This window comes from Pseudomonas sp. MWU12-2029 (genome assembly GCF_023242425.1).
GTDB classification, from domain to species: Bacteria; Pseudomonadota; Gammaproteobacteria; order Pseudomonadales; family Pseudomonadaceae; genus Aquipseudomonas; species Aquipseudomonas kribbensis.
Genome location: NZ_JALJDY010000002.1, coordinates 575,247 through 632,917, shown reverse-complemented (window position 1 = coordinate 632,917; position 57,671 = coordinate 575,247). Strand labels below are relative to the sequence as shown.

The 57,671-nt window shown below is 62.4% G+C and carries 49 protein-coding genes and 1 tRNA gene (1 of these 50 only partly in view); 41 read left to right on the top strand and 9 right to left on the bottom strand.

Going from position 1 to position 57,671, the window contains the following annotated elements:
- The 11 genes from M5B44_RS07775 to M5B44_RS07725 all read left to right on the top strand — a co-directional run.
- On the top strand, window positions 1–71 hold the 3' portion of the coding sequence (locus M5B44_RS07775) for an ABC transporter substrate-binding protein (protein ID WP_134825062.1). 955 nt of this gene lie to the left of the window's left edge; 71 of the gene's 1,026 nt are visible here — the last part of the coding sequence; its start codon lies beyond the left edge, outside the window; its stop codon occupies window positions 69–71.
- A 5-nt stretch (window positions 72–76) separates the two neighbouring features.
- Window positions 77–937 (top strand): ABC transporter ATP-binding protein, encoded by an 861-nt coding sequence (locus tag M5B44_RS07770; RefSeq protein WP_248738732.1) that lies wholly within the window; start codon window positions 77–79, stop codon window positions 935–937.
- A 20-nt stretch (window positions 938–957) separates the two neighbouring features.
- Window positions 958–1,824: an ABC transporter permease gene (locus M5B44_RS07765; protein ID WP_248738731.1), complete on the top strand. Its 867-nt coding sequence runs from the start codon at window positions 958–960 to the stop codon at window positions 1,822–1,824.
- Between the two features lie 58 nt (window positions 1,825–1,882).
- A complete protein-coding gene (locus M5B44_RS07760) occupies window positions 1,883–2,800 on the top strand; it encodes a LysR family transcriptional regulator (RefSeq protein ID WP_011331856.1) in 918 nt (305 codons plus the stop codon).
- 102 nt (window positions 2,801–2,902) lie between these two features.
- Window positions 2,903–4,438: an MFS transporter gene (locus M5B44_RS07755; RefSeq protein WP_114880938.1), complete on the top strand. Its 1,536-nt coding sequence runs from the start codon at window positions 2,903–2,905 to the stop codon at window positions 4,436–4,438.
- Window positions 4,439–4,457: 19 nt separating this feature from the next.
- Window positions 4,458–5,528, top strand: coding sequence for an HlyD family secretion protein (locus tag M5B44_RS07750; RefSeq protein ID WP_248738730.1), 1,071 nt, complete (start codon window positions 4,458–4,460; stop codon window positions 5,526–5,528).
- Window positions 5,525–6,976, top strand: coding sequence for an efflux transporter outer membrane subunit (locus M5B44_RS07745; RefSeq protein WP_248738729.1), 1,452 nt, complete (start codon window positions 5,525–5,527; stop codon window positions 6,974–6,976). The genes M5B44_RS07750 and M5B44_RS07745 overlap by 4 nt, the downstream gene beginning before the upstream one ends.
- 271 nt (window positions 6,977–7,247) lie before the next feature.
- On the top strand, window positions 7,248–8,027 hold the full coding sequence (locus M5B44_RS07740) for an efflux RND transporter periplasmic adaptor subunit (protein WP_085712616.1): 780 nt from the start codon (window positions 7,248–7,250) through the stop codon (window positions 8,025–8,027).
- Entirely contained in the window at window positions 8,024–9,343 is a 1,320-nt protein-coding gene (locus M5B44_RS07735; protein ID WP_248738728.1) for an efflux RND transporter periplasmic adaptor subunit, read from the top strand. Before M5B44_RS07740 ends, M5B44_RS07735 begins: the two co-directional genes overlap by 4 nt.
- Window positions 9,344–11,440 carry an HlyD family efflux transporter periplasmic adaptor subunit gene (locus M5B44_RS07730; RefSeq protein WP_248738727.1) on the top strand — a complete coding sequence of 699 codons (2,097 nt, stop codon included), beginning with the start codon at window positions 9,344–9,346 and terminating at the stop codon, window positions 11,438–11,440. It abuts the gene before it with no gap.
- An 11-nt stretch (window positions 11,441–11,451) separates the two neighbouring features.
- Window positions 11,452–11,943 (top strand): GNAT family N-acetyltransferase, encoded by a 492-nt coding sequence (locus tag M5B44_RS07725; protein ID WP_412546961.1) that lies wholly within the window; start codon window positions 11,452–11,454, stop codon window positions 11,941–11,943.
- A 1-nt stretch (window position 11,944) separates the two neighbouring features.
- Here M5B44_RS07725 and M5B44_RS07720 read toward each other — a convergent pair whose 3' ends face one another.
- The 6 genes from M5B44_RS07720 to M5B44_RS07695 form a co-directional block, all read right to left on the bottom strand.
- Window positions 11,945–14,131: a lipase family protein gene (locus M5B44_RS07720; protein ID WP_248738725.1), complete on the bottom strand. Its 2,187-nt coding sequence runs from the start codon at window positions 14,129–14,131 to the stop codon at window positions 11,945–11,947.
- Between the two features lie 12 nt (window positions 14,132–14,143).
- Window positions 14,144–14,917, bottom strand: coding sequence for a hypothetical protein (locus M5B44_RS07715; protein ID WP_248738724.1), 774 nt, complete (start codon window positions 14,915–14,917; stop codon window positions 14,144–14,146).
- Entirely contained in the window at window positions 14,914–15,762 is an 849-nt protein-coding gene (locus tag M5B44_RS07710) for a DUF4123 domain-containing protein (RefSeq protein ID WP_248738723.1), read from the bottom strand. Before M5B44_RS07710 ends, M5B44_RS07715 begins: the two co-directional genes overlap by 4 nt.
- Window positions 15,759–17,828 carry a type VI secretion system tip protein VgrG gene (locus M5B44_RS07705; RefSeq protein ID WP_248738722.1) on the bottom strand — a complete coding sequence of 690 codons (2,070 nt, stop codon included), beginning with the start codon at window positions 17,826–17,828 and terminating at the stop codon, window positions 15,759–15,761. The genes M5B44_RS07710 and M5B44_RS07705 overlap by 4 nt, the downstream gene beginning before the upstream one ends.
- 169 nt (window positions 17,829–17,997) lie before the next feature.
- Window positions 17,998–18,309 carry a DUF6916 family protein gene (locus tag M5B44_RS07700; protein WP_248738721.1) on the bottom strand — a complete coding sequence of 104 codons (312 nt, stop codon included), beginning with the start codon at window positions 18,307–18,309 and terminating at the stop codon, window positions 17,998–18,000.
- Between the two features lie 58 nt (window positions 18,310–18,367).
- Window positions 18,368–18,955 carry a phage tail protein gene (locus M5B44_RS07695; RefSeq protein WP_085733413.1) on the bottom strand — a complete coding sequence of 196 codons (588 nt, stop codon included), beginning with the start codon at window positions 18,953–18,955 and terminating at the stop codon, window positions 18,368–18,370.
- Window positions 18,956–19,196: 241 nt separating this feature from the next.
- Here M5B44_RS07695 and M5B44_RS07690 point away from each other — a divergent pair, with 241 nt between their 5' ends.
- The 7 genes from M5B44_RS07690 to M5B44_RS07660 all read left to right on the top strand — a co-directional run bounded on the left by M5B44_RS07690 (window position 19,197) and on the right by M5B44_RS07660 (window position 32,108).
- Window positions 19,197–20,792, top strand: coding sequence for a glycosyltransferase family 39 protein (locus M5B44_RS07690; RefSeq protein ID WP_248738720.1), 1,596 nt, complete (start codon window positions 19,197–19,199; stop codon window positions 20,790–20,792).
- A gap of 138 nt (window positions 20,793–20,930) precedes the next feature.
- On the top strand, window positions 20,931–21,776 hold the full coding sequence (locus M5B44_RS07685; RefSeq protein WP_085712623.1) for a sulfotransferase family protein: 846 nt from the start codon (window positions 20,931–20,933) through the stop codon (window positions 21,774–21,776).
- A 53-nt stretch (window positions 21,777–21,829) separates the two neighbouring features.
- Window positions 21,830–28,213, top strand: a complete 6,384-nt coding sequence (locus M5B44_RS07680) for an Ig-like domain-containing protein (protein ID WP_248738719.1) — start codon at window positions 21,830–21,832, stop codon at window positions 28,211–28,213.
- A gap of 47 nt (window positions 28,214–28,260) precedes the next feature.
- Entirely contained in the window at window positions 28,261–29,775 is a 1,515-nt protein-coding gene (locus tag M5B44_RS07675) for a TolC family protein (protein ID WP_134825080.1), read from the top strand.
- Complete coding sequence (gene cysC, locus M5B44_RS07670) at window positions 29,759–30,364, top strand: adenylyl-sulfate kinase (RefSeq protein WP_192559451.1); 606 nt, start codon at window positions 29,759–29,761, stop codon at window positions 30,362–30,364. The genes M5B44_RS07675 and cysC overlap by 17 nt, the downstream gene beginning before the upstream one ends.
- A complete protein-coding gene (locus M5B44_RS07665) occupies window positions 30,361–31,146 on the top strand; it encodes an aspartyl/asparaginyl beta-hydroxylase domain-containing protein (RefSeq protein ID WP_248738718.1) in 786 nt (261 codons plus the stop codon). The genes cysC and M5B44_RS07665 overlap by 4 nt, the downstream gene beginning before the upstream one ends.
- A complete protein-coding gene (locus tag M5B44_RS07660) occupies window positions 31,134–32,108 on the top strand; it encodes a sulfotransferase family protein (RefSeq protein WP_248738717.1) in 975 nt (324 codons plus the stop codon). The genes M5B44_RS07665 and M5B44_RS07660 overlap by 13 nt, the downstream gene beginning before the upstream one ends.
- Here M5B44_RS07660 and M5B44_RS07655 read toward each other — a convergent pair.
- Together M5B44_RS07655 and M5B44_RS07650 are read right to left on the bottom strand one after the other, a co-directional pair.
- A complete protein-coding gene (locus M5B44_RS07655; protein WP_114880952.1) occupies window positions 32,074–32,832 on the bottom strand; it encodes a slipin family protein in 759 nt (252 codons plus the stop codon). The genes M5B44_RS07660 and M5B44_RS07655 overlap by 35 nt on opposite strands.
- Before the next feature lie 2 nt (window positions 32,833–32,834).
- Window positions 32,835–33,386 carry an NfeD family protein gene (locus tag M5B44_RS07650; RefSeq protein WP_248738716.1) on the bottom strand — a complete coding sequence of 184 codons (552 nt, stop codon included), beginning with the start codon at window positions 33,384–33,386 and terminating at the stop codon, window positions 32,835–32,837.
- A gap of 173 nt (window positions 33,387–33,559) precedes the next feature.
- Between M5B44_RS07650 and M5B44_RS07645 the strand changes: the two genes are divergently transcribed.
- The 18 genes from M5B44_RS07645 to M5B44_RS07560 all read left to right on the top strand — a co-directional run bounded on the left by M5B44_RS07645 (window position 33,560) and on the right by M5B44_RS07560 (window position 52,847).
- A complete protein-coding gene (locus M5B44_RS07645) occupies window positions 33,560–34,021 on the top strand; it encodes an aminoacyl-tRNA deacylase (protein WP_085712631.1) in 462 nt (153 codons plus the stop codon).
- 129 nt (window positions 34,022–34,150) lie between these two features.
- On the top strand, window positions 34,151–34,396 hold the full coding sequence (locus M5B44_RS07640) for a DUF2789 domain-containing protein (RefSeq protein WP_065257452.1): 246 nt from the start codon (window positions 34,151–34,153) through the stop codon (window positions 34,394–34,396).
- A 383-nt stretch (window positions 34,397–34,779) separates the two neighbouring features.
- Window positions 34,780–35,208 (top strand): MarR family winged helix-turn-helix transcriptional regulator, encoded by a 429-nt coding sequence (locus M5B44_RS07635; protein ID WP_248738715.1) that lies wholly within the window; start codon window positions 34,780–34,782, stop codon window positions 35,206–35,208.
- Window positions 35,205–37,268, top strand: coding sequence for an FUSC family protein (locus M5B44_RS07630; protein ID WP_248738714.1), 2,064 nt, complete (start codon window positions 35,205–35,207; stop codon window positions 37,266–37,268). Before M5B44_RS07635 ends, M5B44_RS07630 begins: the two co-directional genes overlap by 4 nt.
- The gene (locus tag M5B44_RS07625; RefSeq protein ID WP_007957657.1) at window positions 37,265–37,474 is read left to right on the top strand and encodes a DUF1656 domain-containing protein; all 210 of its coding nucleotides are present in this window, start codon (window positions 37,265–37,267) and stop codon (window positions 37,472–37,474) included. Before M5B44_RS07630 ends, M5B44_RS07625 begins: the two co-directional genes overlap by 4 nt.
- Window positions 37,471–38,355, top strand: a complete 885-nt coding sequence (locus M5B44_RS07620; RefSeq protein WP_085712635.1) for an HlyD family secretion protein — start codon at window positions 37,471–37,473, stop codon at window positions 38,353–38,355. The genes M5B44_RS07625 and M5B44_RS07620 overlap by 4 nt, the downstream gene beginning before the upstream one ends.
- On the top strand, window positions 38,352–39,794 hold the full coding sequence (locus M5B44_RS07615) for an efflux transporter outer membrane subunit (RefSeq protein ID WP_248738713.1): 1,443 nt from the start codon (window positions 38,352–38,354) through the stop codon (window positions 39,792–39,794). Before M5B44_RS07620 ends, M5B44_RS07615 begins: the two co-directional genes overlap by 4 nt.
- 93 nt (window positions 39,795–39,887) lie before the next feature.
- A complete protein-coding gene (locus M5B44_RS07610; RefSeq protein WP_114880957.1) occupies window positions 39,888–40,523 on the top strand; it encodes an NADH:ubiquinone oxidoreductase subunit N in 636 nt (211 codons plus the stop codon).
- A 199-nt stretch (window positions 40,524–40,722) separates the two neighbouring features.
- On the top strand, window positions 40,723–42,234 hold the full coding sequence (locus M5B44_RS07605) for a YdgA family protein (protein ID WP_248738712.1): 1,512 nt from the start codon (window positions 40,723–40,725) through the stop codon (window positions 42,232–42,234).
- Window positions 42,235–42,492: 258 nt separating this feature from the next.
- Complete coding sequence (gene pgaA / locus M5B44_RS07600) at window positions 42,493–44,976, top strand: poly-beta-1,6 N-acetyl-D-glucosamine export porin PgaA (RefSeq protein ID WP_248738711.1); 2,484 nt, start codon at window positions 42,493–42,495, stop codon at window positions 44,974–44,976.
- 12 nt (window positions 44,977–44,988) lie between these two features.
- Entirely contained in the window at window positions 44,989–46,986 is a 1,998-nt protein-coding gene (gene pgaB / locus M5B44_RS07595; RefSeq protein WP_248738710.1) for a poly-beta-1,6-N-acetyl-D-glucosamine N-deacetylase PgaB, read from the top strand.
- Window position 46,987: 1 nt separating this feature from the next.
- Complete coding sequence (pgaC, locus tag M5B44_RS07590) at window positions 46,988–48,343, top strand: poly-beta-1,6-N-acetyl-D-glucosamine synthase (protein WP_248738709.1); 1,356 nt, start codon at window positions 46,988–46,990, stop codon at window positions 48,341–48,343.
- Window positions 48,340–48,870 (top strand): poly-beta-1,6-N-acetyl-D-glucosamine biosynthesis protein PgaD, encoded by a 531-nt coding sequence (gene pgaD, locus M5B44_RS07585; RefSeq protein ID WP_119428556.1) that lies wholly within the window; start codon window positions 48,340–48,342, stop codon window positions 48,868–48,870. The genes pgaC and pgaD overlap by 4 nt, the downstream gene beginning before the upstream one ends.
- A 103-nt stretch (window positions 48,871–48,973) precedes the next feature.
- A complete protein-coding gene (locus tag M5B44_RS07580) occupies window positions 48,974–49,534 on the top strand; it encodes a YbhB/YbcL family Raf kinase inhibitor-like protein (RefSeq protein WP_085712643.1) in 561 nt (186 codons plus the stop codon).
- An 88-nt stretch (window positions 49,535–49,622) separates the two neighbouring features.
- Window positions 49,623–51,314 carry a vWA domain-containing protein gene (locus M5B44_RS07575; protein ID WP_248738708.1) on the top strand — a complete coding sequence of 564 codons (1,692 nt, stop codon included), beginning with the start codon at window positions 49,623–49,625 and terminating at the stop codon, window positions 51,312–51,314.
- A gap of 29 nt (window positions 51,315–51,343) precedes the next feature.
- Complete coding sequence (locus M5B44_RS07570; protein ID WP_248738748.1) at window positions 51,344–51,925, top strand: RNA polymerase sigma factor; 582 nt, start codon at window positions 51,344–51,346, stop codon at window positions 51,923–51,925.
- The gene (locus M5B44_RS07565; RefSeq protein WP_248738707.1) at window positions 51,922–52,557 is read left to right on the top strand and encodes a hypothetical protein; all 636 of its coding nucleotides are present in this window, start codon (window positions 51,922–51,924) and stop codon (window positions 52,555–52,557) included. The genes M5B44_RS07570 and M5B44_RS07565 overlap by 4 nt, the downstream gene beginning before the upstream one ends.
- 20 nt (window positions 52,558–52,577) lie before the next feature.
- Window positions 52,578–52,847 carry a hypothetical protein gene (locus tag M5B44_RS07560; RefSeq protein WP_225739936.1) on the top strand — a complete coding sequence of 90 codons (270 nt, stop codon included), beginning with the start codon at window positions 52,578–52,580 and terminating at the stop codon, window positions 52,845–52,847.
- Window positions 52,848–52,913: 66 nt separating this feature from the next.
- On the opposite strand, the gene M5B44_RS07555 is transcribed toward M5B44_RS07560, so the two are convergent.
- Window positions 52,914–52,990, bottom strand: a tRNA-Arg gene (locus tag M5B44_RS07555).
- A gap of 198 nt (window positions 52,991–53,188) precedes the next feature.
- Here M5B44_RS07555 and M5B44_RS07550 point away from each other — a divergent pair.
- The 5 genes from M5B44_RS07550 to gabT all read left to right on the top strand — a co-directional run bounded on the left by M5B44_RS07550 (window position 53,189) and on the right by gabT (window position 57,542).
- Window positions 53,189–53,416: a RebB family R body protein gene (locus M5B44_RS07550; RefSeq protein WP_085712646.1), complete on the top strand. Its 228-nt coding sequence runs from the start codon at window positions 53,189–53,191 to the stop codon at window positions 53,414–53,416.
- A complete protein-coding gene (locus M5B44_RS07545; RefSeq protein ID WP_085712647.1) occupies window positions 53,416–53,955 on the top strand; it encodes a hypothetical protein in 540 nt (179 codons plus the stop codon). Before M5B44_RS07550 ends, M5B44_RS07545 begins: the two co-directional genes overlap by 1 nt.
- Before the next feature lie 43 nt (window positions 53,956–53,998).
- Window positions 53,999–54,316: a RebB family R body protein gene (locus M5B44_RS07540; RefSeq protein ID WP_085712648.1), complete on the top strand. Its 318-nt coding sequence runs from the start codon at window positions 53,999–54,001 to the stop codon at window positions 54,314–54,316.
- A 319-nt stretch (window positions 54,317–54,635) separates the two neighbouring features.
- On the top strand, window positions 54,636–56,078 hold the full coding sequence (gene gabD / locus M5B44_RS07535) for an NADP-dependent succinate-semialdehyde dehydrogenase (RefSeq protein ID WP_085712649.1): 1,443 nt from the start codon (window positions 54,636–54,638) through the stop codon (window positions 56,076–56,078).
- A gap of 186 nt (window positions 56,079–56,264) precedes the next feature.
- Window positions 56,265–57,542 (top strand): 4-aminobutyrate--2-oxoglutarate transaminase, encoded by a 1,278-nt coding sequence (gabT, locus tag M5B44_RS07530; RefSeq protein WP_085684283.1) that lies wholly within the window; start codon window positions 56,265–56,267, stop codon window positions 57,540–57,542.
- The last annotated feature ends 129 nt before the right edge of the window (window positions 57,543–57,671 follow it).

The following is a 57,671-nucleotide window of genomic DNA, read 5'->3' as shown; positions in this document are numbered from 1 at the left end:
CGATCAAGAACAAACCTGAATCGTGGAAGGATTACTTCTTCCAGGACGCCAAACCGCTGCAAGGGAGCTGATCGAGATGAACGCCCCTTTGCAAGGCCACGCGGCCAGCAACCCGATCGCCACGGCGCAGGCGCTGCTGGCGGTCGATCAGGTCAGCCTCGAATACCGCACGCCGCAACGTGTCGTGCGCGCCACCCATCAGGTCAGTTTCGAAGTCGATCAACAGGATCGCTTCGTGCTGCTCGGCCCGTCCGGTTGCGGCAAGTCGACCTTGCTCAAAGCCGTCGCCGGGTTCATTGCGCCGTGCGAGGGCGAGATCCGTCTGCAGGGCCAGCGCGTCGACGCGCCGGGGCCGGACCGGATCGTGGTGTTTCAGGAGTTCGATCAACTGCCACCGTGGAAAACCGTCAAACAGAACGTGATGTTTCCGCTGCTGGCTTCGCGCACGCTGAAGAAAAAAGAAGCCGAAGAGCGTGCGCTGCACTATCTGGAAAAGGTCGGTCTGGCGGCATTCGCCGATGCTTATCCGCACACCTTGTCCGGCGGGATGAAGGCGCGGGTGGGGATTGCCCGGGCGCTGGCCATGCAGCCGAAAATCCTGTTGATGGACGAGCCGTTCGCCGCGCTGGACGCTCTGACCCGGCGCAAGATGCAGGAGGAATTGCTGCTGCTCTGGGAGGAGGTGCGTTTCACTCTGCTGTTCGTCACCCACTCGATTGAAGAAGCACTGGTGGTCGGCAATCGCATCCTGCTGCTGTCGCCGCATCCGGGGCGGGTGAGGGCGGAAGTGCACAGTCATCAATACGATCTGCAAAGCCTCGGTGGCGTGGCGTTTCAGGAATCGGCGCGGCGCATTCATCGGTTGTTGTTCGATGAAGGGCAGTCGCCGGAAACCGAGCGCGAGCACGATTTCAACGACATTCGCATCGCTTATTGAGCCACCCGGAGGATCGCCCGATGAGCCATTCATCATCCGTACGTCAAGAATTCGAAAACGATCTGCAACCGCTGACCAGCGTGCCGGTGGAGCGCGAACTGCCGCTGGGCCAGCGCCTGTGGCAACAGGGTTGGTTGCGCAAAAGCGTGATCCTGATTCTGCTCGCCGTGCTCTGGGAAGTGGTTGCCCGGGTGCAGAACAACGATCTGCTGCTGCCGAGCTTTTTGCAGACCAGTCATGCGCTGTACGACGGCCTGCTCAGCGGTGAACTGCTGGGCAAGGTGTGGATTTCGCTGGTGGTGCTGCTCAAGGGTTACCTGATCGGCATCGCCCTGGCGTTTGCCCTGACCACGCTGGCTGTCTCCACCCAGTTTGGCCGGGACCTGCTGAGTACGCTGACCTCAATGTTCAACCCGCTGCCGGCGATTGCGTTGTTGCCGCTGGCGTTGCTGTGGTTCGGCCTGGGTCAGAACAGCCTGATTTTCGTGCTGGTGCATTCGGTGCTGTGGGCGCTGGCGCTGAACACGTATGCCGGGTTTCTAGGCGTCTCGGAAACCCTGCGCATGGCCGGGCGCAACTACGGTCTGAAGGGCATGCGCTTCGTGCTGTTCATCCTGATTCCGGCTGCGCTGCCGTCGATCCTCGCCGGGCTGAAAATCGGCTGGGCCTTCGCCTGGCGAACCCTGATCGCCGCCGAGCTGGTATTCGGCGCCACCAGCGGCAAAGGTGGTTTGGGTTGGTACATCTTCCAGAACCGCAACGAGTTGTACACCGACAAGGTATTTGCCGGTCTGGCGGTGGTGATTCTCATCGGTCTGCTGGTGGAGAACCTGGTGTTCGATACGCTGGAGCGGGTGACGGTGAAGCGCTGGGGCATGCAGCGCTGATTTTTTGATCTGCTAGCATTGCGTGCGAATCAATCCTGATCAGTCACGAGTGCTTGGCATGCAACTTCCGGACATGAACCTGTTGGTCGCCCTCGACGCCTTGCTCGACGAGGGCAGCGTGGTCGGCGCCGCACGGCGGATGAACCTCAGCCCGGCGGCCATGAGCCGCACGCTGACACGGATCCGCGAAGCCATTGGCGATCCGATTCTGGTGCGTGCCGGCCGGGGTCTGGTGCCGACGCCCAAGGCGCTGGAACTGCGCGAGCAGGTGCGCGATGTGGTCGAGCAGGCGGCGTTGCTGTTTCGCTCGGCGGACGCCGTGGAGCTGGGCACGCTGCGCCGGCGTTTCAGCATTCGCGCCAACGACTTTTTCGTTGGCGTGTATGGCGGCAAGTTGTTCGACACCCTCGATCAACTGGCGCCGCACTGTGAGTTGCGCTTCGTCCCCGAGGGCGACGGCGACGATGAAGCCTTGCGCGAAGGGCGCATCGACCTGAGTGTCAGCAACACCCGTCCGGTGACCCCGGAAGTCAAAGTGCAGAACCTGTTTTCCACCCACTTCGTCGGTCTGGTACGTGAAGATCACCCGCTGCTGGATGGCGAAATTACCGCTGAACGTTACGCCGGGTTTTCCCATATCAGCATGTCCCGCCGGGGCATCGCCCGTGGGCCTATCGACACGGCGCTGAATGCGCTGGGTCTGGAGCGGCGGGTCGCGGTGATCGCACCGAGTTTCCACGCGGCGATGTTTGCCCTGCCGGACTCCGACCTGATCCTGCCGGTGCCCAAGGAAGCGCTGCTCAGCGTGCGACGGCTGGGCTTGAAACTGCGCTCGTTCGACCTGCCGATCCCGCTGCCGACGCTGATGCTGACCCAGGCCTGGCACCCGCGTTTCGACAAGGACCCGGCCCACCGCTGGTTGCGGGAAACCCTCAAGACTTGCTGCGATGAAACCTGGCTGGCGGCGCAGCCCTGACGATTGCGTCTGATGCACTTATAAACTGCCAAGAAGTCAATTTTCGTCAGCACTAAGCCCTACTACCATGCTCCGGTATTTTTCCCTCCGGAGTTTGCCTGCATGACATCCCTGACGGTCACGGCGCCGATGGCCGCTGCCGCTCCGATGGCCGCCGCGCCACCGGTGTTCGGGGCGCGGATCATCATCGGTCTGGTCGGCGTGCTGCTAGCGGTGCTGGTATCGGGCCTCAACGAGATGGTGACCAAGGTCGCCCTGGCCGACATTCGCGGCGCCCTGAGCATCGGTTACGACGAAGGCACCTGGCTGGTCGCGAGTTACACCGCGACCTCGGTGGCGGCCATGGCGTTTGCGCCGTGGTGCTCGGTGACGTTTTCCCTGCGCCGCTTCACCCTGTGTGCAATCGGTCTGTTCACCTTGCTCGGGGTGCTCTGCCCGTTCGCCCCGAACTACGAAAGCCTGCTGCTGATGCGCATCCTGCAAGGCCTGGCCGGCGGTGCGTTGCCACCGATGCTGATGACCGTTGCGCTGCGGTTTCTGCCGGCCAATTTCAAACTGTACGGCCTCGCCGGTTACGCCCTGACCGCCACGTTTGGCCCCGGTCTCGGTACGCCGCTGGCCGGGTTGTGGACCGAATACGTCGGCTGGCAATGGACGTTCTGGCAAATCATCGTGCCGTGCCTGATTGCCATGGCGATGGTGGCGTACGGCATCCCTCAGGATCCGCTGCGGCTGGAGCGTCTCAAGACCTTCAACTGGAAAGGCCTGCTGCTGGGCTTTCCGGCGATCTGCATGCTGGTGATCGGCCTGTTGCAGGGCAATCGTCTGGACTGGTTCGAATCAAATCTGATTTGCGCGTTGCTGGGGGCCGGTTCGCTGCTGCTGGTGGCGTTTCTGATCCATGAGTGGTCGCAGCCGATTCCGTTTTTCAAGTTGCAGATGCTCGGCATTCGTAACCTGTCGTTCGCCCTGATGACCCTGGCCGGGGTGCTGGTGGTGTTGCTGGCGGTGGTGCTGATTCCATCGAGTTATCTGGCTCAGGTGCAGGGTTACCGGCCGGTGCAGACCGCGCCGATCATGCTGCTGGCGGCGTTGCCGCAACTGATCGCGCTGCCGCTGGTGGCGGCGCTGTGCAACCTGCGCTGGGTCGATTGCCGCTGGGTGCTCGGGATCGGGCTGAGCATGCTGGTGCTGTCCTGCCTGGGCGGGTCGCAGCTGACCTCGGTGTGGATTCGCGACAATTTCTACGTTCTGCAATGGCTGCAGATTTTCGGCCAGCCGATGGCGGTGCTGCCGCTGCTGATGCTCTCCACCGGCAGCATCCAGCCCCAGGACGGCCCGTTCGCTTCTGCCTGGTTCAATACCGTGAAAGGCCTGGCGGCGGTGGTCGCCACCGGGGTCATTGAGGCGCTGACCACCGCGCGCCTGCATTTTCACTCGACGATGCTGGTCGATCGCCTCGGTAACTCGCCGCTGGCCGCAAGCAACGACCCCGGCCTCGCCCATCGCCTGCACGAGCAGGCGGTTGTGCTGACTTCTTCGGATCTTTATCTGTGCATGGCCGGCGTCGCGGTGGCGCTGATCCTGCTGATTTTCTGGCTGCCGACGCGGATCTATCCGCCACGCGCGCCGACCTGACTGAAACAGAAGGCTTTTTATGACGACTCAAGCAAAGCAAAAACTCGCGGTGGCCGTGGCCGCCGCGCTGGCGGTCGGTGTGCTGGTGTATCTGGCGATGCCCGGACTGTTCGGCAAACGTACTCAGCAGAACACCAATGACGCGTTTGTCTCCGCCGACTTCACCTTGGTAGTACCGCGTGTGGCAGGGTTCATCAAGGAAGTGCTGGTGGAAGACAACCAGCAGGTCAAGGCCGGGCAATTGCTGGCGCTGATCGATGATCGCGACCTGCGCGCCGCCGCCGAAGCCGCCGATGCGCACACCGTGGTCGCCCGCGCTCAATTGCAAAACGCCAAAGCCACCCTGGAGCGGCAGACATCAGTAATAGCTCAGGCGCAGGCGTCGGTGGTTTCGGCCAAGGCTGAAATGGCCTTCGCCCAGCAGGAATTGAACCGCTACAACCATCTGGCCGGCGTCGGTGCCGGTACCGTGCAGAACGCGCAACAGGCACGTACTCGCATTGATCAGGCGACTGCGCGGCTGGACACCGCCACGGCAAAACTGGCTGCGGAGCGCAAACAGGTCGAGATTCTGACGGCGCAGCGCGATGCCGCCGAAGGCAGCCTGAAACAGGCTCAGGCGGCACTGGAAATCGCCAGTTTCGAGCTGTCCTACACGCGCATCACCGCGCCCCAGGACGGCATGATCGGCGAGCGCGTCGTGCGGGTCGGCGCCTATGTGACGCCGGGCAGCAAACTGCTGGCGGTGGTGCCGCTGAAGCAGGCCTATGTGGTCGCCAACTTCCAGGAAACCCAGCTCACCGACGTGCAGCCGGGGCAGGACGTTGTCGTGCGGGTCGACAGTCTCGGCGGCGAAGCCCTCACCGGCCGCGTCGAGAGCATCGCTCCGGCTACCGGCGTGACCTTTGCGGCGGTCAAACCAGACAACGCCACCGGCAACTTCACCAAAGTCGTGCAGCGGATTCCGGTGAAGGTTTTGCTGGATCCGGGCCAGCCGCTGGCCGAACGCTTGCGGGTCGGGATGTCGGTGGAGGCGAGCATTGATACCAAAAGCTCGGCGACGTCGGTGCGTGAGGTGACGCAGCGATGAATCGCGTTCAGTCCATGACCATTGCTCTGAGTCTCTCGGCTTTGGCGGCTTGCACCGTCGGCCCGGATTTCCAGAAGCCCGAAGCCACGCAGATCGCCGACTGGGCCAAGCCCGCCAAATCCGCACCAAGCCAAGCCGTCAGCGAACCCCTGAACGAGCGCTGGTGGGAAGTCTTCCACGATGCGCAGCTCTCGGCCTTGACCCAGCGCGCCGTGAGCAGCAACCTCGACCTGAAACTGGCCAGCAGCCGCCTGCAACAGAGCCGCGCCGCCCGCCAGGTGATCACCGCCGACCGTTATCCAACGACCGCCGCCACCGGTAGCTACGCCCGCAAACGCAACAGCGGCGAAGGCTTGAGCGACCCGTCCGGGCACAACGGCGATTCCGCCTTCAACCTGTGGGACGCCGGTTTCTCCGCCTCTTGGGAACTGGACTTCTGGGGCCGTGTGCGCCGGGAAACCGAAGCGGCCGATGCCAATCTCGAAGTGGCGGAAAACGACCGTCGCGGCGTGTTGCTGGCGGTGCTCGCGGACACCGCGCAGAACTACATCCAGCTGCGCGGCGTGCAAAACACCCGCGCGGTCACCGAGCAGAACCTCGAAGTCGCGCGGCACAGCCTGAAACTCTCGCAACTGCGCCTCAACGACGGTGTGGCCACCGATCTCGACGTCGCCGAAGCCGCCGCGCAAGTGGCGGCCATCGAATCTCGGCTGCCGGCGCTGGAGCAACGTCAGGCGCAATTGATCAACGCCATCAGCCTGTTGATGGGCGAGCCGCCTCAGGCGTTGGCCAAAGCGTTATCCACAGACGCGCCAGTGCCACAATCGCCACCGCAGGTCGCCATCGGCCTGCCGTCGCAACTGGCCGAGCGCCGCCCGGACATTCGCCAGGCCGAAGCCCGGCTGCATGCCGCCACCGCCAACATCGGTGTGGCCAAGGGCGATTTCTATCCGCGCATTACCCTGTCCGGCAACCTCGGTTCGCAAGCCATGCAGCTCAGTGATTTCGGCTCCTGGGGTTCGCGGGCCTTCGGCATCGGCCCGCAATTCAGCCTGCCACTGTTCGACGGCGGCCGCCTGCGCGGCGTGCTGCAACTGCGCGAAGCCCAGCAACAGGAAGCGGCCATCGGTTATCAACAGACCGTCCTGCGCGCCTGGCACGAGATCGACGACCAGTTGACCGCCTACAACGCCAGCCAGCGCCGCCGCGACAGCCTCGCCGAAGCCGTGCGCCAGAACCAGATCGCCCTGCGCACCGCGCAACAGCAATACGTCGAAGGCGTGGCCGACTTCGTCAACGTCCTGACCGTGCAAAGCGCACTGCTCGCCACCCAGGAACAATGGGTGGAAAGCTCCACCGGCGTTTCGCTGGCGATGGTCGGGTTGTACCGGGCGTTGGGCGGGGGATGGGAGTCGGTGTATCCGGTGGGGGAGATGGCGCAGCGTTGAGTGGATGAGCGCAAAAAATAAAAAAACCGGCCGAGGCCGGTTTCTTTACCCCAACTGCCAGCGAACTGAATCGCTACGTACGGGGTTGAGTGCGGTGAGAGTAAGCAACGAACGATAAATCGGCAATAACGGCCCTTTGGAAAGATGCGTAGGAAACTTCCCTAAAATTTGTAAGTGACGAAAGCGCCCGCCTCGAGACGAATGATGGCCTTTCGCTTGACGCTAAACCCCGCTGTCGTAGACTCCGCTCATCCGTCAGGGAGTAACGGTTATGCGGCGTTTTCGTGGTTGGGTTGTCGGATTGACCTTTGTAACGTGTGCAGTTCAGGCGCAAACGCCTGTGCCAGACGATCCGCTGCAGGATAACGCTGGGGCCGCCAATGCCTCGGCCAGCAGCGAAGCACGGGGTGTGTTGCGGGCGCGGGATCAGGCGACACTGGCCAGCGAGTTGTCCGGGCGGATTGTCGAGCTGCCGTTCAGCGAGGGCGAGTCGTTCAAGAAGGGCGATACCCTGGCGAAGTTCGACTGTTCGGCCTATCAGGCCCAGTTGAATGCCGCGCAGGCTGCCAGCCGTGGCGCCGGCGAAGAGTTGGCGCACAACCGGCAACTGGCGGCGCTCAATTCCGTCGGGCGTTTCGAAGTGGCCCGGGCCGAGGCCAAGGTCAGCGAAACCCAGGCGCAATCCCAGGTTTATCAAGTCCAGGTCAAACGCTGCAGCGTGGTCGCGCCGTTCGACGGGCAAGTGGTCGAGCGCAAGGTGCAACGCTACGAAAGCGTGTCGGCCGGAGCGCCGCTGCTCGATGTGGTCGACAACCGCACCCTGGAAATCCATCTGCTGGTGCCGTCGCGCTGGATGGCCAAGCTCAAGCCCGGCCAGACCTTCAGCTTCGTTCCCGATGAAACCGGCCAGCCTATCGACGCCACGGTCAAACGCCTTGGCGCGCGGATCGATGAGGGCAGTCAAACCCTGTTGCTGGTCGCCACACTCCCTGAAGCCAAAGGCCTGCTCGCCGGCATGAGCGGCACTGCGCGTTTTCCGGAGCTCAAGTGAACGCCCCGGTGAGCGGCGGCGCCGAGCAGGTGTTCGCGCGGTTTCTCGATCTCGAACGGCAGACCCGCGCCGCCCGCGATGCGTCGCAACTGGCCTACAGCCTGGTCAATGACGGGCAGCCGCTGTTCGGCTATCGCCATGCGGCGCTACTGATCGCCGGCAAGGTGCAGGCCGTGACCGGTGTCAGCGCGGTGGAGCCGAATGCGCCGTTCGTGGCGTTCGTCGAGCAGGCGGTGGCGCAGCTGTTCAAGCAGGATGTGCTGAAGGTGGCGCGGGTGATCTCGCCGGAGATGGTCAGTGAATCGATCCAGAGCGACTGGCGCAGCCTGTCGGCGCTGCAGGTGTTCTGGCTGCCGCTGATCGACCGTGAGGGCCAGGTGTTCGGCGGATTGTGGCTGGCCCGCGACGTACCGTGGAACCCTTCCGAACAAGTGCTGTTGTCGCAATTGGGCGACACCTACAGCCACGCCTGGCTGGCCCTGCAACCGCGCAAGCCGTGGCGGCTGCGCTGGACCCGCAAACGCCAGGTGGCGCTGGTCGCTATGCTGCTGCTCGGTTTGTTGATTCCGGTGCGCCAGTCGGTGCTGGCCCCGGCGGAAGTGGTGCCCTTGGGTGGTCGTGTGGTGGCGGCGCCGCTGGACGGGGTGATTGCCGAATTTCTGGTCAAACCCAATCAGAATGTGAAGACCGGCGATCTGCTGCTGCGCTTCGAAAGCACCACCCTCAAGGCCCAGGCCGATGTCGCCGAGCGTGCGCTCGGTGTGGCCGAAGCCGAACTCAAAGCCAACTCCCAACGTGCATTCGCCGACGCCGAATCCAGTTCAAGGGTGGATCTGCTGGCCGCCCGCGTCGAGCAGAAACGCGCCGAACGGGATTACGCCCGGGAACTGCTCAACCGCAGCGAAGTGCGCGCCGAGCGCGACGGCATTGCGGTGTTCGCCGACGCCGAGCGCTGGACCGGCAAACCGGTGCAGACCGGCGAACGGCTGATGGAAATCGCCGACCCGAACCAGGCCGAATTGCGCATCGAGCTGGCGGTGGGCGACGCGATTTCGCTGGAGCCGGGCGCCGACATTGCATTGTTCCTCGACAGCGATCCCTTGCAACGCCATGTCGCTCGACTCGAGCGTTCGGCCTACGAAGCGCAGCCCACCGCCGGCGGCCAACTGGCCTATCGGTTGGATGCGAATTTTACCGACGCACCGCCACGTATCGGCCTGCGCGGCACGGCGAAGATCTTCGGCGACCGCGCGCCGCTGGCGCTGTATCTGCTGCGCCGCCCATTGGCCGGTTTGCGTCAGAGCGTGGGCCTGTAAATGAACCTGCCGAGCCTGCGTGCCGACCTGCAATTGTCACCGGCGGCGCCGGCGCTGGACGGCTCGCCACGCTGGACCCTGGCCGACCCGGTGCGCGGGCGTTATTTCAAACTCGGCACGGCGGCGATGCGCCTGCTGCGCCACTGGTCGCTGGGCGATCCCGAGCAAGTGCTGCGCGCCGCCAACCGCGAACCGGGCTTGCCGCTCGATGGTGTGGAGCTGGAGCAACTGCTGACGTTCCTGCGCGGACATGACTTGATCAGCGCCCTCGACGATCAGCAACGCGCCAGCTATCAGCTCAAGGCCCTCGCGCAACGCCAGAGCTTGTGGAAAATCCTGCTGCATCAATATCTGTTCTTTCGTATTCCATTGTGGCGCCCGGACGCTTTTCTCAATCGAGCGTGGCCGTGGTTGCGGCGCTTCGGGCCGAAAATCCTGCGCTACGGTTTTCCGGCGACCCTGGGGCTCGGGGTGTTTCTGGTGTCGCGGGACTGGCAGCGCTTCGTTGGCACCTTCCCGCACCTGTTCAGCCTCGGCGGGGCGATTTCGTTCGGTGTGGCGCTGTTCTTCGCCAAGCTCTGCCACGAGTTCGGCCACGCGTTCATGGCCAAGCGCGCCGGGTGTCGGGTGCAGAGCATGGGCGTGGCGTTCATGGTCTTGCTGCCGATGTTTTACACCGACGTCAGCGATGCCTGGCGGGTCAATGACCGGCGTGCGCGGCTGCTGATCGGTGCCGGCGGGGTGCTGGCGGAATTGCTGCTGGCCTGCATCGCGTTGCTGGTCTGGTCACTGCTGCCTGACGGTCCGGCGCGCACGGCGGCGTTCATGCTCGCCAGTGCGACCTGGATCACCACGCTGGTGGTCAATCTCAACCCGTTCATGCGTTTTGATGGCTACTTTCTGCTCAGTGATTTGTGGGAAGTCGACAACCTTCAGGGCCGGGCCTTTGCCTTTTGCCGCTGGCGCCTGCGTGAATTCTTGTTCGGCTATGGCGCACCGGCGCCGGAGCCTTGGTCGCCGGCGATGCAGCGGCGTTTGCTTATCTGGGGGTATGGCTCGTGGTTATGGCGTGCGGCGTTGTTTTTCGGGATCGCGCTGGCGGTCTATCACCTGTTCTTCAAGGTGTTGGGGATTTTCCTGATGCTGGTGGAACTGGTGTGGTTCATCTTTCTGCCGATCATGAGTGAGTGGCGCCAGTGGTGGAGTCGCCGCGAACAGGCTCACGGCCCGCGCGTGCTGCTCAGCAGCCTGGCGGTGCTCGGCCTGTTGTTGGTGCTGGTCGTGCCGTGGCGCAGCGCGGTGGAACTGCCAACGATGCTTGAGGGCGGTCGGGCCAGCGCGCTGCATGCGCCGGTGGCGGCGCGGGTCAAAACGGTGAAGGTTGCGGACGGCCAGAAGGTTGCGCAGGGCGAAGTGTTGATCGAGCTGGAATCGCCGGACCTCGATTCGCGGCAGGCCATCGTCCGCCGGGAAATCCAGATTCAACAATTGCTGATGCGCCGTCAGGCCGGTCGCAGCGAAACCGCCGCCGACGCCGGCATTGTCGAACAACGCCTCGCCGAAGCCGTGGCGGAGTACCGAGGCCTGAGCGCCCGACGCGAACGCTTGCTGCTGCGGGCACCCCACGCCGGCACGGTGCGCGACCTGTTGCCGAACCTGACGCCGGGCCGCTGGCTGTCGAGCAAGGATGCGCTGGCGCGTGTGGTCGAGGACGGCTCGCGACTGCGTGGTTATGTGGCCGAAGCCGAACTGTGGCGGGTCAAACCGGGCGCCACCGGGCGGTTTATCGCCGACGATCCGATGCACCCGGCGATCACAGTGAAGCTTGATGAAATCGATACCAACGGCGTGGCCTATGTCGATCAGGAAGCCCTGACGTCCGACCATCACGGGCCGATTGCCGTGCGCCGCGATCAACAGCAACGGGCGGAACCGGTGCAGGCGCAATACGGCGCGCGATTGACTACGCTGGATCAGCCACCGACGCCGGTACAGCCGTTACGCGGCGTGGTGGTGTTGCAGGGCAGCGGCGAATCGGTGCTCGGCGTAGCCTGGCGTCGGCTGGCGGCGCTGGGGGTCAGGGAAAGCGGTTTCTAGGGAGTATGAAGATGACGGAAAACCTGGCAGCGGACGGATTGGTGGTGCGGCCTTCGCGGGCGACTGACGGCCCTTTTCTGCAAAGCCTGTATCAATCGGCGCGGCTGGATCTGCAATGGATCGACGGCGAGCAGGAACAGGTGCAGCAAATCGTTGCCCAGCAGTTTCAGGTGCAGGAGCAGGGCATGGGTGAAAACCATCCCAATGCCATGCACTACGTCGTGGAAAAACTCGGCACGGCCATTGGCGCGCTGAGCACTGACTTTGGTCCTAATGAAATCCGCGTGCTGTACATCGCCTTCATCCCTCAGGCCCGGGGCAAGGGCTATGGACGAACCGTGCTGCAAGGCGTACAAAAAGCCGCGCAGCAAGTGCGCTGCCCGGTGGCGACGGTGGTCTGGGCCAACAACCCCCATGCGCGCCAGCATTACCTGGCGCTGGGATTCACGGTGGAAGAGCGCAATCCGGCGGCGGAGCGTCTGGTGTGGTATCCACAGGGTTGAGTCAGATGATCGAGTTGATATCGAAGGTGTGCGGCGCGCCGATCTTGTGGCCGTAGAGCGTCGCCAGCAGCGGGTCGTCTTCGGCAGCGTCCGGCGCCATGGCGAGCTGTTCGGCTGCAGCGTTTTCCGGGTGCAGCTGCCAGCGCGGCAGGCTTTCGGCCAGTCGTTCCGGTTGTTCTGCCAGTTGCCCGTAAACGTCCTGAGTCGTGATGCGCCGATGGCGAAGGATTGCCAGGCGCTCACGTGTCACGCGAATTCTTTCGACCTCACGATTAAGCGCATCAAGGGTGCGGGACTGAGTGCGCACGTAACTGTCCGGGCGTCCCGGCAGATTGTTGCGCCGGGTGCGCAATTGGTGGGTGATGCGCTCCAGGGCCGACTCCACCACTGCAAACTCCCGTTCGGTGACCAGCGAACGGCTTGATTCCTGGGCCTCCTGCCAACGCCGCAACACCGTCCAGCACGCCGGAATGTACGCCCCGGTCATTGAGTGATGCCCGGCGTCGAAAATCTGTTTGAGCAACGTCGGCCGATCCGGCAAACCGTGCCGCTGCCGGATCGCTACATCGCATGCGGCGTGCTGGGTAATGGTGTCGCAACCCGGCTCCCACAGGATCGAAGACACCTGCTGACGCCCGAACTCCACCGGCATGGCGTGTCGCAGGCTGCCATGGTGGTCGTAGGCCTCTCCGGTCCAGTTGGTGATGCCGGCGACGAACACCGACAGCCCCACCGGCACATTGACGAACGTCAGCGCCGCCCCGGTGCCGTAGATATCGGCCTTGGTGTTCATCCAGCTGCCGGGCACGCTGGGCACCGGATCGTTGTGGTTGACCATGCGGTGATGCACGAGATCGGCTGCGCCCCTGACGAAATCCGCGTCGCCGGCGCGGGGGGCGCCGTAGGTGTAGAGCTGGATGTTGTAGTTGAACCCGGCTCTTCGGCGCAGCATTTCCGCGAGCAATAATGTGATCGCACCTCCGAGGCTGTGGCCGCAGATCAGGAGGTTTTGGCCGGTGTAAAAGCGATCAAGATAGCTGACCACAAAGGCTGCGGCCTTTTTAGCTGCTTCATAAAATCCACGATGGACTTGGCCATCACCTTCGGTGAATGGCACTTGTAGGGCATCGGCATCGCGCAATCCGTCGGCGACTATCTCGGCAGTGCCCCGTACAGCTATCAGAATGAGTTCGTCATTGTGGGTAATAAAGGCTTGGGTGTCGGTGCTGTCTTTATTACCGATGTCGTCCAGGAAGTGGACACTGGCCGGGTGTTCCAGATCTCCTTCAGGCGTCGGTCTGTTCATGGGATAGAGGTTTGGATCGAACGGTATGATTTCGAGCCGTCTCGAGTAGGGTACGTCCTCATAGAGCGGGTAGTAAGCTTGGGTTTGAGCGCTGTCGACTTTCCACAGTTCTTCGCATTTGGCCAGGGAATCACCAAACCAATTGCCTATGCTTGGTTGCAGAGGAAACCCTACTGTTTTTGTTTCTGCGGAGGGAATTTTGGGTTTCTGGCCGAAAGGGCTATAACTCAAGGTCGCCATCAGTGCGAGCTGGTAAAGATTGAGTGCGCAGAACTCCGGAGCTGTGGACAACATTGGACGCAATGATCGGAGCGGGCGCACTTCCAGAACTGTGTGACGTTGCGGCATCAGGGCGGCGCCGAATTTGCCGTGTTCACGCATGATGGCTGCGCACCCGGAATCTAGGGGGTAATCGCGAAATACCTCCGGTGGCAGGTGTGAAACGTGTCTGACCAGATGACGGACCTCAACTTGAAAGTAATCCCCTCCGTTTGCAACCTCGGGTCGTTCACGCGTGCGAGTGGCATTCGGGTTCAGGTAGCGGGTTTTCTCGGCTCGTACCTGGAGTTCGGTGATTTTGAGCGGGTAGTGAGGTCTTTCCATCATGCGCAGATAAACCTTTTCTTTCCCTTCATAAGCTTGATCGAAGAGTAGAGAAACTGGTCCGGCGAAATGGTTATCTACTTTTCCAATTCCTTTGGCATCAAGACACCCGGTGTATTTGTTTCCTTCTGAGTCAGTCGCGACATAGGCTAAACCAGCATAGGGCTCGCCTGAGCAGTACTCGTCGATCAACTGAAAACTTGTCCACTTTCCGCCTGCGGGGCAAGTCAACATGCGACTGCTCAAGGGTGAATCCAATTCCGTTTCCAATGACTTCATGATGAGCGCTCCTTACTCTGTACATCCGGGATAAATGGTGCAGATACGGCCATCCGGCATGGTGAACCCACTGAAGTCGGTGTAATTGCCGCGGCAGTAGGCATCTTGATCTTCGAGGCTTTCGCCCATGCAGCGCTTCCAACCATTCGGCACCTTCACCCATGTATCTCCCCATCCAGGCTTTTCCTTTTCTGCTAGCCCGACTTTTAGCCGCAAGGTTTTGCCTGGTAGTTGTTCAAGAGTGAAGGCAGAAAATGTCTTGCCCTGCTCTCGGGTTCCTTGGGCATTGGATGAGGAGCAATCAAGAATCTTGACGATACGGCGGTTGGTCCCCACTGTGCGGAACCACCATTCGCACTGGCTGTAAATGAAGCTTTCCCCAGCATCGTTGAAGGTGTTTTTGTACTGTTCTTCCAGCACATCACGAATGATCACCATGCCTTGATCACCGCTGATGTCTCCCCAGTCCTTGCCATACGCTGAGTTGATTTCCAGGGAGATTTTTCTGACCACTAACGGACACCCCTTAACAATCTTGCGAATCGTGATCTCGGCATCCGGTTTGTAGTCCGTGCGCCACTTGCTGTTGAACACCGGGGCAAGGTTGTCGCGTCTGTCGAGGGTGCAGGTCTGGCCTTTTTCGGGTACGTAATAAACCGCCGCGACGTAGGCAAACCCCGGTGGAAGATCGGCTGTGAATTTGAAGGTGTTGGGCAGTTCGGTCCTGCAGCCTCCCAGTGCCGCGAAACAGCCGATCAGACCGAGGCTTTTGAGCGGAATTTTCATGAGGGCGTCTCCCCGTTCCAGTGCTTCGATAGCTGGTAAACCCGATCAAAGTGTTCATCCGGTGTTTCGTCCGGTCGGGCTTGCCAATGGGGCGCGGGATTCGGCGTTTGCAGGCTGTGGATCAGCAGAAACTCCAGCCGCTCCGGTGCCAGCCAGCCCCAGGCTTGGGCCTGGGTCAGTCGTTCACGGAGCCAGATTTGCGGATCCTGTACGCCCGCCAGCGCGGAGTAAGCCTGCACATGCCCGGCCAGCAGAAATCGGTGGGCATTGGCCAGGCGAATCTCCATGGCTTGTTCGTCAGGCATCGGCAGTTGCAGCCACGGCGGCGTGTCCGGCACGGGGTAGCTGCCCGGCGCGGGGTTGTCGGTCATCTGCCAGTGCGAGCCCTGCCAATGGCAAACGCTGATCGCCGGTCCGAGATACGCCGGCAAAGCCTCGACCGGCAGATGCTCCAGCGCCCGGGTCAGCACCCGGTTATCGTGAAAGCGGTACAGCGCCTGATGCGGACGGACGCCGACGATCAGCCGCTCCTGCCAGTGCCGGACCCAGCTCTTCAGCTCGCCTTTGCCCAGGCTGGCCAACCATCCCCAATGGCTATCCGGTCTGTCGAGCAGGGCATCGAGACGGCGGTCGTCGGGCTGGTCGAAGGTGAAGAGGAACGGGCCGGTGTCGGCCAGTTCGGCGACTGCGGTTTCGCTGTAGAGGCTGGCGTATTGCTCGTAACGGCTGCTCTTCAGCCAGCGCTGGCGCATGTCGCGTTCGTTCTGCGAGTCGAGGACCAGGCACAGGAGGCAACCGGCGCGGTGTTGTTCGATCAGCCAGCGTCGTACAAGGGCGTCGGTCATGCGGCAGCCTCCGGGATCGGGCACGCACCTGTGCGGCAGGCTTCGCAGATCGGGCAGAAATCCGCGCCCAGGGTTTTGCTGGCGGCCATCAATGCCTGTTGTGAGGGCGCCACCAATGGCGGCAAAGGCGCGGGCGCCGACAGGTCTTCAATACCGTCGGGCTGCAACAGCGGGGCGCGCAGGAAGGTCGCGGGCACGCCGCCGATCAGCAAGTCGCTGCTGCCGAAAAGGCCGCTGTGATCGAGGACAAAATGCTCGCCACCGACTTTCAGACTGATGCTTTTTCCCGCCTCCAGCACCAGATGTTCGCCCGCGCTGAGGCACAGCTGTCCGGCGGCTTCGGTCGTCAGTGATTGACCGACCCGGGTGTGGCTGCTTTCGCCGACGTGCAGGTAGTCGCTGGCCTTGAGATGGGTCTTGCGATGACCGGTGACGAGGCGGTGTTCTTCCGCGTGCAGCGCGCTGAAACTGTTGCCCCTGATGGATTCCCGGCGTTGGTTGCCGATGTCCAGATGACTGTCGTGCTCGACCTTCTGTAGCAGGTCGCGCTGGGCGCGCAGGTAAATCTGCTCCTGGCCTGCGCGGTCTTCGATCATCAGCTCGTTGAAGCCCGTGCTGCCCGGCGAACTGCGGGAGCGAAACACACTGCGGGTCTTGTGCGCCGGCAACTCGTAGGGCACCGGGTTGGCGCTGTTGTTCAGGCAACCGCTGATTACCGGACGGTCGGGGTCGCCGTGGAGAAAGGTCACCAGTACTTCCATGCCCACGCGCGGGATGATCACGCTGCCATGGGCATTGCCGGCCCAGCCCGAGGCCACCCGCAGCCAGCAACTGCTCTTGTCGATGTGGCGGCCTTCGCGATCCCAGAAGAACTGCACCTTGACCCGGCCGTACGGGTCGCAATGGATGTCTTCGCCTTCCGGGCCGGTGACCACGGCGGTCTGGGTCGAGCCGATGCGGGGTTTGCGGTAGCGCAACGGCGGTCGATGGATCGCCTCCCAGGGCGTTGCCTTGAAGTGGTTGCGGTAGCCCTGGATGAAGTCCTTTTCGGGATCGGTTGACGCATGGTCAGCGGTTTCCTCCAGCACTTGCGGTTGTTTGCCTTCATGGCGGATTTCGGTCAGCAGCCACAGGTCGTTCAATGCCGGATCGGGATGTTCGGTCAGTGACAGAAAATGCCCCGACACCAGCGCCGGTTCATTGCTGTCGCCTTCGCCCAGGCAGTCATCGGCACGGTGACGTTCCAGCGCTCGCCGGGCCAGTTGCTTGCCGTGCTCGCGATCGAGGTAGCGTCCCGGATATTCGTAAACCCCGGGATCGGGCTGGAGGTGCCGATCGGGATTGCGGGCATCCGCTTCCAGCAACATTCGCGCCTTTTTGAAGTCGTAGGCGCGGCTGGAGGCGTGGTTGGGCCGGGTTTCGAGCCGATAGTCGAATCGCTGAATCACCGGCCTGTCGGCGACCATGGCGTTGTGCGGTTTAAAGCGTGTTGGCCGAGCGAGGCGGGGGAACACGGTCTGGTCGTCGCCAAAGACCAGCAGGTGTCGGTCGCGGCTGTGCCGGAAGTGGTAATGCAAGCCGTCTTCCTGGCACAGGCGCTGGATGAAGTGCAGGTCGGACTCGTTGTACTGCACGCAATATTCGCGATCCGGCAACGGGTGGCCGAGCTGGAACCGGTAGCGATCGGCGTGGATGCCATGCTCTTCGAGAATCTGCGCGATGATTCGCGCAACGCTCAGGTTCTGGAAAATCCGCTGATTGACGCGATGGCGAAGATTGGCCAGGCAAGGGGCGAGGGTCAGGCTGTATCGCGTCAACCGTTCGCCGATATTGCCGCGGCCGATGTGCTGGATCTGTCCGTGTATGCCGTGGCCGTGGTCATCGAAGGCAAGAAAGGCCTGTTGATGCATCAGGCCTGGAAGATCGGCATCCGGTCTGGTGCCGACCAGCTCGACCTTGAAGGCAAACGGCTCGCTGATGGCTTCGCTGCCGCTGAAGGACAGCACTTGAAAATCGTGTTTAAAGTCGTCGGTCGTAAGGCGAAAGCGTGCGTTGGCATTGAACATCCGTTGTTCCTCGTCCTGTGACGGATTCGGAACAACGCTAACAAGGTGAGCCGGGAAATGATGTCGGACGTTTCCCAATAAAATCGGTTGAAGAGTCCGGCCTACAAGGCCTTGGCTTTAGTCCTACATCTTTTGCCTACAAGGTTTCGCGAAGATTCCGCAGTGGGTATCAGTTGAAGGAAATACAGAAGTAGCCCAACTGCGGATCCCGCCCCATCGCCGGCACTCGTGACACGAAAATGTCCTCCACCCGGCCGAACTCCGGCAACTCCAGTGCGCACAGGCCGTCGACAAACTCGGTCGGCTCCAGGCTGTTGAATTCGAGGCAGAAGGGCATGCGTTCGCTGTAGCGCATTTTCGCCGACGGGACTTCTTCAAGGTGAGCGAGTTGAATCGGCAGCGCCGTGCCATCCGGCAGGTGCAGCGTGCGTTGTTGCCCCAGCAATGGCTGGAGGTGTTCGATCTGAACCGATTGCAGCATGGTCTGACTCCAGAGAAAAAACCAAACGTCCGGGGGCTCGGGGCCCCCGGACGATTGCTCAGTTGCGCGACGGAAAGAGACCGTTCAGGGCAACGCTGAAGTTGAGGACCAGGAAGGGGTTCATGATGCCCAGCGGCTGGCTGCCGCCGGTGGAGGAAATGTCGCCGGTGACGGTGGTGGTTACACCTTTGAGTGGCACCGGCGTGGCGCCCTGGGCGTCGGAGTAGATGTTCGCCGAGCCGGGGCCGCCGCCGGACGCACCGATGTAGGAATTGGTGGCAGTCGGTACGGTCGCCGGATTGCTGGCAGGTACCGCCAGCGACAAGGCCGTATTGGCGGTGAGACCGGTCATCGCGTGGGTGTGGTTGGGCATGTTGGCAATGGTGGCGGTGACGCTTTCCGTACCGGCCACCTGACCGATGACGCGCGGCGTCAGACCCAGACCGTTGCCCTGGGCCATTGGCACGCGGCCCTGCAGGTTGGGCAACTGAAAGTTGGTCGTGCCGTTGCCGCCGTAGTAAGTGCCCAGCAACGCGAACAACGCGTTGTATTGCGCAATGGAAAGGATCTGTCCATTACACAGGGCCCAGCCACTGGGAGCGAAGTTGAAGGCGAACGGTTGAATCGTACCCATAAAGACTTCCATGGTTCCTCATCCTTCTGTTATGTGGTTGGCGCGCCGCGCGTTAGCCTGTGTTGCCGGGCAGGTCGAAACGTTTTACTGACGCCTTCCATTTGCGCGGGCAGGTCACGCCAAGCCGTAGCGTAGACCCGGATCGGCGGACTTGCCGGACGTCGTCGCGGCCGCGCGTCGGCTTCGGCTCTGGCCTACAGTGTGCGCAATGAATGGCGCTGTTTTTTACTCGGAATACCGTAAGGGAAGGTTGATGGAAGCGCGTCGAGAGACTCCGCTGGGGGATACCCAGGACCCGTTTGCCGCACCGAATGCCGGTGTCCGGCGTCTGCTGCGCTGGGTTCGCCAGCAGTGGCTGATACCGATTTTGCTGTTGGCGACAGCCGTGCGGTTTTATGACCTGACCGCCGCCGCGATCTGGGGTGACGAAGGCTCCAGCCTGCTGCTGGCGCGCTATACGCTGGGCGGTATCTGGGAGCACGCCGCGTTCGATGTGCATCCGCCGTTGTACTTCATGCTGCTGCACGGCTGGATCGGACTGTTTGGCGAAGGGATCCTGTCGATCCGCAGCCTCAGTGCCCTGGCCGGCATCGCTACGGTCGGGCTGGGCATGTGTCTGGTCGATCGTCTGGCGACCCGCCGCGCCGCGATCATCGCCGGGGTGCTGCTGGCGCTGTTGCCGACGGCGGTGCGCTACAGCCAGGAAGTGCGCATGTACTCGCTGCTCGGACTGTTGCTGGTCGGCACCACCCTGGCGTTGATCTGCTGGGTCAGACGCCCGCAGCGCCGACGGTATCTGGTGATTTATGCGCTGCTGATGAGCGCCGCGTTGTACACCCACTACTTCGCGGTGCTGGCGGCGCTGAGCCATTGGCTGTATCTGGGGCTGATCCGCCTGTTGCCGGGTTATCGCCTGCAGCATATCCAGCGCAAGGACTGGTGGCTGGCCAACCTGGCGATCGTCGCGCTTTACCTGCCGTGGCTGCCGAACCTGCTCGATCTCACGCAGCACATGGAAGAACTCAAGGTCGGTGGCGATGTGGGCTGGGAAGACCCGGTGACCCTGTCCTCGCTGCCGTCGATGATCTGGCTGTGGCTGATCCAGAACGAGGGCGATCACCTTCCGCTGCTGCTGTTCTGCGGCATGCCCCTGGCCATGCTGGCGCTGGCGGGCGTGGCCGTCGCCCGTGACCGCAGCGTGAACCATGGCAGCGTGTTGCTGGCGCTCTATACCGGTGTGCCGTTGTTTCTGGTGTTCGCGGTGTCGTTCATCAGCCCGGTGTTCATCGAACGCTATCTGACGGCTTATGCATTGGGCCTGCCGATGCTGGCGGCGCTGGCCATCGACCGCCTGTACAGCCGCGTTCGCGTATTGGCGATGGCGGTGCTGGTGGCGTTTGTCGGAATCGAAATGGTCGGGGTGAACACCAACGCCACGGTCGATCCCAATGACCAGTTCAACGTGATGGTCGATCACATCAACCACCACTTCGTCAGTGGCGACCGGATCGTCACCAGCGACATGCTCTGGTACCTGAGCTACGTCTACTACAACCGCACGGATGCGCAAATCCGCTTGTATACGCCGCCTGCCGCCGACGGGCGCTCGACGCGTCCGAACCATTACGGTTTCGGCACACTGGTGTCCGATGAGGTTTATCTGGATCGTCTCGCGGATCTGCCGAAGGACAGTTCCCGGGTCTGGCTGATCGGTGACCTGGACCCGGAAGTTGCGGACCCTTTCCTGCCTCTGCCCAAGACCTGGCAGCTGCGTGATCAGTCCAATGCAGGCGGGGCGAAAGCGCGACTTTTTGTTCTGGAAAAGGACGATCGTACCAACGGGGAATGACTTAAACGCTTCACCTTACTGTTCGCGATAAGAAATGGTCTAACAAGTCCGTTTTGCTCTATGTTGATGTCAAAACACTACTAGTCGAAAGGGTATTGTTGGACTACGCTCGTCGGACAAAAGGACTTACAAAGTAAGGTGAAGGGATTGCAGCAGTTCCACTTTATCTCCGGCTTGCCGCGCTCGGGCTCGACCCTCCTTTCTGCGATCCTTTTGCAGAATCCGCGCTTCCATGCCGGCATGACCAGTCCGGTCGGCGCACTGTTTTCCGGTGTCCTTGAACAATGCAGCGCCGGCAGCGAATTCGGCGCGGTGATCGACACCGACATGCGCCGTCGCCTGTTGCGCGGCCTGTTCGATTCCTACTACGCCGACAAGGCCGACAAACCGGTGGTGTTCGACACCAACCGGCAGTGGAGCTCGCGCCTGCCGGCCATCAGCGATCTGTTCCCCAAAGCCAAGGTCATCGCCTGCGTGCGCAACGTCGCCTGGGTGATGGACAGCCTGGAGCGGCTCTACCGCGCCAACCCCTACGAAAATACCAAGCTGTTCGGCGATGCCGTCGAGCGCAACACCGTCTACAGCCGTTGCGAAACCCTGGCCCAGCGCAACCGCCTGGTGGGATTCGCCTGGGCGGCGCTCAAGGAAGCCTATTACGGCGAGCACGCCGATTCGCTGCTGATCGTCGATTACGATTTGCTGACCCAGGCCCCGGAGCGCGTGCTGCGGCTAGTCTACGACTTCATCGGCGAGCCGTGGTTCGAGCACGATTTCGAGCACCTGGCCTATGACGCGCCGGAGTTCGACCAGGCCCTGGGTGTGGCCGGCCTGCACAAGGTCAAACCCAAGGTCGCCCTGCAGTCCCGGCGCACGATTCTGCCGCCGGACCTGTTCAAGCAATACGCCGATCTGTCCTTCTGGCTCGATGGCTCAGCCAGCGCTGCCAATGTGATTCGTATGAAGTCCGACGCCGCGATCAGTTGATCGCGGCGTTTTTCATTGATGCGTTTACAACTGTTCGAGTCCGGGTGAGCAACATGTGGTGGAGCAAGCAAAAGTCGCGGGTAACCGAGGGCCAACGGACGCCGGCTGCGCCGCTGATCATGTCGCTGGAGCCGCGCATGCTGTTCGACGGCGCTGTCGCGGCCACCGTGGCCGATACCGCTGCGGCCCAGCCCGACAGTCACCCCACTGCCGATGCGGCCAAGGCGCCGACCGCCGATCATCCGGTGGCGAGCAAGGACACCCACGGTCAGGCTGATGCCACGCCGGCTGCCAGCCCTGTCTCCGTGCCGGGCCAGACGGTGGTGTTCGTCGATGCCCGGGTCAAGGATGCCGACAGCCTGCTCAAAGGCGTCGCCCCCGGCACGCAAGTGGTCAAGCTCGACGCGAGCAAGGACGGCTTGCAGCAGATCGCCGAATACCTCGACCAGCACTCGGGTGTCAGCTCGGTACAGATCATCGCCCACGGCAACGCCGGCGACCTGTGGCTCGGCAACAGCTATTTGTCGGCTGACAACGTCGCGCAGCGCAGCGCGGTGCTGGCGGAAATCGGCAAGGACATGAACGTCGGTGGCGACATCCTCATTTACGGCTGCTACACCGCCGAGGGTGACCGTGGCCTGAGCTTCGTCGACTCGCTGGCGCAACTGACCGGCCGCGACGTGGCGGCGTCGAACAACCGTACCGGCGTGGGCGGCGACTGGGATCTGGAGATCGCCACCGGCAAGATCGAGAGCGCCAACGTGCTGTCGGCCCTGTCGATGAGCGAGTACCAGTGGGGCCTGGCCACTTGGACCGCCACCAACAACGCGAACACCGGGGTCGGCTCGCTGCGCGCGGCGCTGGCGTCGGCGCAGAACGGCGACATCGTGACCTTCAGCACCGGCATGACGGTGCAGCTCACCTCGGAATTGCTGATCAACAAGAACATCACCGTCGATGGCGACCTGAACAACGACGGCGTCGCCGACGTCACCCTCGACGGCCAGTACAAGACCCGGGTGGTGGAAATCACCTCCGGCAGCACCGTGACCCTCGACGGTCTGGTGATTACCCGGGGCCTGGTCTCGGGCAACGGCGGCAATGGCGGCTATGGCGCGACCGGGGCCATGGGTGGCGGGATTTTCAACGCCGGCATCCTCACACTGAACAACGTCTCGGTCACCGGCAACGCGGCAGCGGGCGGTGGCGGCGGCGGTGGTGTCACCGGTGCCAACTACGGCGGCGGTGGTGGCGGTGGCGGTGGCCTCGGCGGTCAGGGTGGCGGTCATGGCGGTACGGCCGGGCCGGGCACCGGTACGCTGGGCGGCCAGGCCGGCAGCGGCGGTGTCGGCGGCTATGGCGGTGGCTACGACGCGACGCACATGGGCGGCCGTGGCGGTTCCACCATCGGCGGCGCCGGTGGTGTCGGCGTGTCCTATTACAGTAACGGCGGCAATGGCGGCACGGCCAACAACGGCACCATTGCCATTGGCGGCGGCGGTGGCGGCTCCGGCTGGGACAAGGTCGGCGGCGTCGGCGGCAACGCGGCGGGCGGCATTTACAACGCCTCAACCGGCACCCTGAAAATCGTCGGCACCTCGGTCATCAGCAACAACATCGGCGCGGGCGGCGGCGGTGGTGGCGGCAGTGGCCAGGGCAGCAACAACCTGAACGGCGGCGACGGCGGACGAGGTGTCGGCGCAATCTGGAACCAGGGCGGCACGGTACTGATCACGGCCTCCAACTTCAGCGCCATCAGCGGTAACGCGGCGGGCAGCGGCTCCGGCGGCTCGGAGCTGGGCGGCGGCGTGACGGGCTCTGTACCCTTGGCTTTCGCGGCGATCTACAACAACGGCGGCACCCTCAACACCGCTTATGTTGAACCACCGACCGCCACCATCGTCATGTCCGACACCGCGCTGAAAATCGGCGAAACCTCGCTGGTGACCATCACCTTCAGCCGCGCGGTCACCGGTTTCACCAATGCCGACCTGACCATCGCCAACGGCACGCTGACATCGGTGAGCAGCAGCGACGGCGGCCTGACTTGGACCGCGACCTTCACTCCGACCAACAACATCACTGACGCCACCAACCTGATCACCCTCGACAACACCGGGGTGACCGCGATCAGCGACGGCGTGGCGGGCGTCGGCACGACCAGCTCCGTCAACTACGCGATCGATACTGCACGGCCGACCGTGACCATCGTGATGTCCGACACGGCGTTGAAGATCGGCGATACCTCGCTGGTGACCTTCACGTTCAGCGAAGCGGTGACCGGTTTCACCAACGCCGACCTGACCATCGCCAACGGCACGCTGAGCGCAGTCAGCAGCAGCGATGGCGGCATCACCTGGACCGGGACCTTCACCCCGACCGCGAGCATCACCGACACCACCAACCTGATCTCCCTGGACAACACCGGTATCGCCGACCTGGCCGGCAACGCCGGCAGCGGCACCACGGATTCGGCCAACTACGTGATCGATACCGTGCGGCCGACCGCGACCATTGTCGTGGCCGACAGCAATCTGGCGGCGGGCGAAACCTCGCTGGTGACCATTACCTTCAGCGAAGCGGTCAGCGGCTTCACCACCGCCGACCTGACGGTGGCCAACGGCACCCTGACCGGCCTGAGCAGCAGCGACGGCGGCATCACCTGGACCGCCACGCTCACGCCGACCAACAACATTACCGACACCACCAACCTGGTCACCCTGGACAACACCGGGGTCGTCGATCTGGCCGGCAACGCCGGCAGCGGCACCACCAACTCCAACAACTACGCCATTGATACCGCGCGTCCCACCGCGACCATCGTGGTGGCCGATAACAATCTGAAGATCGGCGAAACTTCGCTGGTGACCATCACCTTCAGCGAAGCAGTGACCGGTTTCACCAACGCCGACCTGACCATCGCCAATGGCACGCTGACAGCGGTCAGCAGCAGCGACGGCGGCATTACCTGGACGGCCACATTCACGCCGACCGCGAGCATTACCGACGCGACCAACCTGATCACCCTGAACAATACCGGCATCGCTGACCTGAACGGCAACGCCGGTGTCGGTACCACCGATTCGAACAATTACGCCATCGACACCCAGCGCCCGACCGCGACCATTGTCTTGTCCGATAACGCGCTGAAAATCGGCGAAACCTCGGTTGTGACCATCACCTTTAGCGAAGCGGTGACCGGTTTCACCAACGCCGACCTGACGATTGCCAACGGCACGCTGAGCGCGGTGAGCAGCAGCGACGGCGGTATCACCTGGACGGCGACGTTCACACCGACCAGCAACATCACCGATGCCACCAACGTCATCACCCTGGACCAGACCGGCGTCTCGGATCTGTCCGGCAACGCCGGCAGCGGCACCGTCGATTCCGGCAACTACGCCATCGATACCCAGCGTCCGACCGCCACCATCGTGGTTGCCGACAGCACTCTCACGGCCGGCGAAACGACACTGGTGACCTTCACCTTCAGTGAAGCGGTGACCGGTTTCAGCAACGCCGACATCGTGGTCGCCAACGGCACCCTGACGGCGGTCAGCAGCAGCGACGGTGGCATCACCTGGACCGCGACTTTCACGCCGAACGTGGGCGTAAACGACGCGACCAACGTGATCGGGCTGGCCAACACCGGCATCACTGACCTGGCCGGCAACGCCGGCAGCGGCACCACCAACTCCAACAACTACACCATCGACACCGTGGTGCCGACCGCGACCATCATCGTGTCCGACCCCAGTCTGAAAATCGGCGAATCCTCATTGGTGACCATCACCTTCAGCGAGGCAGTCACCGGTTTCACCAACGCCGACCTGACCATCGCCAACGGCACGTTGAGCGCGGTGAGCAGCAGCGACGGCGGTATCACCTGGACGGCAACGTTCACGCCGACCACCAACATTACCGACGCGACCAACCTGATTACCTTGGACAACAGCGGCGTTCAGAACCTGTCGGGCAATGCCGGCATCGGCACCACCGATTCGAACAATTACTCGATCGACACTCAGCGTCCGACCGCCACCATCGTGGTCGCCGACACGGCTCTGGGCGTCGGCCAGACCTCACTGGTGACCATCACCTTCAGCGAAGCGGTGACCGGTTTCACCAACGCCGACCTGATCATCGCCAACGGTACGCTGAGTGCAGTGAGCAGCAGCGATGGTGGCATCACCTGGACCGCCACGTTTACTCCGGCGGCAGGAATCACCGACACCACCAACGTGATTACCCTGGACAACACAGGCATCTCCGATCTGGCGGGCAACGTCGGCAGCGGCACCACCGACTCCAACAACTACGCCGTCGACAGTCAGCGGCCAACGGCGACCATTGTCATGACCGACAGTGACCTGCGCCCCGGGGAAACCTCGCTGGTGACCATCACCTTCAGCGAGGCGGTGACCGGGTTCGACAATTCCGACCTGAGCGTCGCCAACGGCACCCTGAGCAATGTCTCGTCGAGCGACGGCGGCATTACCTGGACGGCCACGTTCACGCCGAACATCGGCATCACCGACCTCACCAACCTGATTGTCCTGAACAACACCGGCATCACCGACCTGGCCGGCAACACCGGCAGCGGCACCACCAGTTCGGCCAACTATCAGATCCAGACCCAGGTGCCGACCGCCACCATCGTGGTTGCCGACACGTCGCTCAGGGCCGGGGAAACCTCGCTGGTGACCATCACCTTCAGCGAAGCGGTGAGCGGCTTCGACAACAGTGACCTGACCATCGCCAACGGCACGCTGACCAACGTCAGCAGCAGCGACGGCGGTATCACCTGGACCGCGACGTTCATCCCGACTGCCAATGTCACCGACGCCACCAACCTGATCACCCTGAACAACGCAGGGGTGGCCAACCTGTCGGGCAACAGCGGCGTGGGTACCACCGATTCCAACAACTTCGCCATCGACACCGCGCTGCCGACCGCCACCATCGTGGTCGCCGACAATCGCCTGGGCATCGGTGAAACCACCACCGTGACCATTACCTTCAGCGAGGCGGTGAGCGGGTTCGATCTGTCGGACATCAGCGTCGCCAACGGTGCGCTGTCGAACCTGACCAGCAGCGATGGTGGCGTGACCTGGACGGCGACCTTCACGCCAACAGCCGGCGTCAACGACGCGACCAACCTGATTCTGATCGACACCGCCGGTGTCCAGGATCTGGCCGGCAACGCCGGGGCGAGCATCGCCATCTCCAACAACTACATCCTCGATGCGAGCCGGCCGACGGTGAACATCGTGGTCGCCAACCCGCACTTGGGCATCGGCCAGACCACCACGGTGACTTTCACCTTCAGCGAGGCAGTGAGCAATTTCGACCTGTCGGACCTGAGCGTGACCAACGGTGACCTGAGCAACCTGAGCAGCAGCGATGGTGGCAAGACCTGGACCGCAACCTTCACGCCGACCGCGAATGTCACCGACCCGAGCAACTTCATTGCCCTGGACACCAGCAACGTAACCGACCTGGCGGGCAACGCCGGCAGCACGGTGGCGGTGTCGAACAACTACGCCCTCGACAGTGAGCGGCCGACTGCCACGGTGGTGGTCGCCAATCCGAACCTGGGCGTCGGTCAGACCTCGCAGGTGATCATCACCTTCAATGAAGCGGTGACCGGTTTCGACCTGTCGGACCTCAGCGTGGCCAACGGCACCCTGTCCAACCTGAGCAGCAGCGACGGCGGCAAGACCTGGACCGCAACCCTGACGCCGAACGCCAACGTCAACAGCGCCAGCAACGCAATCAGCGTCAACAGTGCCGGGGTCAGCGATCTGTCGGGCAACAGTGGCAGCGGGATCAGTCAGTCCGGCAACTATGTGATCAACACGGTGCCGGCCGTGCCTCCGACCTCACCGCTGGTGGTGGTATCGCCGGATCCGGAGTTCCGCATCGAAGTTCCGGTCGTTTTGCCGTCGCGGGTCGACGTGCCGTTGCAACCGACCATCTTTGCGCCACCCACCGGTGGCCTCGGTTCACCGCTGACCTTCCCGCCGCTGTTCGAGCAGCGGGTGATCGGCAATGGCATCCGCCCGCTGGGCGACATCTTCATCAACCACGGCGCGTTGAGCCCGAGCTTCATTGCTCAGGTATTCACCAGTAGCGACAGCGGCGGTGACGGTTCCGGCCATGGTTTCCTTGGATTCGGTGGGGGTGATGGCGGCGTGTTCGGCATCAGTACGCTGTCGAGCCTGTTCAACCAGGACAGTGCCGCCGAGCGGGATTCACTGAACGCCTTCGACAGCCATTCGATCCGGGGCGGCGACGTGTCCCAAGGTCTGCGCGGTGTGTTCGGCGCGCCGACCCTGGGCCAGCAACTGCAAGAGATCAAGGACAGTGAGCAGCACCGGGTGGACAACCTGGCGGCGGCTCTGCAACAGGTCGGCATCAGCGAAATGCCGGCCTGACAACACACAACAACTCAATATGTGCGGGACCTAGGGGCGATCCAGGGATGAAGAAAAGTCAGAAACTGTTCGGCGCCAGCCTGCTGGCGCTGGCGATCAGCGGATGTGCAGTCACCAGTGAACCGATCGAACGCAGCGTCAGCGAACAACGGGCCAAATCGGACCTGCAGACCATGTACAAGGGCCAGGAACCGTTGCGCGGTCCGCTGACCCTGCACCAGGCCATGGCCCGTGCGGTGAAATACAACCTCGAAGGTCGCTTGAAGATCATGGAGGAAGCGCTGGCCAAACGGCAGCTCGACCTCGCCAGTTTCGACATGCTGCCGCGCATGGCGCTGGATGCCGGCTACGTCGGGCGCAACAACGTCAGCGCCTCCAGCAGCCAGAGCGTGCGCACCGGCACCCAGTCCCTGGAACCGTCGACCTCCCAGGACCGCGACCGCAACGTCGCCGACCTGACCATGGTCTGGAACGTCCTCGATTTCGGTGTCAGCTACATCAACGCCAAGCAGCAGGGCGACCAGCGTCTGATCGTTCAGGAACGCCGGCGCAAGGTGATCAACACCATCGTTCAGGACGTGCGCTCGGCCTATTGGCGAGCGATGGCGGCCGAACGTCTGCTCAAGCAGATCGACAGCCTGATGGCGCGGGTCGATGCTGCGCGGCGCAACAGTGAAAGCATGAGCGAACAGCGCATCGGCGATCCGGTGCAGTCCCTGGGTTACCAGCGTTCGCTGATCGAAGCCACCCGGCAACTGGAAGAGCAGCGCCGCGCGCTGTCACTGGCGAAGACCGAGCTGGCGACTCTGATCAACCTGCCGATGGGCACCAATCTGACCTTGGCCACCGACGATGGTTATCAGATCCCGGAACTCAAGGTCGATATCGCCAAACTGGAACAGGAAGCCCTGACCAGCCGCCCGGAACTGCGCGAGCAGGATTACCAGACCCGAATCAGCGCCGCCGAAACCCGCAAGGCCATGCTGCGCATGCTGCCGGGCCTGGAGTTTTCCGCCGGCGGGCATTACGACAGCAACTCGTTCCTGGTGAACGACCGCTGGGCCGATTACGGCGTGAAGGTGACCTGGAACCTGTTCAACGTGATCTCCGCCCCGGCCGCCATTGATGTGGCCAAGGCCGGCGAAGAAGTCGCCACCGCACGCCGTCAGGCCATGTCGATTGCGGTGCTGGCGCAGTTGTATGTGGCCAACGCCAACTATCAGGAGGCGCTGCGTCAGTTCAAGACCAACCAGCAACTGTCGGACATCGACGGGCAGATTGTCGGTCAGTTGCGCAACCGTCATCAGGCGGCGGGCATCGGCGAACTGGATCTGATCCAGGGTGAACTGAACAACCTCCAGGCGGACTTGCGCCGTGACCTGTCCTACGCCGATCTGCGCAATGCCTATGGCCAGATCTTCGCCAGTGCCGGGCTCGATCCGCTGCCGGATCAGGTGCAGTCGACCGAAGTGCAGTCGATCGCCACGGCGCTGGCCAACCGCGAAGCGGCGTGGGCGTCGGGGGATATTTCGGTGCCGGTGGCCCATGCCCCCGCGAAGTGACGTGCTGGCGCCGACCGCCAGCATCAGCCGTGCACAGCGCGAGGCCCGCAATGGCCATCGCGGCACGGCCGTGTTGCTGACCGGTTTGCCGGCGGCGGGCAAATCGACCCTGGCTCAGGCGCTGCATGCCGAACTCTTCGAGCGAGGTCTGCAAAGTGTGGTGCTCGACGGTGACGGTTTGCGCGTCGGGCTCAACCGCGATCTGGGATTCACCGATGCCGACCGACTGGAAAACATCCGCCGGGCCAGTGAACTGGCGGCGCTGCTGGTGGAGAACGGGCAGATCGTGATTCTGGCGATGATCGCGCCGCTGGTGGAGTTGCGTGAAGTGTTCGCCCAACGCCTGGGCGATGACTATCGCGAAGTCTGGTGCAGCGCCGCGCTGGCGGTGTGCGAACAGCGTGATCCGAAAGGGCATTACGCCCGGGCGCGACGCGGCGAGCTGGCCGGGTTCACCGGCGTGTCGGCGCCTTACGAGCCGCCGGCCCAGGCGTCGCTGGTACTCGATACCGGAACGCTGACGGTCGAGGCCTGCCTTGACCGCTTGCTGACCTGGCTCGGCGAATCCGCGGTGTTGCCCAGGACATGAGCCGGCCGGCGTTTTCGCGGCTGCCGGTGACGGTGGATCTGCCGCTGCTGCTACAAGCGCTGGCGGCGATTGAACACGATGCATGGCGCGGGCATTTCAACACGGCCTATTTCGCCGGCGACTGGAGTGGCGTGGCGCTGATTTCCGCGGCCGATGCGTTGACCGAATTGTCCCCCGGCACCGCCGAGCCGGTGCAGCGTGCCCCTTGGCTGAACGACCGCCGCTGGCAGCAGGCGCTGCAGGATCTGCCGCTGGAGATCGTCAGTGCGCGGCTGCTGCGACTCGGGTCCGGCGGGCAGATTCACGAGCATCGTGATTACGATCTTGACGGGCCGGACGCCGACCTGCGGCTGCATATTCCATTGCTCAGCCCGCCCGCCGTGGATTTCTGGCTCGATGGACTGCGCATGCCGATGGCGGCGGGCGAGTGCTGGTTTCTTGATCTTGCACGTCCGCACCGGGTCGACAATCGCGACAGCGCGGCACGCATTCATCTGGTCCTCGACTGCCGACCCGGCGCCTGGCTGGAGCAGATGATTGCCGACGGTTTGCCGAGTACGCCGCAGCCTGATGCCGAAGATTCGGCGCTACAGTGTTTTCAGCGTCTGCTGATCGCGGATCCTACCTTGTCGGCGACCCTGCAGGCGTTGCGCGATCCCGAAGCGTTCATCAGCCAGACACTGGCGCTGGCCGCCGAGCGCGGCTTGTCATTCTCCCGGGAAGAACTGCACGCAGCGATGCGCAACGGGCGCCGGTCGTGGAACGAACAATGGCGAGCCTGAATTTCGACGGCTGGCTGCCGATCCGCATCTGGAAAAGTGCCGGTCAATGGCAGGTGGACTGGTGCTGGTTTGGCGACACGCCGCTGCATCAGCCGTTTTTTCGGGAGGCGGTGGAGCAGGCGCTGCAGTTGCCGTTCAATCAGGCGTTTCGCCGGCAAACTCCGTTGTCGGCACTCACGGATTGGCAGGCGCTCAGCCCCGGCCTGGCGCCAAGCGCCTTCATCCTGCATGCCTCGCGTTGCGGATCGACGCTGATCAGCCAGATGCTCGCCCGCCTCGACGATCACATCGTAATCTCGGAACCACCGCCCCTCGATGCCTTGTTGCGCAGCGATCTGCCCGCCATCGAACGCCGTGTGGCCATTGCCGGGTTGCTCTCGGCCTACGGTCAGCGCCGGCGCGGGATGGAGCAACGATTGGTGATCAAGCTCGACGCCTGGAACATCGGCGAGTGGCCTCTGCTTCACGAGTGCTTCCCTGATACGCCGTGGTTGTTTGTCTATCGCGACCCACTGGAAATCGCCGTTTCACATCTGCGTCGCCCGGGCATGCACATGGTGCCCGGCCTGCTTGGCGAGTGCGTGCTGGACGACGACCTGCCATTCGAGGGGCGCGAAGATTTCATCGCCCGCAGGCTCGGACGTCTGCTGGAGGCGGCGCGCTTGCACTGCGCTGATTTCGGCGGACTGGCGGTCAATTACAACGAGTTGCCCGAGGCGATGACGGGACGTTTAGCGGGTTTTTTCCAGCTGAATGCCGCGCAATGTGAACGCGCCATGGCAGGCTCGGCACAACATGCGAAACAGCCGTCACAGGCGTTTGTCGCCGATGGCGAAAGCAAACGCCGCGAAGCTTCCCCGCTGTTGCAGGCGCGAGTGGAACGTTGTGCGCGAGCACCTTACGAAGCGCTGGAACGCTTGCGCGCACTCACGACTTGGCCGACAGATCCGCCATCCCCTTGAGCAATTCGATCGGCAACGGGAAGACGATGGTCGAGCTCTTGTCACCGGCAATCGAACTCAGGGTCTGCATGTAGCGCAATTGCATGGCGCCGGGTTGGCGACCAAGCATTTCGGCGGCCTGCATGAGCTTTTCCGAAGCCTGCAATTCGCCTTCGGCGTGGATCACCTTGGCTCGCCGCTCCCGCTCGGCTTCGGCCTGTCTGGCGATGGCGCGGACCATCGATTCGTTAAGGTCGACGTGTTTGATCTCGACGTTCGCGACCTTGATGCCCCAGGCATCGGTCTGGGCATCGAGTACTTGCTGGATGTCGATGTTCAACTGTTCGCGCTCGGCCAGCAGTTCGTCCAGTTCATGCTTGCCGAGTACCGCGCGCAGGGTGGTCTGCGCCAGTTGGCTGGTGGCCACCAGGAAATCTTCGACCTGGATGATCGCTTTCTGCGGATCGAGCACCCGGAAATACAGCACCGCGTTGACCTTGACCGAGACGTTGTCGCGGGTGATCACGTCCTGCGGCGGCACATCGAGGACGATGGTGCGCAGGTCGACCCGGACCATTTGCTGCACCACCGGAATCAACAGGATCAGCCCCGGCCCCTTGACCTGCCAGAAGCGCCCGAGCTGGAACACCACGCCGCGTTCGTATTCACGCAGAATGCGGAACGTCGAGCCGGCCAGGGCAATGAGCAACAGCAGCAGCGCGACAAAACCGATTTGCAGACCCATGATCACTCTCCGAGCGGTGCCGCGTCAGCCGCGGCCACTTGCAGCAACAAGCCCTTGCGCCCGACCACCCGCACCGGTTGCCCGGCGTGCAGCGGCGTGGCACTCGACACTTGCCAGCGTTCTCCTTGCAATTGCACCCAGCCATTGCGGGTGTCCGGCGACTCCACGACGGTCACGGCCGTCACGCTGCCGACCAGGCCGGCGTCGCCGCTGACCGGGTGTCGCGGCCGGGTCCTCAGGGCACGAACCAGCAACGCGATCAGCAGCAGTGCGCTGACCAGCCCGAGGCCGATCATCATCGGCACCGGCAGTTCGGCGTTGCTCAGGATCAGCGCGCCGATCACGAACATGACGATGCCGCCCAAACCGATCACGCCGTAATTGGGCAGCGCGGCTTCGGCGATCAGGAACACGATGCCCAGGGTGATCAGCCACAGGCCGATGGGATCGATGGCGTGCAACGGGATGTCCGCAGCCAGGGACGATCCGCTCAGCAGCATCAACAGGACAAACGCACAGCGACGGATGTTCACGTGACCCTCCGGGAGAGTCATGGGGTTCTCTTATCAGTCTAGTTGAGCCTGCGGTCGGAGGAATTCTGATCAGTTCCAGCGTCGCCAGTGGGCGGATTTACCTTCATACGCGGCTTGCCCGACTAGACTTTCCAGAACAGGAACAACGTTCATCATTGTCTGCCGCGCAGCGTCGGCGGGCACCGAGGTGCATCATGCGTATGGCAAGAAAAGTGCAAAGCAGCCTGACCCGGGCGCAATGCCAATACGACGTCGTCTCCCATCCGCACTCGAGCAGCAGCCTGGAAACGGCGCGGGTTTCGGGGATTCCGGCGGAACGGGTGGCCAAATCGGTGATCCTCGACGACCACCACGGGCATTATCTGATGGCCGTGCTGCCCGCCAGCCGCCATCTGGACCTGAGCAAAGTGCGCACCAGCGGCGAGTGGCAGATCACCCGCGAAAGCACCCTGGCGCACCTGTTCGATGACTGCGAACGCGGCGCGGTGCCGCCACTGGGCGACTCCTACGGGCTGGACATGGTCATCGACCCGCTGGTGACCCGGCAGAAAGATATTTACCTGGAGGCCGGCAACCACAACAACCTGCTGCACATGAGCATGCCCGAGTTCCTGAAAATGGTGCCCCATGCCCAGGTGCGGGAGTTGAGTCAGTAGTTTTTTTCAGCGTCTGTGCCGACGCCAATCGCGAGCAGGCTCGCTCCCACAGGTTCTGCAATGAATCTGTGGGAATGTGGCTTGCTCGCGAAATGTTTTTATCCACTGAGTCTTCGAAGGAGTAGAACAATGGAAAATCCGACACATAGCCTCCCATCCCTGTTCAAACAACTGGGCCTGCCCAACGACCCGGTCAGCATCGACCAGTTCATCGCCGCCCATTCCCCGCTCAAACCCGAACTGCACCTGTGCGACGCGTTTTTCTGGACCAAGAGCCAGGCGGATTTCCTGCGGGACGAGATTCTTGACGATGCGGATTGGGCGGAGGTGGTGGATCAGCTGGATGTGATGTTGAGGAAGGGGCGGGCGGGGTAATCATCGGACCTATTCCTTGGTAGTCATAGCTCTCAGGGAAGAGAACTTCGCTTCAACCTCAAGATTGGATAAACCGATTCCGGAGGCCATTGACTCACGGGCGATGCTGACTTTTCGCTCTAAAAAAACCGTGTACGCAGATGTATCGGGGAGACGTTCAATCGGATGTTCTTCGGAATTCGGATTCTCGGTCGTGAACTTCATCGTCATGGTGCAGTGCTCTCGGGTGTCGGTGTCGGCGCAGTTTCAACGAGGGGCATTTCTTGTGCTCAAAGCAATTTGTTTCAAAACTTGACTGAATTTCCCCTCCAATGCCATATTGATAGTTAGCAAACTAACAGTGTGTGCATTCCCTCGTGCCGAATACCCTCGACGCTCTCCAGATGAACATCAGCAGTGCCATGGTGGTAGCCGCCAGGCATTGGCGGAAGATCTGCCAGACCACGCTGGTCAACTATGGTATTTCCGAAGCCTGCGCCGTCCCGTTGTTGATGATCGGGCGGCTGGGGGAGCGCGTGCATCAGGTGCAGGTGGCGCAGGCGGCGGGGATCGAGAGTCCTTCGCTGGTGCGGCTGCTCGATCAGTTGTGCCACGCCGGCTACGTTTGCCGCACTGAAGACCCGCAGGATCGCCGCGCCAAATGCCTGAGCCTGACCGACACCGGCCGCGAACTGGTGCAGGCGGTGGAAGGCGAGCTGGTGCGTCTGCGTCATGAAGTGCTCGAAGGCATCGACCGGAGTGATCTGGAAGCTACGCTTCGAGTATTGAGGGCTTTCGAAGCGGCCAGTCCGCCAGCGGTGACCCATCCGTGAACGGCTTTTTTTCCGGCATTCCTCCGGCCCGGGACTGGTTCTACGGGATCCGTACCTTCGCGGCGTCGATGATCGCGTTGTACATCGCCTTGCTCATGCAGATGCCGCGTCCGTACTGGGCGATGGCCACGGTGTACATCGTTTCCAGCCCGTTCCTCGGGCCGACCAGTTCCAAGGCGCTGTATCGGGCGATCGGTACGTTCCTCGGCGCCGCTGCGGCGGTGCTGTTCGTGCCGATGTTCGTGCAGAGCCCGTATGTGCTGGTGGTGGTCATCGCGTTGTGGACCGGGATTCTGCTGTTCCTGTCCCTGCATCTGCGCACCGCCAATAACTACGCGCTGATGCTCGCCGGCTACACCTTGCCGCTGATCGCCCTGCCGGTGGTGGATAACCCGCTGGCGGTTTGGGACGTGGCGGAGGCGCGGACTGAAGAGATCTTCCTCGGCATCGCGGTCGCTGCCGTGGTCGGGGCGATGTTCTGGCCACGGCGCCTGGCGCCGGTGTTCAACGATGCAGTCAGCAAGTGGTTTGCTGATGCGACCACCTACAGCCTGAAATTCCTCAGCCGCGACGTGAACCCCGAAGAAGTCACTGCCTTGCGCATGGCCATGGTCGGCAGTTTCAACAGCCTGGAATTGATGATCGGCCAGTTGCCGCACGAAGGCGCGCGGCCGCAGACGGTGCGCAACACCAAGGAACTGCGCGGGCGGATGATTCATCTGCTGCCGGTGATCGATGCGCTGGAGGATTCGCTCTACGCCCTCGAACGGCGCACGCCGGAACTGGTGGAAAAGTTCGCGCCGCTGCTCACTGCCACCCGCGAATGGCTCGGCTACAAAGACGCCGATCTCGACCGCTGGCAAGCCCTGCGGGATCAGCTCGAAGCCCTGCAACCGAGCGCCGAAGCCCTGGAAGATCGCAAACAGTTGCTGTTCTCCAACGCGCTGTACCGTCTTGGCGAATTCATCGATCTGTGGCAGGACTGCCGCAGTCTGCAGGACGCGATCCTGTGCGAACGCCAGGACAGCTGGCGCGCGGTTTACCGCCACTGGCGCCTCGGTCGTCTGACGCCGTTCCTCGACCGTGGGCTGATGATGTATTCGGTGGCGTCGACCATTCTGGCGATCATCGTCGCCTCGACATTGTGGATTCTGCTGGGCTGGACCGACGGCGGCAGCGCGGTGATTCTGGCGGCGGTGTCATGTAGCTTCTTTGCTTCGATGGACGACCCGGCACCGCAGATCTACCGGTTCTTTTTCTGGACCGGGATGTCGGTGCTGTTCGCCAGTCTGTACCTGTTTCTGGTGCTGCCGAACCTGCACGACTTCCCGATGCTGGTGCTGGCGTTTGCCATCCCGTTCATCTGCGTCGGTACGCTGACGGTGCAGCCACGGTTTTACCTCGGCATGTTGCTGACACTGGTCAACACCTCGTCGTTCATCAGCATCCAGGGCGCCTACGACGCCGACTTCTTCGCGTTTGCCAACTCCAACCTGGCGGGTCCGCTGGGGTTGTTGTTCGCTTTCATCTGGACCCTGATCGCCCGGCCGTTCGGCGCCGAACTGGCGGCCAAGCGCCTGACCCGTTTCAGCTGGAAAGACATCGTCAGCATGACTGAACCGGCGAACCTCGCCGAGCACCGACAACTGGGCGTGCAGTTGCTCGACCGCCTGATGCAGCACCTGCCGCGCCTGGCGCTGACCGGTCAGGACACCGGCATCGCCATGCGCGAAGTGCGCGTAGGGCTGAACCTGCTCGATCTGCTGGCCTACACCCCGCGCGTGACCGGTGCGCCGAATGTCTTGCTGCAGCAAGTGGTGGCCGAGGTCGGCGAGTATTTCCGCGCCTGCCTCAAGGCCGGCGAACGCCTGCCGGCGCCGAGCGCCTTGCTGATGACCATGGACCGCACCCGTCGTGCGCTCAACGGCCACGGCGATGAAGAAACCCGACTACACCTGTTGCACGCCTTGAGCGGTTTGCGTCTGGCGCTGTTGCCCGGCGTCGAATTCGTCTCCAGTGCCGAGCCCGAAGAACCGCTGCCCGAAGGAGCGCCCCTATGATCGGTGACCTGGACATCAGCGGCATCTTCCTGCCGACCCTGCTGGTGCTGATGGGCATCACTTACGTGCTGTTCGTGCTGGTACACGGCGTGCTCACACGCCTGCATTTCTACCGTCTGGTCTGGCACCGGGCATTGTTCAACGTGGCCCTCTACGCCGTGATGCTGTACGGCGTGGACTCACTCAGTCGATACCTGATGACATGAAAAAACCGTTTTTGACTATCGGTCGCGTGATGCTGACCTTGCTGATCGTGGCTTTCGCCGTCGTCGTGGTCTGGCGCATGGTGATGTATTACATGTTCGCGCCCTGGACCCGCGACGGCCACATCCGTGCCGACATCGTGCAGATTGCCCCGGACGTGTCCGGGCTGATCCAGCAGGTCGAGGTCAAGGACAACCAGTTGGTGAAACGTGGCCAGGTGCTCTTCAGCATCGATCAGGACCGTTTCAAACTGGCGTTGCGTCAGGCCAAGGCAGCCGTTGCCGACCGCGAAGAGACCCTCGCTCAGGCCCAGCGTGAAGCCAAGCGTAACCGTGGCCTGGGCAATCTGGTGCCGGCCGAACAGCTGGAAGAAAGCCAGTCGAAAGTCGCTCGCGCGCAATCGGCACTGGCCGAAGCGCTGGTGACGGTGGACAGCGCCCAGCTCAACCTCGACCGCTCGGTGATCCGCAGCCCGGTGGACGGTTACGTCAACGACCGTGCGCCGCGCGCGCAAGAGTTCGTCACCGCCGGACGTCCGGTGCTGTCGGTGGTGGACAGCAACTCGTTCCACATCGACGGCTACTTCGAAGAGACCAAACTCGACGGCATCCACATCGGTCAGTCGGTGGATATCCGTGTGATCGGTGACCGCGCCCGTTTGCGCGGGCATGTCGAAAGCATCGTCGCCGGCATCGAAGACCGTGACCGTTCGAGCGGCAGCAACCTGCTGCCCAACGTCAATCCGGCGTTCAGCTGGGTGCGTCTGGCGCAGCGGATTCCGGTGCGCATCGCCTTCGACGACGTGCCGGAAGACTTCCGCATGATCGCCGGGCGTACCGCCACGGTGTCGATCATCGATGATCAGCAGGAGCCCGCGAAATGAGCAGGGCCCTGATGATCGCCGGTCTGGGCGTGATGTTGTCGGCCTGTTCCATGGTCGGGCCGGACTATCACTTGCCGGGTGACGCGGCGATTCAGCGCAAGGATTTTCAGGGCGATCTGGCGGTGGCCGGCAAGCCTGTTGTTTCTACTCCCGTGCCGGCGGACTGGTGGCGGTTGTATCGCGATCCGCGTCTGGACCAACTGGTGCAGCAGGCCATGGCCTCCAACACCGATCTGCGGGTGGCGGCGGCGAACCTGTCGCGGGCCCGTGCCCAGGTCGATGAGGCCGAGGCGGCCGGGGGCTGGAGCGGCGGCGTGAAAATGGGCGCCCAGCGCTTGCAGGAATCCGGTCAGGCATTCCTGCTGCCGGAGAAAGTCCCGGTGGCCAACGTCGCCGACATCGGCATCAGCGCGTCCTACCAGTTCGACCTGTGGGGCGTCCTGCAGCGCGGGATCGAAGCGGCGAAAGCCAACGCTGACGCGACCCAGGCCGCCGCCGACACCGCGCGCATAACCCTGGTCGCCGATGTGGTCCGGGCTTACACCCAGGTTTGCGCGGCCAACGAAGAGCGGGAAATCGCCCAGCATTCCCTCGACCTGCAATCCCAGAGCACCACGCTGATCCAGCGTCTGCGCGATGCCGGGCGCGGCGACGAAACCCAGGTCACCCGATCGCAGACCCAATTCAAATCCCTGCGCGCCGACCTGCCGCGTTATGAGGCTGCGCGTCAGGCCGGGCTGTTCCGTCTGTCGATGCTGCTGGCCAAACCGGTCGAGCAATTGCCGGCCGGCACCGCGACCTGCGCCGAACTGCCGAAAATCGCCCAACTGGTGCCGGTCGGCGATGGCGCTGCACTGCTCAAGCGCCGTCCGGATATCCGCCAGGCCGAGCGTCGACTGGCGGCAGCGACCGCCGGGATCGGCATCGCCACCGGCGAGCTGTACCCGGACATCAGCATCGGCGCGACCATCGGCACCGTCGGCATTGTCTCCGACCTTGGCGACCCGTCGACCAACCGCTGGGGCTTTGGCCCGTCGCTGAGCTGGAAGGTGCCGACCAACGGCGCCCGGGCACGTATCCGCGAAGCCGAAGCCTCGACCCAGGGCGCGCTGGCGCATTTCGACGGGGTGGTGCTCAACGCCATCCGCGAAACCCAGACCGGCCTGGCTCAGTACACCGCGCTGCTGCAACGCCGCGACGCCCTGGCCGATGCCGAGCAGTCGGCGAAGCTGGCGGCTGGCCAGACTCACCGCTTCTTCCAGGCGGGCCGCGAGTCGTTCCTCGCCGACCTGCAAGCCACCCGCACCTACACCGATGTCACCGCGCAACTGGCCGCCGCCAACACCCAGGTTGCCATGAGCCAGATCGATTTGTTCCTCGCCCTCGGCGGCGGTTGGGAAAGCGGACGAACGCAAGCCTCGAGCGCCAGCAAACCCTGAGGCCGTTGCTATGCTTTGAAGTGTTGGAGGGGCGCCCTGAGCAAGGCGCCTTTTCAGTGCACATTGCTAGCGCAGGTCTAGGGGAAACCAATAATGAAAAACCCTTACGCTCTCGGCTTCTGGTGCGCCCTGGTCGCACTGGTGCTGCTGTCTGCCACCTATTTCTACGGCATTATGCTGGCCCATCAGATCGACAAGGCGATGGTCTTCCTCGACAGCGCGACCGCGTTGATCGCGGTGATGGCGATCGTGGTGGTGGCCTGGTCGCTGGTGCAAGTGCAAAAGCTCAAGAAACGCCAGCTTGAGCAAAGCAAGACGCTGCTGCTGATCTGGGACACCAAAGTCGCGCTGCGCAAAGTCGAAACCGTGTTCGACCGCTACTTCTGGGGCAGCTACTGGCAACCGGGACGCACCTTCGCCGAAGTCATGGGCGAACTGACCGGCACCCCGCTGGAAAAAAGCCTCGAAGCCCTGAAAAAACAGTGTCTGGAGCTCGACAGGCAAGTCGCCGATGACGGCTGGCACTGGCTGAACAACGCCCGTGAACTGTCCGATGTGGCCACGGCCATGGCCCGCGAGCGTTATCAACTGGATTTCTGTGATCCGCGCGGCGACGGGCCGGGCGGGGCGGTGATCGACCGGGATTTCGAGGTGCTCGTGTACACTTGGACCGCACGCCTGAAAAGCTTCGATCATCAGCTCGATGAGATCGAGGTCCAATATTCCTGATCCCGAAAAGATCGCCGAACCCGGCGATCTTTTTGTTTGTCCATGTCCCGTGGACACTCTTTAACCTTTAAACATTGGGCCGCCCTGCGCGGCCAGTGCTAATCTCCACCGCTAAATTCAGCGGAGTCGAACCACGGCCCGGTCACGGGTTCACGGAAGACGACCATACATTCAGCCACGGAAATCGATCAGGTCATTCATGAATAAATCAGCAGGCGTGCTTCTCGGAATCGTTGTTGCCATCGGCGCCATCAGCGTCGGCGGGGCCTGGTATACAGGCACCAAGATTGAAGGCGTGCTCAACAACGCCGTCGTCGACGCCAACAAAGAGCTGCAGACCGCCATGGCCGGTTCCAACGGCAGCGCGTCGCTGGAGCTGGTATCGCTGGAGCGTCACACCTTCAGCAGCACCGCGCACTATCGCCTCAAGGGCGAAGGCGAGATGTTCGGTGAAGCGCCGGTCGAGCTGCTGTTCGTCGACCACATCGAACACGGCCCGCTGCCGTTCTCGCGTCTGGTCTCGCTGAAATGGCTGCCGGTCATGGCCACCAGTCACTACGAGCTGGAGAAGACTCCGGTCACCGAAAAATGGTTCGCCGCCACCAAGGGCGCTGCGCCACTCAAGGGTGTGGTCAACATCGGCTACGACCAGTCCACCACCGGCAACCTCGAACTGCTGCCGCTGGAAACCGCGCTGGATGACAAGTCGAGCCTGAAGTTTTCCGGTCTGAACATGGACATTTCCGCCAGCGCCCAGGCGCAGAAGGTCAAGGCCAACGGCTACATGGACAGCCTGCACCTGACCACCGTGGCTGAAGACCAGGCGCCGGTGCAGATCGAACTCAACGGCCTGACCCTGGCCAGCAACCTGAACAAGAGCAGCTACGGCTATTACACCGGTGAGAACACGCTGGAGCTGACCAGCAGCAAAACCACTTTCGGCGCCAAGCAGTTGGTGCTGGGCGTGAAGAACTTCGAGATGAAGAACCTCACCGAAGAAAACGGCAGCAACGCCTCCGGCCGTGCCGACTACAAAATCGGCGAAGTGACCCTCAACGACAAGAAAATCGGCTCGGCCAACCTGGCCATGAGCCTGAAGAATCTCGACATTCCGTCGGCCCTGTCGCTGATGCAGATCTACCAGACCAAGCTGCAGCCGTACGAAAAAGCCGCCGCCGAAGCCACCGCCGCCGGCCTGCCGGCGCCCGAGCTGAACCTGACCGAAGCCGAGTCCGCCCAGGTCAAGGCTGACATGCAGAAACTGCTGGCCGCCGGCCCGCAACTGGCGCTGGAAGACCTGTCGCTGAAAACCGCCAACGGTGAAAGCCGCGCCAACCTGGTGCTCGACCTGACCAAACCGGCCTCGATGGACCTGCCACCGGATCAACTGGGCAAACAGATGATCGCCCTGCTGGACCTCAATGTGCAGGTATCCAAGCCAATGCTGGTGGATCTGCTCAGCGTGCAGGCCCAGATCGACGGTCAGACCGACGCCAAAGCCATTGTTGACCAGGCCAGCGCCGCCGCCGACATGTTCTCCGGCATGGCTGTGGGTTCGCAGCTGGCAACGCTGGACGGCACTAATGTGACGACCAAATTGCACTACGCCGCCAATCAGGTGGAGTTCAACGGCCAGAAGATGACCGTAGAGCAATTCGTCGGCTTCCTGATGAGCAAATTCGCTGGCGTGAGCGTCAGCCAGGAACAGTAAAACCCCGCGCAACACCGCAGCGCCCGGCCTTTGCCTTCTGCAAACGCCGGGCGTTTTGCTGTCTGGAATCTGCGTTTGCGGCGAGCCCCCGCGTTTTCGGTCACGAATCTGAACAAATATTGTGTTCTGAATATTGGTCTACGCTTGCGTGCAAGACTGCTTGGATTAGCTTGGCCGAGTGATACCGACTTGGCCTCCGTCACGAATCGGGCAAGGGGGGGCGTAGCTACCCGGCTGGCCATGTAAGGATGCTGACGAATGCCGCGTATTGATGTTCCTGTATTACATCGTGGTCTACGCCCTTTGTTTCGAGTCGCGCTGTGCAGCCAGTTGCTCTGGCCCGCATTGGCGCTGGCCGATACGCCCTATGATCAGATGGTGCGTGATGCGCGTGCCGGGCAAACCACGCCTGCACTGAACGTGCTGCGTCAGGTTCCACCGGGTCAATCGACCACGGGGCAGGTCAGCGATCACCTGCAAATTGCCAGTTGGGCCGGGCTCGATGCCGAAGTGGTCAAGGTTTATGAAACCGAGGGCCGCAACCGTGTCCTGCCTGTTCAGGCCCTGACTGCCACTGCCCGGGCCTATCGCAATCTCAAACGCTGGGATCAGGCCACCGAGGTCTACAACAAGGCCCTGGCGTTGGAACCGAACAATGCCGACCTGCAACTGGGTCTGGCGTTGACCCAGGCTGATTCCGGCAAACCCGATGAGGCCGTGACCCGCGCCAAGGCATTGGTTGCCGTCAAGCCTGACGATCCTTCCCGCCGCCTCGCACTGGGCTATGCCCTGACCCGCGCCGGCAAACAATACGACGCACTGTTCGAATACGATCAGGCCTTCACTCGCGCCGGCAGCAAACCGGAAGTCGCCCGTGAATACGTGGTGGCCCTGCAAAAGGCCCGTCTGCCCGAACCTGCACTGCGCCTGGCCAACCAGCGTCCGGGATTGATCGATCCGGTAACGCTACGCCGCCTCGAAGGCGATCTGGCCGCCGAACGTGTGCGCCTCGCCGAATTCGCCACCCGCAGCGAAAAAGAACGTTATGTAATCGCCGACCGCGCACTGGCCGACTACGACAAGCTGCTCGCCACCTGGACCCCCGACGCCAGCGCCCACGATGACGTGACCCGCTGGCGCATCGATCGCATGGGCGCCCTCAAGGCCCGGGCGCGCACCGCCGACGTCATCACCGAATACCAGAAGCTGCAAGCCGAAGGCGTGAAGATTCCGACCTACGCCCTGCGCTGGGTGGCCGCGTCCTATCTGGATCAGCGGCAACCGGAAGTTTCCACCGACTTGTATCGCCAGGTGCTCTCGGCACCGGACGCCGATGCCGGTGATCGCCTTGAAGACACCACCGCGTTGTATTACTCGCTGCTGGAAAGCGACCGTGCCGAAGAAGCACGCAAGGTCGCCGAAGACTTGGCCAAAAACGAGAAACCGCGCGTCGAACTCAAGGGCCTGCCGATCGGCAACCCCAGCGACGACTGGATGGACGCCCAATTGCTGTCGGCCCAGGCCGCCGGTACCTACGGCGCGGACCTGCCCCATGGCGAGGATCGCTTGCAGACGCTGGTCGATCAAGCGCCGGGCAACGTCGGCCTGCGCCTGTCCCAGGCCGATCTGTACCTGGCCCGCCAATGGCCCCGTCGTGCGGAAAGTCAGCTCAAGGAAGTCGAGAGCATGGTGCCCCGGGACATGGGCCTGGAAGTCGCTCAGGCCCGTACCGCCATGACCCTTCAGGAATGGCGGCAGATGGATGCCCTGACCGACGACGTCGTCGAGCGTTTCCCGGACAACCGTCAAGTCCAGCGTGCCGCCCGTGAGCGTGAAGTGCATGACATGTCCGAGCTGCGCGTCGAAGCCTACGGCGGCAAGGCCAATGGCGGCAGCGGTGGCAATGCCGGCGCAGTCAGCGGCAGCCGGGACTTCGGCATCCAGAGCACGCTGTACAGCCCGCCGATCGATGAAGACTGGCGGGTGTTTGCCGGGATCGGTTACGCCACCGGCGACTTCGCCGAAGGCACCGGCAACCACCGCTTCCAGCGTGTCGGTCTGGAGCGACGCACCCGTGACATGACCCTCGAAGCGGAAGTCTCCAACCATTCCTACGGTTATGGCGACAAGCAGGGTGCCCGTCTGGCGATTGCCCGGGACATCAACGACAACTGGCAGTACGGCGGCAGTCTTGAATACCTGTCGGCCGACACCCCGCTGCGCGCGTTGAACAGCAACATCAAGGCCAACGGCGGCAGCGGTTTCATCCGCTGGCGCGCCAACGAAAGCCGCGAGTGGAAACTGTCGGTCAGCCCCTCGCATTTCAGCGACGGCAACAACCGCGTCGAAGCCTTGTTGACCGGACGCGAGGGCGTCTACAGCACGACTCATGTGCAGGTCGATGCCGGTCTGGAGGTCAGCACCAGCCACAACTCGAATTCCGAAGACGTGCCTTACTACAACCCGAAGGCGGACTTCAGCGTGATGCCGACGGTCAACGTCAACCACGTGCTCTACCACCGCTACGAAACCTCCTGGAGCCAGCAGTTCCAGGCCGGTGCGGGTACGTACAGCCAGCGTGACCACGGCACCGGCGGCATGGCGATGCTCGGCTACGGCCAGCGTTATGCCTGGAACGACGTATTCGAGGTGGGCGGTTTGTTCAGTGTGATCAACCGGCCCTACGACGGTGATCGGGAAACCGATCTGCGTCTGCTCGTCGACCTCACTTTCCGCTTCTAGAAGAGTTTGAAGATGCCTTTTATTTCGCGTTTCATCCTTCTGCTGGGAGTGCTGCTGGTCAGCGCCTGCGCCCAGCAAGCCCCGGCCTTCGCGCCGCCGTCGGAGCGTCCGCTGGCGGCCAATGAAAAACCATGGCCGAAAAACCACGTGCTGGGCATTGCCTATCACGACGTCGAGGATCGTGATCCCGATCAGGCCGTGGTGGCGGTGCGCACCGAGCGCATGATCGAGCAACTGGCGTGGCTGCGGGAAAACAACTACAAGCCGGTGACGGTCGATCAGATCATGGCCGCGCGCAAGGGCGGGCCGGAACTGCCGCCCAAAGCCATCCTGCTCAGCTTCGACGATGGCTATTCGAGTTTCTATACCCGCGTGCTGCCGGTGCTGCGTGCCTATAACTGGCATGCGCTGCTTGCACCGGTCGGCGTCTGGATCGACACACCACTGAATCAGCCGGTGGATTTTGCCGGCGCCATGCGTCCGCGTTCCGACTTCCTGACCTGGGATCAGGTGCGCGAAATCTCGCAATCCGGCCTGGTGGAAATCGCCGCCCACACCGACGCCAGCCACAAAGGCATCCTCGCCAACCCGCAAGGCAACATGCAGCCGGCGGCCGCGACCCGTCGTTACGATCCGGTGACCAAACGCTATGAATCCGAGGCGGATTTCCAGGCGCGGATCCGCACCGACGTGGCCACCATCTCGGAAAAAATCCGCAAGGCCACCGGCAAGAAGCCACGGGTCTGGGTCTGGCCTTACGGCACGGCGGACGGCACTTCGCTGACTGTGGTGAGTGAGCAGGGCTACGAAATGGCCCTGACCCTCGACGACGGCCTCGATGCCCTCGACAACCTGATGAGCAGCCCACGGTTCCTCGTTGCGTCTGACCCGGACGGCGAGCATTTCGCCAACAGCATCGTCGCGGTGCAGTCGGACTTCGCCATGCGCGTGGTGCACGTGGATCTGGACAACGTTTATGACCCGGATCCGGCGCAGCAGGAAGTGAACCTCGGCAAGCTGATCCAGCGCATGGCCGACATGGGCGCCAACACCGTGTTCCTGCAAGCCTTCGCCGATCCGAAAGGCGATGGTCTGGTGCATTCGCTGTATTTCCCCAACCGCCACTTGCCGGTGCGTGCCGACATTTTTGACCGTGTCGCCTGGCAGCTGCGTACCCGGGCTCACGTGAAAGTGTTCGCCTGGATGCCGGTGCTGAGCTTTGCGCTGGATTCGAAGCTGCCACGAGTCACCCGCTGGGACCCGAAGACCGGCACCACGTCGGTCGATCCGGATCAGTACAAGCGACTGTCGCCGTTCGATCCTGAAGTGCGGCGAATCATCGGTGAGATCTACGAAGACGTGGCGCGCCTGACCTCGGTGGACGGCATCCTTTACCACGATGACGCCGTGCTGTCGGATTTCGAGGACGCCAGCCCCGAAGCGTTGAAGGCCTATGTTGCCCACGGTCTGCCGGGCTCGATTGCCGCCCTGCGTGACGATCCGGCGGCCATGCAGCGCTGGACCCGGTTCAAGAGCCGCTACCTGATCGACTTCACCAACGAACTGACCGCCAAGGTCCGGGCGATCCGGGGCCCGCAGGTGCTGACTGCGCGCAACATCTTCGCCGAGCCGGTGCTCAACCCCGAGAGCGAAGCGTGGTTCGCGCAGAACCTCGACGATTTCCTCGTGAGCTACGACTGGACGGCGCCGATGGCCATGCCGCTCATGGAAAAACAGACCCATGCGCAATCCGGCCCGTGGCTGGAAGACCTGGTGGCGAAGATCAAGCAGCGCCCCGGAGCGCTGGATCGCACGGTGTTCGAATTGCAGGCCCGGGACTGGACGAAAAAAGACCAGGCCGACATCGACGGTGCACAACTGGCCGACTGGATGGGCCGTCTCAAGCGTCAGGGCGCGACGAGTTTCGGCTACTACCCGGACAACTTCCTCGAGAACCTGCCGGACCTGAAAACCGTGCGGCCTGCGCTCTCCAACAAATGGAACCCATGACATGCTGGATAGACTGCTGGCCCTGCTTGTTCTGGCGATCGTCCTCGGCGTCCCGCTGGGGCTGATCTTCCTGGTCACCGGGCAATTCCTGATGGACTTCGTGTTCTTCTACCCGCTGTTCATGTCCGGGTTGTGGATTTCCGGCGGCCTGTATTTCTGGCTGCACTGGGAGCGGCACTGGCCGTGGAAGGACGACACCCTGCCGCCGCCGCTGGAAGGCGAACCGCTGATTTCGATCCTGATCCCTTGCTACAACGAGGGCGACAATGCCGCCGACACCATTCACGCGGCGCTGGCCCAGCATTACCCGAACATCGAAGTCATCGCGATCAACGACGGCTCCAAGGACAACACCGCGCAAGTGCTGGATGCGCTGGCCAAGGAAGACCCACGGCTGCGGGTGCTGCACCTGGCGGAAAACCAGGGCAAGGCCGTGGCCCTGCGCATGGGCGCCATTGCGGCGCGCAGTGAATATCTGGTGTGCATCGACGGTGACGCGCTACTGGCGCCGAACACCGCTGCTTACCTTGTCGCGCCAATGCTCGACAATGCGCGGCTCGGCGCGGTGACCGGCAACCCGCGGATCCGCACGCGTTCGACGCTGGTCGGGCGGGTTCAGGTCGGCGAGTTCTCGTCGATCATCGGGCTGATCAAACGCACCCAGCGGGTGTTCGGGCGGATCTTCACCGTGTCCGGTGTGATCGTCGCGTTCCGCCGCACCGCGCTGAACCGGGTCGGCTATTGGAGCCCGGACATGATCACCGAAGACATCGACATCAGCTGGAAACTGCAACTGGACCACTGGAGCATCTTCTACGAGCCCCGTGCCCTGTGCTGGATCCTGATGCCGGAAACCCTGCGCGGCCTGTGGAAGCAGCGCCTGCGCTGGGCCCAGGGCGGTGCCGAAGTGCTGTTCAAGAATATTCGCGGGATCTGGCAGTACCGTCACCGTTACCTGTGGCCACTGCTGTTCGAATACTGCCTGTCGACCGGTTGGGCGTTCACCTTCCTGCTGTCGGTGATCTTCTGGGGGATGGGCAAGTTCATGGTCATGCCCGAAGCCATTGCCGTGCATCACCTGATGCCGCCGGCGTTCACCGGACTGTTGCTGGCGTTTGTCTGCCTGGTGCAGTTCGCGGTCAGCATCATCATCGACCGACGCTATGAGCCGGGTCTGGGCAGAACCATGTTCTGGGTGGTCTGGTATCCGTTGGTGTTCTGGTTCATCAGTCTGCTGACCACGCTGGTCAGCTTTCCGAAGGTGCTGTTCGGCCAGCATCAGAAGCGTGCGCGCTGGGTCAGCCCTGACCGGGGCATCAAACCGGCGAGCGACGACGAAGAGGAGGTCATCAAATGAAAATCATCCGGACCCGCCAGCGGCCATTCCTGGTGGTGATCGACGTGATCCTCACGGTGCTGGCCTGGGTCGGCCTGCTGTATCTGCTGGTGCGCGGGCTGTGGCCGCTGATTGAAACCCACGCCGGCGGGCCGCGTATCGACAACTCGGCGTTCGAAGCGCTGGGGACCTTGCAGGTTTACCTGTGGGTGGCCCTAGTCAATGCCGTGATCCTGATTTCCTGGGCCCGTTATCAACAGCGCAAGAGCCGAAGTTTCGCCCAGCGTCGTCTGGCCGCGCCGGTGGTCGACGATGACGGCCTGAGCAAAAGCTTCAAGCTGTGCGATGACCGCCTGCAGAAGCTGCGCAGCCCGGGCGTCATTACCATCCACAACAATCAGGACGGTGATGTCAGTCATGTGGTGCCGCACCTGTGGCCGGTAGAGCCGGCGGAGCTGCCGCCACCGCTGGCGCCGCTGGAGCATCCACGCGTGATCTTTCTGCATGCCGAGGACGACGATAACCGTGAGCCGACGAACCGTCTGTAAGCGCGGTGATACCAATGGGCGTCATTTGCTACTGCCACGGCACGAACGGTACAGCTATAGTCTGCAGGCCGAAGACGGCCCAACTGCACAAGGTGCTCCCGGAATGACCCGATTGACCTCTCTCAACCCTTGGCTGGCGGCCGTTGCCGTCGCCCTTTGCGTGCAGTTTCCGGCGCAGGCCCAGGAGCGTTTCACCCTCAGCATTCCCGGTGTTTCGGACAACCGTCTGTTCACCGCGGCGGCAGCCAGTGACGCCGCCGGTTGCGGCGGCAAGAACCTGTCTCCGGCGCTGAGCTGGAACGCCGGCCCGGCCGCCACCCAGAGCTACGCCATCGTGATGCACGATCCGGACGGCCAGAAAGGCCTGGGCGTCGATCACTGGGTTCACTACGGCATCAAGGCCACGACCCGGCAGATCCCGGCCGGCAGCGGCACCAAGCCGACTTTCGAAGGCCTGGGCGGCACCAACAGCAAAGGCACGACCACTTATGTCGGCCCGTGCCCGCCAACCGGCGACAGCGCGCACCACTACATCATTCAGATTTACGCCCTGGACCTGGCCCCCGACGCCTTGCCGGCCGGCCTGACCCGCGCCCAACTGCTGGAAAAAATCAAAGGCCATGTGCTGCGCAACAGCAGTGCAGTGCGGCGTTATCACCGCTGAAAATAATGTCGGCGGCGTTTAACCCGAACTGAAAGGGCTGTCCGTCTCAGAGGTTGAATGGATCAATTCTTCCTCGAGGTCAGCCCCCATGTCTCTTCCTTCGATGCTTCTGCGACCCCTTGCTGCCGGTGTGCTGTTGGCCGTCGCCGGTTGCGGCATTTCCTCCAGCCCGGAATCCGCCGCCGTGCGGCCACCGGCACAGCCCTCTTCAAAACCCGTAGCGCAACAAGAGAGGGTCATGGCCGATCACTCTTTGGCCAAGCGCAGTGCATTGGCGGCGCCGACGGCCAGTTTTGCACCGATGCCCGCCGGGGAAAGTTATCCACAGGACTATCGCGCCGAGCCGCGCGAGCAGTACGAAACCCTGGCCGATAACCCGATCCACAGCGTCGCCGAAACGCCCGTCTCGACCTTCAGTGCCGATGTGGATACCGGCGCCTACGCCAACGTCCGCCGTCTGCTGAATCAGGGGCGCCTGCCGCCGGAAGGCGCGGTGCGGCTGGAGGAAATGGTCAATTACTTTCCCTATGACTATGCGTTGCCCACTGACGGATCGCCATTCGGCGTGACCACCGAACTGGCCGCTTCTCCCTGGAACCCACATACCCGCCTGCTGCGCATTGGCATCAAGGCCTCCGATCGTGCCGTGGCGGAGCTGGCCCCGGCCAACCTAGTGTTTCTGGTGGATGTGTCCGGCTCGATGGACCGTCGCGAAGGGCTGCCGCTGGTCAAAAGCACCCTGAAGCTGCTGGTCGATCAACTGCGCGAGCAGGATCGCGTTTCGCTGGTGGTGTATGCCGGCGAATCCAGAGTGGTGCTGGAGCCGACTTCCGGGCGGGAAAAAGCGAAGATTCGCACAGCCATCGAGCAGCTGACTGCGGGAGGCTCGACCGCTGGTGCCTCCGGCATCGAGCTGGCCTACCAAATGGCGCAACAAGCCTTCATGCCCAAAGGCATCAACCGCATCCTGCTGGCCACCGACGGTGACTTCAACGTCGGCGTCAGCGACTTCGATAGCCTCAAGCAAATGGCTGTGGATAAACGCAAGACCGGGATTTCCCTGACCACCCTGGGTTTTGGTGTGGATAACTACAATGAACATCTGATGGAACAACTGGCGGATGCCGGCGACGGCAACTACGCCTACATCGACAACCTGCGCGAGGCGCGCAAGGTGTTGGTGGATCAGCTCGGTTCGACCCTCGCCGTGGTGGCGAAAAACGTCAAGTTACAGGTGGAATTCAACCCGGCGCAGGTCAGTGAATACCGGCTGCTCGGCTACGAAAACCGCGCACTCAAGCGTGAGGATTTCAGCAATGACAAGGTCGATGCCGGTGAGATCGGTGCAGGCCATACGGTTACCGCGCTGTATGAAATTGTCCCCACAGGCGAGAAGGGCTGGCTGGAGCCACTGCGTTACGGAAAAACCGATGCAGTGGTTTCCGAGAAGAAAGGAGAACTGGCGATGCTGCGTGTGCGATATCAGAAGCCTGAAGGTGGGAAAAGTCTGCTGATCGAACGGCCGATTGCCAGTCAGGTTGCGCCCGCCAGTGAAGACCTGCGTTTTGCCGCCGCCGTCGCTGCGTTTTCCCAGCAACTCAAGGACGGCCGCTACACCGGTGATTTCAGCCTCAAGGACACCGAAGCGCTGGCCCGAGGTGCCCGTGGCGATGACCGCTTCGGCCTGCGTAACGAGTTCGTGCAACTGGTGGAACTGGCCCAGAGCCTGCGGACTTCGACCGCCTCCAACACGATGCCGACCGAGCGACGGATTGAATAGTGAGCCGCCTGAAGGGGTTTATCAGCCAGCTGTTTGCCAGCGCAGACAGCCTTGAGACCAGCAGCGACGAATCGCTGCTGGCCCGATATCGCGAGGGCGACGGCAAGGCGTTCGAGATCTTGTACGCCCGCCACCGCCAGAGCCTGTACCGGTTTCTGCTTGGGTTGAGCGGCAAGCCGGAGCTGGCCGAAGAGGTGTATCAGGAAACCTGGCTGAGCCTGATCCGCAGCGGCAGTCAGCCACAAGGTCGGGCGACTTTTCGTACCTGGCTGTTCCAGATTGCCCGCAACCGTCTGATCGATCACTGGCGCAAACACGGCGCCCATCAGCCGTTGCATGACAGCTACGACGAACAGACCCATGCGGTCAGTGACGATGCGAGCGACCCCGAACAACTGCTGAGCCTCAGTCGCGACAGTCAGCGCCTGGACAGCGCTCTGAAAGCCTTGCCCGCCGACCAGCGCGAAGTGTTTCTGCTGCGCGCCCACGGCAACCTAGACCTGGCGCAAATCGCCAGCCTCACCGAAACACCGCTGGAAACCGTCAAGAGCCGCTTGCGCTACGCCCAGCAAAAACTGCGTCGGCTGCTGGCCGAGGAGGTACTGACATGACGGACACCCGCCAGACACCCGAAGAGCAACTGCTCAAACATGTGCGCGAACAGCACAACGCCGAACCGCCGGCGCATCTCGATGCGCTGATTATCAGCGCCGCGCATCGCCAGGTCCTGGCACCGAAACCGAGCGTATGGCAGCGCTGGCTCAAGGTCTGCCAGACGCCGCGTTATCAGGTGGCTTTCGCCAGTCTGGTCGGCATCGCGCTGATGCTGTCGCTGGTGCATCGCGCCCCGGAACCCGTGGCTCATTACGATTTCGCCCCTGCCGCCAAACCTGCTGCGCCACTGGCTCGTAAAGAGGCCATCGAATCCCGGACATTATCAGCACCTGCTGGCGCGTTATCCGCACCTGCACCTGCACCTGCACCTGCACCTGCACCTGCACCAATGGCGGAAATGGCCGCGCCGATGCAGAGCGAATCGATCAGCGCCGACAGAACGGACGAAGCCATAGTGAGCAAACGCGCCGCCGCCCCGGCCAATGGCCTCGACAAGCAACTGCGCGAAGTCCTGCGCCTGCGCGAATCCGGTCAATCACAAGCGGCGGATACGCTGTACAACAATCTGCACAAGCGTTATCCGAGCGTGAATCTGGACCTGCGTCTCGAACAAATCCGCCAGAACTGACCGGTTGATCATCCAGCCATTTGGCATTGCCCCGCAAAAACGCGCACTATCGGGGCATTGCCGATGCGCTGGAGGATGCCGTGGCCCAAAAAATCGACCGCATCGCCCAAATGCTCAACTGCCCGGTGAAGGGTGAGGAACTGCGGCGAGCTGTGACGGAGAGTCGCAAGGAATTTCTTCTGGCCAAGCAGGCAGAAGAAGATCTGCAGGACGACGTTCTTGATGATGAGTGGATCGAGGACGACGAAGACGATGATGAATACGACGAGTTTGACTGGACGACGGAGTGATTCGCCAACCAGCAGGCACAAAAAAGCCTCAGACCTTTCGGCCTGAGGCTTTTTCGTTTCTGTTCATGGCGCACCAGGCGGGATTCGAACCCACGACCCCTGCCTTCGGAGGGCAGTACTCTATCCAGCTGAGCTACTGGTGCAGCGGGCGACATCATACCTAGGTCGGCTCGGGGCGTCCATGCCGGTTTTTGCCGGCTCATTGTCAGTGCTTGTGTCGAGCGAGGGCGCATTCCAAAAGGCTGTAACGTCCTGCAAAACGCTCTCGTGGCAGTTTGGCGAAGCTGTTCTATTGTTTTCCTGCGGCGGGTTCTTCGATCGCCTTACTCAGGGAGAAAAGCATGAGCGTCGTCAATCCTCAAATCACCGATTCCGTCACCCAGTCGAATGTGCAGGTCGTCGGTTCGGCACCGGCCACGGCCATCGCCACGCTGACCCAGGTCACCAGTCATGCGGTCAGTCTGGCGCTACAGAATGCGGTCAGCCATCAACAGGCGATGAACATTATCGGCAATGCCACGGTGGCGGCAGCCGTGCAGCAGATTCTGGCGGTGGGAGGGCGCTCCTGATGGCCGGGGAAAAGGCGCAGAGCGATAACGTGGAGCAACCGACCGTCGACCCGGCTGCCGCCGCCGCAGCGTTGCTCGAATCGCTCAATGAACATTTGCTCAAGCAATCGGCAGAGGGTGTGGGTGCCGAAGCCCTGAACCGGCAGATTGTCGATGCGGTGAACCTGCTGAACACACAGCTTGCTGCTCACGCGCCTGCTCTGGCGCAGCTGGGTTCGGAACTGCTGGTTCGTCAGGCCAGCGGGCTGGTGGCGCAATCGGCGGCGAGCTACTTCGATGGTGTCACCAAGCTCGCTCTGGCCTCTCAAGGTGTGCTGCTGCGCCAGATGACCGAGAGCATCATCAAGGATGACCTCGACGCGGCTACCGAAAGTGCGCTCGGCGCCTTGAATACCCATCTGCTGGTAGGCGGCGCTGCAGCGGTGGCCGCGGCGAGCGGAGTGCTGGACGCCGACGGGGTGAATCAGGCACTCGAGCGAATCAACCAGAGCATTGCCCAGTTCAGCGCCAGCCATCCCGAGCGGTCCGCAGGCGCCTGAGCAATATTTGCAACACCCACTGTCCCTTGAAAGGAGTCCGAACATGGCAACCGTGAATGATCAGATCACCGATGCGGTCACCCAGACCAGCGTCAAGGTGGTGGCCGAGGCACCGGCCATGGCGATGGGCAGCATTTATCAAAGCATGGCGCACTCGACCGGCATCCTGTTCGAGAATGCCGTCAGCGCTCAGCAGCAACAGAACACCTTGGCGCAGGCGGCAACCAACCAGGGCGTGATGCAGATTTACAGCGTCGATACCACGGCTGGCGCCGCTGCTACGGAAAAGCTGGGGCAGGCGGGTGTCGCTGACAACTTGACGAGTCTGTTGACGGTGCTCAAATCGTTTCAGAACAAGTAGTCACGCCCCTCTATTCCCTGCCGTTCGGCGGCGGCAGGGAACAGAGGCGTCTGTACGTTGATCCGAAATGTTCAGCAATTGCGGCGTTTTTGTTCTTTTTTTCGAACGACCTATTGTCCTTTACCCCCTTTGATCCTAGGATCCGTTTGAGATTTCAAACGCTCTTTGATCGGGTGCCGAGCCGCACGTGTTTGCAACCGTGCACTATTCAGGTGCTTGAGCCCGGTGAATGATTTCCCTGACGGCAGCCTTGCGAGGCGCCTTTCTACAATCATAATTTTGCTCCGCGCTGGCCGCGGTGCTGTTAAGGAAAGCCGACATGCAGCTTAAAGACACCCAGTTGTTCCGCCAGCAAGCCTTCATCGATGGCGCTTGGGTCGACGCGGACAACGGTCAGACGATCAAGGTCAACAACCCGGCCACCGGCGAAATCCTCGGCACCGTGCCGAAGATGGGCGCTGCCGAAACCCGCCGCGCGATTGAAGCCGCTGACAAAGCGCTGCCGGCCTGGCGTGCACTGACCGCCAAGGAGCGTGCAGGCAAACTGCGTCGCTGGTTCGAGCTGATCATCGAGAACCAGGAAGACCTGGCTCGCCTGATGACCCTCGAGCAGGGCAAGCCACTGGCCGAAGCCAAGGGCGAAATCGTTTACGCCGCTTCGTTCATCGAGTGGTTCGCCGAAGAAGCCAAGCGCATCTACGGTGACGTGATTCCAGGTCACCAGCCTGACAAGCGCCTGATCGTGATCAAACAGCCGATCGGCGTGACCGCTGCCATCACCCCGTGGAACTTCCCGGCGGCGATGATTACCCGTAAAGCGGGCCCGGCCCTGGCCGCCGGCTGCACCATGGTGCTCAAGCCGGCTTCGCAAACCCCGTTCTCCGCTTTCGCCCTGGCCGAACTGGCCCAGCGCGCCGGCATCCCTAAAGGTGTATTCAGCGTGGTGTCCGGCAGCGCCGGCGACATCGGCAGCGAGCTGACCAGCAACCCGATCGTGCGCAAGCTGTCCTTCACCGGCTCGACCGAAATCGGCCGTCAGCTGATGTCGGAATGCGCCAAGGACATCAAGAAAGTTTCCCTGGAACTGGGCGGCAACGCACCGTTCATCGTGTTCGACGACGCAGACCTGGATAAGGCCGTCGAAGGCGCGATCATTTCCAAGTACCGCAATAACGGCCAGACCTGCGTCTGCGCCAACCGTCTGTACATTCAGGACTCGGTCTACGACGCCTTCGCCGAGAAACTGAAAGCGGCAGTCGCCAAGCTGAAGATCGGCAACGGTCTGGAAGACGGCACCACCACCGGTCCGCTGATCGACGAGAAAGCTGTAGCCAAGGTGCAAGAGCACATCGCTGACGCCGTGGCCAAAGGCGCCACCGTGCTGGCCGGCGGCAAGCAGATGGAAGGCAACTTCTTCGAGCCGACCATCCTGACCAACGTGCCGAAAAATGCTGCAGTGGCCAAGGAAGAAACCTTCGGTCCGCTGGCGCCGTTGTTCCGCTTCAAAGACGAAGCCGAAGTGATAGCGATGTCGAACGACACCGAGTTCGGTCTGGCTTCGTACTTCTACGCTCGTGACCTGGGCCGGGTGTTCCGTGTGGCTGAAGCCCTGGAATACGGCATGGTCGGCGTCAACACCGGGCTGATCTCCAACGAAGTCGCGCCGTTCGGCGGCATCAAGGCCTCGGGCCTGGGCCGTGAAGGCTCCAAGTACGGCATCGAAGATTACCTGGAAATCAAATACCTCTGCCTGGGCATCTAAGCCTCGGTAGAAGATCGCTGTAAACGCAAAGGGCACGAGAGCGCTGTCCCTTTGCGTCGTTTCAAACCGGAATTTTCTCTGCGGCCGGGAACGCCGTGGCAGTCGATCATCGCATGCTGCCACCGCCGATTCCTCCCGCTTAATCCTTGAACCACGCCGCCCGATGAGCGGTGAATGAGGACTGTAATGAGCAAGACTAACGCTGACTTGATGGCCCGCCGTACCGCCGCTGTTCCACGTGGTGTTGGCCAGATTCACCCGATCTTCGCCGAGTCCGCGAAGAACGCGACCGTGACCGACGTTGAAGGTCGTGAATTCATCGACTTCGCCGGCGGTATCGCCGTGCTGAACACCGGCCACGTGCACCCGAAAATCATCGCCGCCGTGACCGAACAGCTGAACAAGCTGACTCATACCTGCTTCCAAGTTCTGGCCTACGAGCCGTACGTTGAGCTGTGCGAAAAAATCAACGCTCGCGTACCGGGCGACTTCGCCAAGAAAACCCTGCTGGTGACCACCGGTTCCGAAGCCGTTGAAAACGCCGTGAAGATCGCCCGTGCTGCCACTGGCCGCGCTGGCGTGATTGCTTTCACCGGCGCTTACCACGGTCGCACCATGATGACCCTGGGCCTGACCGGTAAGGTCGTGCCTTACTCGGCCGGCATGGGCCTGATGCCAGGCGGCATCTTCCGCGCGCTGTACCCGAACGAACTGCACGGCGTAAGCATCGACGACTCGATCGCTTCCATCGAGCGCATCTTCAAGAACGACGCCGAGCCGAAAGACATCGCCGCGATCATCATCGAGCCTGTACAGGGTGAAGGTGGTTTCTACGTCGCGCCGAAAGAGTTCATGAAGCGTCTGCGTGCCCTGTGCGACCAGCACGGCATCCTGCTGATCGCTGACGAAGTGCAGACCGGCGCTGGCCGTACCGGCACCTTCTTCGCCATGGAACAGATGGGCGTTGCCGCCGACCTGACCACCTTCGCCAAATCCATCGCTGGCGGCTTCCCGCTGGCCGGTGTCTGCGGCAAGGCCGAGTACATGGATGCCATCGCTCCAGGCGGCCTGGGCGGCACCTACGCCGGTAGCCCGATCGCTTGCGCTGCGGCCCTGGCCGTGATGGAAGTGTTCGAAGAAGAAAAACTGCTGGATCGCTGCAAGGCTGTCGGCGAGCGTCTGGTCACCGGTCTGAAGGCCATCCAGGCCAAGTACCCGGTGATCGGCGAAGTCCGTGCCCTGGGCGCCATGATCGCGGTCGAGCTGTTCGAAAACGGCGACAGCCACAAGCCAAACCCGACTGCCGTAGCAGCAGTGGTGGCCAAGGCACGCGACAAGGGCCTGATCCTGCTGTCCTGCGGCACTTACGGCAACGTTCTGCGCGTACTGGTTCCGCTGACCTCGCCGGACGAGCAACTGGACAAAGGTCTGGCGATCATCGAAGAGTGCTTCTCGGAGCTGTAATGCCGGGCACTGTGTGATCGGATCGACAAAAAACCCGCTTCGGCGGGTTTTTTTACGCTTGCTGAAACACATACCCCGCATTCGAGCTGTATCGAATCGCCAGCATTGGCTAAGGTTCAAGCATTGCTA

Excerpts from the sequence above, each read along its gene's own strand:
- pgaC (WP_248738709.1), top strand. The coding sequence starts at position 46,988 with ATGCTGGATAGACTGCTGGCCCTGCTTGTTCTGGCGATCGTCCTCGGC.
- M5B44_RS07610 (WP_114880957.1), top strand. The coding sequence starts at position 39,888 with ATGAAAAACCCTTACGCTCTCGGCTTCTGGTGCGCCCTGGTCGCACTG.
- M5B44_RS07640 (WP_065257452.1), top strand. The coding sequence starts at position 34,151 with ATGGAAAATCCGACACATAGCCTCCCATCCCTGTTCAAACAACTGGGC.
- gabD (WP_085712649.1), top strand. The coding sequence starts at position 54,636 with ATGCAGCTTAAAGACACCCAGTTGTTCCGCCAGCAAGCCTTCATCGAT.
- cysC (WP_192559451.1), top strand. The coding sequence starts at position 29,759 with ATGCCCCCGCGAAGTGACGTGCTGGCGCCGACCGCCAGCATCAGCCGT.
- M5B44_RS07680 (WP_248738719.1), top strand. The coding sequence starts at position 21,830 with ATGTGGTGGAGCAAGCAAAAGTCGCGGGTAACCGAGGGCCAACGGACG.
- M5B44_RS07655 (WP_114880952.1), bottom strand. The coding sequence starts at position 32,832 with ATGGGTCTGCAAATCGGTTTTGTCGCGCTGCTGCTGTTGCTCATTGCC.
- M5B44_RS07635 (WP_248738715.1), top strand. The coding sequence starts at position 34,780 with ATGAACATCAGCAGTGCCATGGTGGTAGCCGCCAGGCATTGGCGGAAG.
- M5B44_RS07620 (WP_085712635.1), top strand. The coding sequence starts at position 37,471 with ATGAAAAAACCGTTTTTGACTATCGGTCGCGTGATGCTGACCTTGCTG.
- gabT (WP_085684283.1), top strand. The coding sequence starts at position 56,265 with ATGAGCAAGACTAACGCTGACTTGATGGCCCGCCGTACCGCCGCTGTT.
- M5B44_RS07660 (WP_248738717.1), top strand. The coding sequence starts at position 31,134 with ATGGCGAGCCTGAATTTCGACGGCTGGCTGCCGATCCGCATCTGGAAA.
- M5B44_RS07755 (WP_114880938.1), top strand. The coding sequence starts at position 2,903 with ATGACATCCCTGACGGTCACGGCGCCGATGGCCGCTGCCGCTCCGATG.
- M5B44_RS07730 (WP_248738727.1), top strand. The coding sequence starts at position 9,344 with ATGAACCTGCCGAGCCTGCGTGCCGACCTGCAATTGTCACCGGCGGCG.
- pgaB (WP_248738710.1), top strand. The coding sequence starts at position 44,989 with ATGCCTTTTATTTCGCGTTTCATCCTTCTGCTGGGAGTGCTGCTGGTC.
- M5B44_RS07645 (WP_085712631.1), top strand. The coding sequence starts at position 33,560 with ATGCGTATGGCAAGAAAAGTGCAAAGCAGCCTGACCCGGGCGCAATGC.
- M5B44_RS07770 (WP_248738732.1), top strand. The coding sequence starts at position 77 with ATGAACGCCCCTTTGCAAGGCCACGCGGCCAGCAACCCGATCGCCACG.
- M5B44_RS07565 (WP_248738707.1), top strand. The coding sequence starts at position 51,922 with ATGACGGACACCCGCCAGACACCCGAAGAGCAACTGCTCAAACATGTG.
- pgaA (WP_248738711.1), top strand. The coding sequence starts at position 42,493 with ATGCCGCGTATTGATGTTCCTGTATTACATCGTGGTCTACGCCCTTTG.
- M5B44_RS07675 (WP_134825080.1), top strand. The coding sequence starts at position 28,261 with ATGAAGAAAAGTCAGAAACTGTTCGGCGCCAGCCTGCTGGCGCTGGCG.
- M5B44_RS07765 (WP_248738731.1), top strand. The coding sequence starts at position 958 with ATGAGCCATTCATCATCCGTACGTCAAGAATTCGAAAACGATCTGCAA.
- M5B44_RS07665 (WP_248738718.1), top strand. The coding sequence starts at position 30,361 with ATGAGCCGGCCGGCGTTTTCGCGGCTGCCGGTGACGGTGGATCTGCCG.
- M5B44_RS07580 (WP_085712643.1), top strand. The coding sequence starts at position 48,974 with ATGACCCGATTGACCTCTCTCAACCCTTGGCTGGCGGCCGTTGCCGTC.
- M5B44_RS07710 (WP_248738723.1), bottom strand. The coding sequence starts at position 15,762 with ATGACCGACGCCCTTGTACGACGCTGGCTGATCGAACAACACCGCGCC.
- M5B44_RS07695 (WP_085733413.1), bottom strand. The coding sequence starts at position 18,955 with ATGGAAGTCTTTATGGGTACGATTCAACCGTTCGCCTTCAACTTCGCT.
- M5B44_RS07650 (WP_248738716.1), bottom strand. The coding sequence starts at position 33,386 with ATGACTCTCCCGGAGGGTCACGTGAACATCCGTCGCTGTGCGTTTGTC.
- M5B44_RS07705 (WP_248738722.1), bottom strand. The coding sequence starts at position 17,828 with ATGTTCAATGCCAACGCACGCTTTCGCCTTACGACCGACGACTTTAAA.
- M5B44_RS07540 (WP_085712648.1), top strand. The coding sequence starts at position 53,999 with ATGGCAACCGTGAATGATCAGATCACCGATGCGGTCACCCAGACCAGC.
- M5B44_RS07740 (WP_085712616.1), top strand. The coding sequence starts at position 7,248 with ATGCGGCGTTTTCGTGGTTGGGTTGTCGGATTGACCTTTGTAACGTGT.
- M5B44_RS07745 (WP_248738729.1), top strand. The coding sequence starts at position 5,525 with ATGAATCGCGTTCAGTCCATGACCATTGCTCTGAGTCTCTCGGCTTTG.
- pgaD (WP_119428556.1), top strand. The coding sequence starts at position 48,340 with ATGAAAATCATCCGGACCCGCCAGCGGCCATTCCTGGTGGTGATCGAC.
- M5B44_RS07625 (WP_007957657.1), top strand. The coding sequence starts at position 37,265 with ATGATCGGTGACCTGGACATCAGCGGCATCTTCCTGCCGACCCTGCTG.
- M5B44_RS07720 (WP_248738725.1), bottom strand. The coding sequence starts at position 14,131 with ATGAAGTCATTGGAAACGGAATTGGATTCACCCTTGAGCAGTCGCATG.
- M5B44_RS07550 (WP_085712646.1), top strand. The coding sequence starts at position 53,189 with ATGAGCGTCGTCAATCCTCAAATCACCGATTCCGTCACCCAGTCGAAT.
- M5B44_RS07715 (WP_248738724.1), bottom strand. The coding sequence starts at position 14,917 with ATGAAAATTCCGCTCAAAAGCCTCGGTCTGATCGGCTGTTTCGCGGCA.
- M5B44_RS07725 (WP_412546961.1), top strand. The coding sequence starts at position 11,452 with ATGACGGAAAACCTGGCAGCGGACGGATTGGTGGTGCGGCCTTCGCGG.
- M5B44_RS07615 (WP_248738713.1), top strand. The coding sequence starts at position 38,352 with ATGAGCAGGGCCCTGATGATCGCCGGTCTGGGCGTGATGTTGTCGGCC.
- M5B44_RS07750 (WP_248738730.1), top strand. The coding sequence starts at position 4,458 with ATGACGACTCAAGCAAAGCAAAAACTCGCGGTGGCCGTGGCCGCCGCG.
- M5B44_RS07545 (WP_085712647.1), top strand. The coding sequence starts at position 53,416 with ATGGCCGGGGAAAAGGCGCAGAGCGATAACGTGGAGCAACCGACCGTC.
- M5B44_RS07760 (WP_011331856.1), top strand. The coding sequence starts at position 1,883 with ATGCAACTTCCGGACATGAACCTGTTGGTCGCCCTCGACGCCTTGCTC.
- M5B44_RS07700 (WP_248738721.1), bottom strand. The coding sequence starts at position 18,309 with ATGCTGCAATCGGTTCAGATCGAACACCTCCAGCCATTGCTGGGGCAA.
- M5B44_RS07690 (WP_248738720.1), top strand. The coding sequence starts at position 19,197 with ATGGAAGCGCGTCGAGAGACTCCGCTGGGGGATACCCAGGACCCGTTT.
- M5B44_RS07605 (WP_248738712.1), top strand. The coding sequence starts at position 40,723 with ATGAATAAATCAGCAGGCGTGCTTCTCGGAATCGTTGTTGCCATCGGC.
- M5B44_RS07575 (WP_248738708.1), top strand. The coding sequence starts at position 49,623 with ATGTCTCTTCCTTCGATGCTTCTGCGACCCCTTGCTGCCGGTGTGCTG.